The organism is Amycolatopsis sp. CA-128772 (genome assembly GCF_002904295.1).
Lineage (GTDB): Bacteria > Actinomycetota > Actinomycetes > Mycobacteriales > Pseudonocardiaceae > Amycolatopsis.
In genome coordinates this window covers 1-57,671 of sequence record NZ_PPHG01000089.1, presented here as the reverse complement: position 1 = coordinate 57,671, position 57,671 = coordinate 1, and the positions used below count along the sequence as shown (strand labels likewise).

Here is a 57,671-nt window from a genome sequence, read left to right as displayed (position 1 = left end):
ACCTCAAACGCGTGTCCGCCGACTGGTTCCGCGTACTCGGGCTCGAGAACCCGGGCCGGGTGGCCGGGAGGTTCGCGACCGCGGTGCGGCGGACCAGGGTCTTCGGTCTGGCCCGGACGCCGTTGATGGCGGCGCTGCTCTGCCAGCTGCACGGCGCGAATCCGGACGCGCCGCTGCCGGCCAGCCGCGGGGAGATCTACCGCAAGTACGTCGAACAGCTGGCACGGCGGATGCAGAGCGCGGACACGTCGGGCATCCAGGCCCAGGTGCGGGCCAGCTTGGCGCGCTACGGGGACGAGGCTCTCGCCGAGGGGTGGCGAACCCTCGAGCGCCTGCCCGAACTGATCTCGCGGTCTGCGGCCGACATGCAGGGTGGCAGCACGGTGTCCATCCTGGACATCGTCGCCGGGCTGCCCGGCGCCGTGTGTCCCAAACGGGTCCCGGCCTCCGCCTGGCGCGAGTACCTGCAAAGCCTGTTGCAACGCAGCGGCCTGGTGCTCCTGCGGGGCGGTGACCTGTCGTTCTTCCACCAGACCGTCGGTGAGTTCCTCGCCGCCGCACACGCGACGCGCTCGGCGTCGGCGTCCCTGGAGTCGCTCGCGGTACTGTTCGGGAGGAAGGGGCGCGTTCCTCTCGTCGAACGGGTCCTCGGCCGACGGGTACTGCCACCACCGGAAGTGGACACCTCGTTCACCGGGTTCGTCATCGACCAGTGCGGCGACGTGCAAGATGCCGTCGCCGGCTACCTGCTCCGGCTGGTCGACCGTGGCGGCTTGGCCGGGTGCGGGTTCATCGCCGTGCTGCTCCGGCTCGGCACCGATGTCCCCCGCAACGTCGTCCTGGCCATGGCCGGAAAGCTGGTGGACCTGGTCTGGAGCCTGGGTGGTCCGGTGAGCTCCGCGCCTTCACACCGTGCCCGAGGCGTGGTCCGGGGTGATCAGGAGCGGTTCGAGAACGCCTTCCTGGCCCTCCGGCTCCTGGCCTCGATCGGCGCGGACGACGCGCTCGACCGGCTGCGCTCGATCGCTCGCGACGAAGACCTCCATCCCGCAGTCCGGGCCAGGGCGGCCGAGGCCGTCATCGACGTCGGGGTCGACGTCGCCACCGCCGTCGAGTTGCTGGACGAGCTGGCCAGGGACAAGTCGATCGGCTCGCGGATGCGCGCCACGCTCGCCGCCCGGGTGGAATCGCTGGATCCGGCCCACGTGTCCCGCCTGCTCGTCGATCTTGCCCGCGACGCCACGCTGGCCGGGCGTGAACGGGTCGCGTCGGTCATGGTCCTCCGCGGCCACGAAGCCACGCTGGCGTCGGATCTGTTCGCCGAACTCGCACTGGACGCCCGGATGAGCGGGTACTCGCGGGTCCGATCCGCGGGTGTTCTGGCCGGCGCGGGGGAGCTTCGCGGGATCGAACTGCTCGACGGATTGGCGCGTGCCGCCGACGTTCCGGTCTACGTGCGCGAGGAAGCGGTCCGTGCGCTGGTGAAGCACGGTGGCTCCAAGGCGGAAGACGCGTTGTCGAAGCTGGCGTCGGATCTTTCGGTCGATCCCCACGTGGGGATCCGGGCGGCCGGCGCGCTCGCGGAACGCGGAGACAAAGGTGCGTTGAAGGAGCTCGAACGCATCGCGAGGCAACGCCACAATGACCACAACGTTCGGATCGGCGCGGTCGAGATGCTGGCGGCGATGGCTGAGTACGACCCGATCGAGCTGCTCGAGTCGCTGGTCCGGGACACGACGCTCGACGACAACGGGAGGCTGCGGGTCCTCGAAATCATGCTCGAAGTCGGCGGCCGTCGTGGCGCCGACGCGGTCAAGTCCCTCGTCGATGATCGCACTCTGGGCGACTGCGCCCGCGTGTTCGCCGCGGGCCTGCAGGGACCGATCGACAAGGCGGCCGCGGTTCGCGCTCTTCTCGGCTTCGTCGGTGACCGGAGTGTGGCGGGAGTGGCGCGCGTCGACGCGGCCGAGCTGCTCGCCCATCTGCTGCTCGGCGAGTACGCGCGGCTGTCGGGCACCTTGGACGTTCGCGTGTCCAGCTCGGACGACTTCCGGTCGGATCCCGTCGGCAACATCGACCTGGACCGATTGGTCGTCACCGACCTGATCGACGACCTGAGCCGCGATCGGCGGGTTTCGCGCGCCGATCGCGGCCGGGCGATCGATGTCCTCCGCCGGTTCTACCTGTGGCGGAGCTAGTTGTAGTGACCATGGACGTTGTTGACGGTTGAGCGGCGCTTCGTTTCCCGCCGTAATGCCCTGTTGACCTTGCACGGCCGCAGGTTGCTGATCGACCGTGTCACTGCTGCACGCCAGTCGCTCATGTCGCTGCCGAGCTGAGGATCCACCGTGCACCGAATCCTGACCCGCCACCACATGCCGAAACTGGCCTGGCTGGACCGCCCCGCCGGACAACCCATCCGCCGCTACGAACGCGCCCGCCCCGGCGAACTCCTGCACGTCGATGTGAAGAAACTTTGCCCGGGTTCCTGCACCGCTACAACCACCACCGCGCTCACACCTCACTCGGTGGGAAGCCACCCATCACCCGCGTCAGCAACTTCACGGGGCACTACAGCTAGTACCCTCAAAACAATCAGGCGTGCTTGATTTTTCTGCCCGCCGGTGCCACCCTGGCTGCCGGACGCAAGGAGGCGGGCGATGGCGGATCTCGGCGTGATCCTCGGGGATCTCGACGCGGAGACACGGACGATCGACGACGTGGTGGCGGCGCTGCCCGCGGCCGGCTGGGCGCGCACGACACCGGCCGAGGGGTGGACGATCGCGCACCAGATCGCGCACCTGGCCTGGACCGATCGCAAGGCGCTGATCGCGGCCGCGCACCCGGAAGAGTGGCAGGCCGAGGTCGAAGAGCTGCTCAAAGCCGGGGAGACCTACGTCGACGACGGGGCCGCCGCCGGGGCTCAGCGGCCGCCCGAGGAGATCCTCGAAGACTGGCGGGCCGGGCGTGCGGCGCTGGCCGAGGCGCTCGCCGCGGTGCCGGACGGGCAGAAACTGCCCTGGTACGGGCCGCCGATGAGCGCCGCGTCGATGGCCACCGCGCGGATGATGGAAACCTGGGCGCACGGGCAGGACGTCTTCGACGCGCTCGGGCTCACCCGCGAACCGACCGCGCGCATCTGGCACATCGCCCGCTTCGGCACCCGGACCCGCGACTTCGCCTACAAGGTGCACTCGCTCGCCCCGCCGGCCGAGGAGTTCCGCGTCGAACTCACCGCGCCCGACGGCTCCACCTGGGCGTTCGGGCCCGAGGACGCCGAGCAGAAGCTGACCGGCACCGCCCTGGACTTCTGCCTCGTCGTCACCCAGCGGCGGCACCCGGCCGACACCGGCCTGGTCGCCCACGGCGCCGACGTCGAGGAGTGGCTCGGCATCGCCCAGGCCTTCGCCGGCCCGCCCGGCGGCGGCCGCAAGCCGGGGCAGTTCGCATGACCTACCGCATCGGCAACGCTTCCGGCTTCTACGGCGACCGGTTCTCCGCGGTGCGCGAGATGCTCACCGGCGGCCCCCTCGACGTCCTGACCGGCGACTACCTGGCCGAGCTGACCATGCTCATCCTCGGCCGCGACCGGATGAAGGATGCGAGCCGCGGCTACGCCAAGACGTTCCTGCGTCAGATGGAGGAAAACCTCGGGCTGGCGCGGGAAAACGGCGTCAAGATCGTCGCCAACGCGGGTGGGCTGAACCCCGCCGGGCTCGCCGACGCCCTCCGCGAACTCGCCGCGAAACTGGGCCTCGACGTCAAGGTCGCCCACGTCGAAGGCGACGACCTCGTCGCCCGCGCCGACGAGCTGGACCTCGGGAAACCGTTGACCGCCAACGCCTACCTCGGCGCCTGGGGCATCGTCGAGTGCCTGAACGCGGGCGCCGACGTCGTCGTCACCGGCCGCGTCACCGACGCCTCGGTGATCGTCGGCCCGGCCGCCGCGCACTACGGCTGGGCCCGCGACGACTTCGACGCCCTCGCCGGCGCGGTCGCCGCCGGGCACGTCATCGAGTGCGGCGCCCAGGCCACCGGCGGCAACTACGCCTTCTTCACCGAGCACACCCTGGGCGTCCCCGGGTTCCCGATCGCCGAGATCGAGGCCGACGGCTCCAGCGTCATCACCAAGCACCCGGGCACCGGCGGGGTGGTGAACACCGGTACGGTCACCGCCCAGCTGCTGTACGAAATCACCGGCGCGCGGTACGCCGGACCGGACGTCACGACCCGGTTCGACACGCTCTCGCTGACCGAAGACGGGCCGGACCGCGTCCGGATCTCCGGCGTGCGCGGGGAAGCGCCGCCGCCGACGCTGAAGGTCGCCCTGAACACCCTCGGCGGCTTCCGCAACGAGACGACGTTCGTCCTCACCGGACTGGACATCGAGGCGAAAGCCGCGCTGGTGCGGGAACAGCTCGAAGCGTCCTTGAAGGACCGGCCGCCCGCCGACGTCCGGTGGACCCTCGCGCGCACCGACCACGCCGACGCCGGCACCGAACAGACCGCGAGCGCCCTGTTGCACGTCGCCGTCAAGGACGCCGACCCGAAGGTGGCCGGACGGGCGTTCACCGGTGCCGCCGTCGAACTCGCGCTGGCCAGCTACCCCGGCTTCCACGTGACCGCGCCGCCGTCGGACGCCTCGCCGTACGGCGTCTACACCGCGGCCTATGTGGACGTTTCCCAGGTTCCCCACGTCGCGGTGCTGCCGGACGGAATGCGAGTCGACATAGCGCCTTCGCTGTCCACCCGGGGCCTGTCCGATGTGGACGAGCCCGCGCGGCCCGAACCACTGGACCACGGACCGGTGCGGCGGGTGCCCCTCGGGACGGTCGCCGGGGCGCGCAGCGGCGACAAGGGCGGCAACGCCAACGTCGGCGTCTGGGGCCGGTCCGAAGAAGCCTGGCGGTGGCTGGTGCACCGGCTGACCGTCGCCGAGTTCAAGCTGCTGCTGCCGGAGACCGCCGACCTGCCGGTGACGCGGTACCTGCTGCCCAACCTGTGGGCGATGAACTTCGTCGTCGAAGGCATCCTCGGCGAGGGTGTCGCCTCCCAGGCGCGGTTCGACCCGCAGGCCAAGGCGCTCGGCGAGTGGCTGCGCTCCCGGGAAATCGACGTACCCGAGGTGCTCCGGTGACCGATCCCTTCCGCACGCCCGAACGGGCCGAGCTGCGCAAGACCGTCCGCAGGTTCGTCGAGCAGGAGGTCCTGCCGCACCTCGACGACTGGGAGCGCGCCGGCGAACTGCCACGCGACCTGCACCGCACGGCCGGGGACCTCGGCTTGCTGGGCGTCGCCTTCCCCGAGGAGATCGGCGGGGGAGACGGCAACTACCTCGACGCGCTGGTCGTCGCCGAAGAGATGCACTACGCGGGCGGCTCCGGCGGATTGTTCGCATCGCTGTTCACCTGCGGCATCGCCGTTCCGCACATCGCCGAGGCGAACGATCCCGTCCAGGTCGAACGCTGGGTGCGGCCCACCCTCGAAGGGGTCAAGATCGGCTCGCTCGCCGTGACCGAGCCCGACGGCGGCTCGGACGTGGCCGGGATCCGCACCACCGCCGTCCGGGAGGGCGACGAGTACGTCATCAACGGCGCCAAGACGTTCATCACCTCCGGCTGCCGCGCGGACTTCGTGACGACGGTCGTGCGCACCGGCGGCGACGGCGCCCACGGGCTCTCGCTGATCGTCGTGGAGCGCGGGACGCCCGGGTTCACCGTCTCGCGCAAGCTCGAAAAGATGGGCTGGCTCTGCTCCGACACCGCCGAGCTGTCCTACGTGGACGTCCGGGTGCCGGCGGAGAACCTGATCGGCGCCGAGAACAGCGGGTTCGCGCAGGTGGCCACCCAGTTCGTCACCGAACGGCTTTCGCTGGCCGTGCAGGCGTACGCGCACGCCCAGCGGGCGCTCGACCTGACGCTGGACTGGTGCCGGCTGCGCGAGACGTTCGGCCGGCCGCTCATCTCCCGGCAGGTCGTGCAGCACAAGCTGACCGAGATGGCGCGGCGCGTCGACGTGGCCCGCACCTACACCCGGCAGGCCGCGATCCGGCACGTTTCGGGCGAGGAGGTCATCGCCGAAGCCTGTTTCGCCAAGAACACCGCCGTCGAGGCCGCCGAATGGGTGGTCAACGAGGCCGTCCAGCTGCACGGCGGGCTCGGCTACATGCGCGAGTCCGAAGTGGAGCGGCACTACCGCGACGTCCGGATCCTCGGCATCGGCGGCGGCACCACCGAGATCCTCACCGGCCTGGCCGCGAAGCGATTGGGATACACCTCGTGACTACTCTGAGGTCCACTGTGGACAGGCGGGCCGCCGAATTCGGCGCCAACCGCGAGGCGATGCTGGAGAAGCTCGCCGAGATCGACGCCGAGCACGCCAAGGCCGTCGCCGGCGGCGGCGAGAAGTACGTCGAGCGCCACCGCAAGCGCGGCAAGCTTCTCGCCCGGGAACGCATCGAGCTGCTGCTCGACGAGGACTCGCCGTTCTTGGAGCTGTCGCCGCTGGCGGCCTGGGGCACCGACTACCGCGTCGGCGCGAGCCTGGTGACCGGCATCGGCGTCGTCGAAGGCGTCGAATGCCTGATTTCGGCCAGCGACCCGACGGTCAAGGGCGGCGCGAGCAACCCGTGGACCACCAAGAAGAGCTTCCGGGCCGCGGACATCGCCGCGCAGAACCGGCTGCCGTCGATCAACCTCGTCGAGTCCGGCGGTGCCGACCTGCCGACGCAGAAGGAGATCTTCATCCCGGGCGGCCGGATCTTCCGCGACATCACGCGGGCCTCGGCCGCGGGCTGCCCGACGATCGCGCTGGTCTTCGGCAACTCCACCGCGGGCGGCGCGTACCTGCCCGGCATGTCGGACTACGTCGTGATGGTCAAGGAACGCGCGAAGGTGTTCCTCGGCGGGCCGCCGCTGGTCAAGATGGCCACCGGCGAGGAGTCCGACGACGAGTCGCTCGGCGGCGCCGAGATGCACGCCCGGACGTCGGGCCTGGCCGACTACCTGGCCGCCGACGAGCAGGACGCCATCCGCCTCGGCCGGAACATCGTCAAGCGGCTGAACTGGACCAAGCAGGGACCGACGCCGAAGCCGGACTACGCCGAACCGCTCCACGACACCGAGGACCTGCTCGGCATCGTGCCGACCGACCTCAAGGTGCCGTTCGACCCCCGCGAGGTGATCGCCCGCGTCGTCGACGGCTCCGACTTCGACGAGTTCAAGCCGCTCTACGGCTCGTCGCTGGTGACCGGCTGGGCGAGCATCCACGGCTACCCGGTCGGCGTGCTGGCCAACGCCCAGGGCGTGCTGTTCGGCGAGGAGTCGCAGAAGGCCGCGCAGTTCATCCAGCTGGCCAACCAGATCCAGACCCCGCTGGTGTTCCTGCACAACACGACCGGCTACATGGTCGGCAAGGAGTACGAGCAGAGCGGCATCATCAAGCACGGCGCGATGATGATCAACGCCGTGTCGAACTCGAAGGTCCCGCACCTGTCCGTTCTCATGGGCGCGTCCTACGGTGCCGGGCACTACGGGATGTGCGGCCGCGCCTACGATCCCCGGTTCCTGTTCGCCTGGCCGAGCGCGAAGTCCGCGGTGATGGGCCCGGCCCAGCTGGCCGGTGTGCTGTCCATCGTGGCCCGCGCGGCCGCCGAAAGCCGCGGCCAGGAGTACAACGAGGAGCACGACAAGGCCATGCGGGCCATGGTCGAGGGCCAGATCGAGGCCGAGTCGATGCCGATGTTCCTCTCCGGCATGCTCTACGACGACGGCATCATCGACCCGCGCGACACCCGTACCGTGCTCGGTCTGAGCCTGTCCGCGATCCACAATGGACCAGTGAAGGGCGCCGAGGGCTTCGGCGTCTTCCGGATGTGAGCGAGCGATGATCCAGAACCTGCTGGTCGCCAACCGCGGCGAGATCGCCCGCCGCGTCTTCCGCACCTGCCGTGACGCCGGCATCGGCACGGTGGCGGTGTTCTCCGACGCCGATGCCGCCGCGCCGCACACCCTCGAAGCCGACGCGGCGGTCCGGCTGCCCGGCAACGCGCCTTCGGAGACGTACCTGCGGGCCGAGCTGCTGGTCAAGGCCGCGGCCGGCACCGGCGCCGACGCCGTCCACCCCGGGTACGGCTTCCTGTCCGAAAACGCCGCCTTCGCGCGGGCCGTGCTCGACGCCGGGCTCACCTGGGTCGGGCCGCCGCCGGAGGCCATCGAGACCATGGGCTCCAAAGTGGAGTCCAAGCGGCTGATGGCCGCGGCCGGCGTCCCCGTGCTGTCCGAACTGGACCCGGACTCGGTCACCGAAGACGACCTGCCGTTGCTGGTCAAGGCGTCCGCGGGCGGTGGTGGCCGCGGCATGCGCGTGGTCCGCTCGCTCGGCGAGCTGGCCGAAGCGGTGGAGGGCGCGAGCGCCGAGGCGGGGTCCGCGTTCGGCGACCCGACCGTCTTCTGCGAGCGCTACCTGGAGACCGGGCGGCACATCGAGGTCCAGGTGCTCGCGGACCGGCACGGCACGGTGTGGGCGGTGGGGGAGCGCGAGTGCTCGATCCAGCGCCGGCACCAGAAGGTCGTCGAGGAGGCGCCGTCGCCGTTCGTCGACGCGGCCATGCGCGAGGAGCTGTTCGACGCCGCGCGCAAGGCCGCCCAGGCGATCGGCTACGTCGGCGCGGGCACGGTCGAGTTCCTCGCCGGGCCCGACGGCCGGTTCTACTTCCTCGAGATGAACACCCGGCTGCAGGTCGAGCACCCGGTCACCGAGAACGTCACGGGCCTCGACCTGGTCGCCCTGCAGCTGCGGATCGCCGAGGGCGAGCGCCTCCCGGCCGGCCCGCCGCCGGCCGTGGGCCACGCCATCGAGGTCCGGCTCTACGCCGAGGACCCGGCCGCGGGCTGGCAGCCGCAGAGCGGCACCCTCCACACGTTCGAAGTGCCCGATGTGGACCGTTCCTTCACCCACGGGCCGGGACTGCGGCTCGACTCCGGATTCGAGACCGGGTCCGTCGTGGGTGTCCACTACGACCCGATGCTCGCCAAGGTGATCACCTGGGCCCCCACCCGTGCCGAAGCCGCCCGGCGGCTCGCGAAGGCCCTCGCCGCCACGAAGATCCACGGCGTCGTCACCAACCGCGACCTGCTGGTGAACATCCTGCGGCACGACGCTTTCCTGGCCGGGGAGACCGACACGGCGTTCTTCGACCGCCACGGCCTCGACACCCTCGCCGCACCGCTCGCCACGCCCGACACCGAGCGGCTCTCCGCGCTGGCCGCGGCGCTGGCGGACGCGGCCGGCAACCGGGCGCGAGCCACCACGCAGAGCCGGCTGCCCAGCGGCTGGCGCAACGTCCGCTCGGCCGGGCAGCGCAAGATCTTCACCATCGGCGACCGCGAGTACGAGGTCGTCTATTCGCTCACGCGGGACGGCCTTCGCGCACAAGGTTTCGACGCGGAACTGGTCGACGCCGAGCCCGGCCGGGTCGTGCTGGACGTCAACGGGGTGCGGCGCACCTTCGACGTCGCCCGCCACGACGGCGTGTCCTATGTGGATTCCGCGCTCGGGTCGGTGGCGCTGACGGCCGAACCGCGGTTCGCCGACCCGGACGCCGCGCTCGCGGCGGGATCGCTGGTCGCGCCGATGCCGGGCACCGTCGTGCGGCTCGCCGTCCAGGCCGGTGACCCGGTCAAGGCCGGAGATCCGCTGCTGTGGCTCGAAGCGATGAAGATGGAACACCGGATCGCCGCCCCCGCCGACGGCGTGGTCGCGGAACTGCCGGTGACGGTCGGACAACAGGTCGAAGTGGGCACGATCCTCGCGGTGGTGGGAGAAGAAGCATGAACGCCATGAACTTCATCGAGCCGGAGGAGCGGATCGCGCTCCGCAAGGCCGTCGCCGAACTCGGCGCCAAGTACGGCCACGAGTACTACGCGCGCAAGGCCCGCGCCGGCGAGAAGACCCACGAGCTGTGGGACGAGGCCGGGCGCCTGGGCTACCTCGGCGTCAACATCCCCGAGGAGTACGGCGGCGGGGGCGCGGGCATCGCCGACCTCGCCGCGGTCCTCGAAGAACTCGCTGCCGCCGGCTCGCCGTTGCTGCTCATGGTCGTCTCGCCGGCCATCTGCGGCACGGTGATCTCCCGGTTCGGCACCGAAGAGCAGAAGAAGCAGCGGCTGCCCGGCATCGCCGACGGCACCAAGCGGATGGTCTTCGCGATCACCGAACCGGACGCCGGGTCGAACTCGCACAAGATCACCACCACCGCGAAGCGCGACGGCGACGGCTGGGTCCTCAGTGGACGCAAGGTCTACATCTCCGGCGTCGACGAGGCCGACGCGGTGCTCGTCGTCGGCCGCATGGAGGACTCGAAGACCGGGCGGCTCAAGCCCGCGCTGTTCATCCTGCCGACCGGCACCGAGGGCTTCGAGTACACGAAGATCCCGATGGACATCGTCGCGCCGGAGAACCAGTTCTCGCTGTTCCTCGACGACGTCAAGCTGCCGGCCGAAGCGCTGGTCGGCGAGGAGGACGCGGCCATCGCCCAGCTGTTCGCGGGCCTCAACCCGGAACGCATCATGGGGGCGTCGTTCTCCCTCGGCATCGCGCGGTACGCCCTCGCCAAGGCCGTCGGCTACGCCAACCAGCGGCAGGTCTGGGGCACGCCGATCGGCGCGCACCAGGGCCTCGCGCACCCGCTGTCGGAGATCAAGATCGAGCTCGAACTGGCGAAGCTGATGACGCAGAAGGCCGCGTCGCTGTACGACTCCGGCGACGACTTCGGCGCGGGGGAGTCGGCCAACATGGCCAAGTACGCCGCCGCCGAGGTGGCCATCCGCGCGACCGACCAGGCCGTGCAGACCCACGGCGGCAACGGGCTGGCCACCGAATACGGCCTCGGCACGCTGGTGACGGCGGTGCGGCTCGGCCGGATCGCCCCGGTCAGCCGCGAAATGGTGCTCAACTTCGTCGGCCAGCACAGCCTCGGTCTCCCGAAGTCCTATTAGGAGAGTCTTGACCGGCATCCGCGAACCCCAGCAGGAACGCAGCCGCACGACGCGGCGGCGGCTGGTCGAAGCCGCGCTCGACAGTTTCGGCGAGCGCGGCTGGCACGGCGTGACGGTGGCCGGCATCGCCGAGCGCGCGGGCGTCTCCCGCGGCGCGGCGCAGCACCACTTCCCGGCGCGCGAAGACCTCGTGGTGGCGGCGGTCGACCTGCTCGGCGAGGCACAGATCGACGAGCTGCGCGCCCAGGCCGCCGACCTCCCGAGCGGCGCGTCCCGCATCGAGCGCGTCGTGGAGATGGTGCTCAACCTGTACACGGGCCCGCTGTTCCGCGCGGCGTTGCAGCTGTGGTCGGTGGCGGCGACCGACGACGCCCTCCGGGACGTCCTGGTCCCCCTGGAGGCCCGGGTCGGCCGCGAGGCGCACCGGGTGACGGTGGAGCTCCTCGGCGTCGACGAGTCCCGCCCGGGGGTGCGCGAGCTGGTCCAGGCCACCCTCGACCTGGCCCGCGGGCTCGGCCTGGCGAACCTGCTGACCGACGACGCCCGGCGGCGGAAGCAGATCGTGCGGGAGTGGGCGCGGACGCTGGAGCTGCGGCTGGGCTAGAGCCGGGCGAGGGCCGTCCGGCTCTGCTCGTCCGCGGCGCGGTGGAGCACCAGCAGCTGGTCCGGGTCCTGCAGGGGCCGCAGGGTCTCGAACTGCACGGTCAGCTCCCCGGCCTCGGGGTGCCGCATGGCTTTGTGGCCGCGGCCGGTGACCTTCACGTCCCCGGCCGCCCAGCAGCGGGCGAAATCCGCATTGCCGGCGGTGAATTCGGCGATGAGGCCGGTCAGGGCGCGGTCGTCCGGGTGGGCGGCCCAGGCGGCGCGCAGGTGGGCGACCCCGTCGCGGACCACGCGTTCGCGGTCGAGGTAGCGGTCGCGCACCGGCGGGTGCATCAGGCACAGCCACATCGAGTTGCGCCGCGCCGGCGGCAGCGTCGCCGGGTCCACCAGCAGCCGGGCCATCCCGGTGTTCCAGGCGAGGATGTCGTAGCGGTGGTTCAGCACCATCGCGGGCAGGGCCAGGTCGTCGACCAGCCGGGTCAGCGGCGCCGCCGCCGTGGTGACGAGCCGGCCGGTGTCGCGGGGGCGCCGGCGGGTCAGGTCGAACAGGTAGGCGCGTTCGTCGGGGGCCAGGCGCAGCGCCCCGGCCAGGGCCTCCACCACGTCCGCCGACGGCCGCAGCCCGCGCGCCTGCTCCAGCCGGACGACGTAGTCGACGCTGATGCCGGCCAGTTCGGCGACGTCTTCGCGGCGCAGGCCCGGCGTGCGGCGGCGCGGCGGGAGGCCGAAGTCGCGCGGGTCCAGGCGTTCCCGCCGGGTCCGCAGGAACGCGGCCAGCTCCGCGGTGGGGGTCGTCATGATCGCTGCAACCCGCGGGGTGGGACTCGTGTTCCCAGGAAACCGCTTCCCTTACCCCCCGGCCGCGGCGGCCGCAGACTCGCTCCCGACACACGACAACGGGAGGACACATGCCGCTCACCCTCGACACCTACCGCCTGCTGGGCCGCTCCGGGCTGCGGGTTTCCCCGCTGGCGCTGGGCACGGCGACCTTCGGCACCGAGTGGGGCTGGGGCGCGGAGGAGGCCGAAGCGCGCAAGCTGTTCGACACCTACGTCGAACGCGGCGGGAACTTCATCGACACCGCGAACACCTACACCGACGGCAGCGCCGAACGCCAGCTCGGCGAGTTCACCCGCGGCCACCGCGAAAGCCTGGTGCTGGCCACGAAGTACACGACCCTGCGCCGCCCCGGCGACCCGAACGCCACGGGCGCGCACCGCAAGAGCCTGTTCGCCTCGGTCGAAAGCAGCCTGCGGCGGCTGGACACCGACTACCTCGACCTGCTCTACCTGCACGTGTGGGACTTCACCACCCCGGTCGAGGAGATCCTGCGCGGGCTGGACGACCTGGTCCGCCGGGGCAAGGTCCTGTACGTGGCCATGTCCAACGCCCCCGCGTGGGAAATCTCGCGCATGCAGGCGATCGCCGACCTGCGCGGCTGGTCGCCGCTGGTCGGGCTGCAGGTCGAGTACAACCTGGCCAACCGCGCCGCGGAACGCGACCTGATCCCGATGGCGCGGGCCATGGGGCTGGGCGTGACGCCGTACTCGCCGCTGGCGGGCGGGCTGCTCACCGGCAAGTACGGCCGCGCCGGCCTGACCGCGGCCGACGCCGGCACCCGCAAGAGCTTCAACACCGGGCTGGGCGTGGTCACCGAACGGAACCTCGCCATCGCCGACGTGGTGAAGGCGGTCGCCGCGGAGCTGGGCCGGACACCCGCGCAGGTCGGCCTGGCCTGGACCCTGCAGAACCCGGGCGTGACCGCCCCGATCATCGGAGCCCGCACGCCGGACCAGCTCGCGGACAACCTGGGCGCGCTGGAGGTCGAGTTCACCGATGACCAGCTGGCCCGCCTCGACCGGATCGGCGCCCTCGACCTCGGCTACCCGCACGACGTGCTCGCGAGCGACCACATCCGGGCGGTGATGCGCGGGGACCTGAAGCTCGAAGACCGCCGCTGAGCGCCGGTCCCGGCCCCGGCCGGAACCTCACCCGCACTCCGGACGTCATAGTGCCGTAAGTAACACAATCGGCCCAACGGGCGAATAACCCGTTGTAGTGGCGAAAACGGAAAGGCAGTCCGGTGTCCGGTTCAGGAGTCGAGCTCACCCACCGCGCGATGGCGATGCTGAAGGCGGTGGCCGCCGGACGCGCGCAGATGTCGTGCAGCTGCGAGCCCGACCTCTTCGTCGACGGATTCGCCTGTTGCGACCAGATCACCGCGCACGCCCTCGCCCGCGGCGGCTACCTGCGGCCCGCCGTCGAAGGCGGCACCGGGCGGGTGGCCGCCGAGCTGACCGAGGCCGGGCGGGCCGCGCTGGAAGTCACCGCCGCCGCCTGAGCGTCACGCACGGTCGCGGGGTCGACCAGGTGTTCGGTCTCCCGTGCGTGCCCCTGACCTGGCAGTCTTGTCCCCATGGCGGAGCACCCACCACCGGTGGACGACGAGGCGACGGTCTACCTCCCGAGCGAGCTGCGGGGCCCGCACTGGCCGACCCGTGACCTCGACGTTTCGCGGCGGCCCTACGACGAGTTCGCCGGCCAGATCGTCGCGCGGCCGCCCGCGTCGCCGGTCAGCGCCGGGCGCGGGGAAGGGGCCGGTTCGTCGCTGGCCCGCTCCAGCGGCCGGATGGCCGTCGCCTCCGCCGTCAGCCGGGTCACCGGGTTCGTCGCGAAGCTGCTGCTCGCCGCGGTCGTCGGGACGGGGATCGTCAACGACTCCTTCACCGTCGCGAACACGCTGCCCAACATCGTCTTCGAACTGCTCTTCGGCGGCGTCCTGGCCAGTGTCGTGGTGCCGCTGCTGGTCCGCTCCCACGACGACCCCGACGGCGGCCGCGCCTACACGCAGCGGCTGATCACGATGGCGCTGGTGCTGCTCGTCGTCGGCACGGCCGTCGCGGTGGCCATCGCGCCGCTGTTCACCGCGCTCTACGTCGACAAGTCGTCGCCGACCGCGAACCCCGGGCTGACCACCGCGCTGGCCTACCTGCTGCTGCCGCAAATCCTGTTCTACGGGCTGTTCGCGCTGCTCTCGGCCATCCTCAACGCGCAGAACGTCTTCGGCCCGCCGGCCTGGGCGCCGGTGCTGAACAACGTCGTCGTCACCGGCACGCTCGTCGTGTTCGCCTTCGTGCCGGGGGAGCTGACCCTCGACCCGGTCCGGATGAGCGACCCGAAGCTGCTCGTGCTCGGCCTCGGCACCACGCTCGGCATCGTCGCGCAGGCGCTCGTGCTGATCCCCGCGTTGCTGCGCACCGGGTTCCGGTTCCGCTGGCGCTGGGGTTTCGACCCGCGGATCAAGGAGTTCGGCGCGCTCGCCGCGTGGATCCTCGGCTACGTCGTGGTCAGCCACGTCGGGTTCGTCGTCACCACCCGCGTGCTGACCGGCGGCTCCACCGGCGGTGTCACGGCCTACAGCTACGCGTCGCTGCTCTTCCAGCTGCCGTACGGCATCCTCGGCGTCTCGCTGCTGACGGCGCTGCTGCCGCGGATGAGCCGCGCCGCCGCGGACGGCGACACGGGGTCCCTCGTCGGCGACCTCTCGCTCGCGTCCCGCATGTCGACGGTCCTGTTCGTGCCCATCTCGGCGGTGCTGGCCGTGGTCGGCACCCCGATCGGCATCGCGATCTTCACGTGGGGCCGCGGCACCCTCGAGGACGCCGAACGGCTCGGCCAGACCCTGGCCGTCTCGGCCGTCGGGCTGCTGCCGTTCGCGCTGGTCATGCTGCAGCTGCGGGTGTTCTACGCGATGAAGGACGCCCGCACGCCGACCCTGATCATGCTGGTGATGACGGCGGTGAAGATCCCGCTGCTGCTGCTCTGCCGCGGACTGCTCGACGGCGAGCACATCGTCTACGGCGTGATGCTGGTCAACGGCGCCGGATTCGTGGTCGGCGCGGTCCTCGGCCAGGTCTGGCTGTGGGTCCGCCTCGGCCACCTGCGCAGCAAGCGGTCCCTGCGGGTCGGGCTGATCACCCTGTCGGTGAGCGGGCTCGGCGTGGTGGCGGCGGTGCTGGCGGGGTACGCGGTGCCGGCGTCGCTCGGGGTGATCCCGGGGGCGTGGGTGAAGCTGCCGGTGCAGGGACTGCTCGGGATGGCGGTGCCGTTCGGCCTGCTGGCGTTGGTGAGGCTGCCGGAGTTCACCCCGGTGACGCGGCGGGTGGCGGGCTTGCGGCGGCGGGTTTCGGCTCGGTGAGCGGTGGGGGAGCGGCGCTGAAGTTGGCAGGCCGCCCCGCGCCCGGCCGCACTGGGCTCGGTTGGTGGCTCGTTGAGCGGTGCGGCCGAACCTGCCCCGCCGACCCACCGCCCCCGGCCGCGAATCACCCTCGTTGACGGCTACGGCCGGGAACGCGATCCGGTTGTCTCGAAACGGTAACGAGACCGCGGCGATCAGCGCGTTTACTTTTACCGCAAGGGTTTCTACCATCACCCGGGATCAGGCGGCCGCGGGCGAGCGTGGCGGCGGGGGTATCGGGTGGAGGTCGTGCATGACGCGCAGTGCGCGTAGGCGGCGGGACCGGGTCACGGTCGACGAACTGCTGCGGCAGACCGGGGCGCGGCCGCGCAAGCCGGGCTCGCGGGCGGCCGAGCTGGCCGCGCGGCGGGACGACGGGACCGGCACCGGCCGGGCCGCGCGGATGGTGCTCGCGTCGGCCGTGATCGTCGTGCTCGGGGGGCTGGTGCTCGTGCTCGCGACGCGGCCCGACTCCGTGCCCGGGTCCACGCAGTTCCCGCAGCTGCAGCCGGCCACCGCCGCGCCGGTGTCGCCGACCGCGCCGGCCGTGCCGACCGAGACGACCACGCCGTCGCCGGTCGTCATGCACGCGCGCCGGACGCCGACACCCACGCCGACCGTCACCGTCGAACTGCCGCCTCCGCCGTCCACGACGAAGAGCAGCCCGCCGCCGACCTGGAACCCCGGGTGGAACCCGTGCTACCCGTACTACTGCGGGCCCTACTCCGGCGGCCCGCGGCGCTGACCCGCGAAGGCCCTCTCACCGACCCCGATGCCGGTGAGAGGGCCTCCGACTGCCCCACTACGGGCTCGTGTCAGCCGGTGTAGCCGGCGACGATCTTGGTGAACGCGTACTTGTCCTGCGTGATGCCGCTGCATTCGCCGCCGCCGCTGCAGTCGCGGTTGGTGGCCCAGAACGTGAGACGCGCCAGGTGGTGGCTCGCCGCGTAGCCGCGGATGGAGTTGAAGTTCGCGACCGTGACGGTCTCGCCCGCGTTGTCGGTCTTGCCGTTCATCGAGGAGAGGCCGCTGTGCCGGTAGGCGGTGTCGTCGCTCCAGCCGAACGTGGTCTTGAGCTGGTTCTTCAGCCCGTCGACCGCGGACTTCGTCAGCGCCGCCATGTCACCGCCGCTGGAGAAGTCGAACGGCATGACCGACCAGACGTCCACGGGTGCGCCGATCGCCTTGGCCTGGTTGATCAGGCGCTTGCCCCACGAGTCGGGGCCGGTCGTGGTGGTGCCGATCGTGATCACCACGCGCAGGTTCGGGTTCTTCTGCTTGGTCAGCTTGACCGCGTTGAGGATGCGGTCCTGGACCGTGTTGTTCTGGAACTCGTCGGTGTTCTCGATGTCGAGGTCGATCGCCTTGAGGCCGTAGGCGTCGATCACCTTCTGGTACGCGCCGGCCAGCGCCGAGGCCGACGTGCACTTCGAGCCCAGCTTCGTGCCGGACCACCCGCCGAAGGAGGGGATCACGTCCCCGCCCGCGTTGCGGATGTTCTGGATCATCGTCTTGTCGGAGCCGGTCAGCGACCGGCTGCCGTCCCACTTCGGGTTGCAGGTGCCGTCCGACAGGACGAAGGCGAGCGTAAACGCTTTCACGCCGGTCGCGGACATGGCCGCGGTCGGGCTGGTCTGGCCGCCCCACTGGTACAGGTACGGGGCGGCGAGCACCGGGTCGACCGCGGCCATGGCCTGCGGGGCGAGCCCGACCGTCGTCGCCAGCGCGGCCGTAGCCGCGGCGGCGAGGGTAAGGAGACGGCGCACTGGTTTCGTCGATCCGGCCGAAGTCGGTGGGCGGGTCGACGATGAACGAAGCAGCATGGGGGTCCTCCGAACGCGCAGGTGGAGCACCTCCGGTTTGAGGCGGCGGGATCATCCCGGGAGGAGTGCTGTGTGCCACCACACAGTGGACTAGACCAATGTTGTGTGTCAACCCTCCGTCGGTCGGAAAATGACCCACGTCGCCGAGGTGCACCCACGGTGTTAAATTCCCCTGAAGGCGGATCGACACCGGCCCGCATTCCGGCTACTTTGCCGAAATGGTGGGGGATTCCACGGTCGCCGCCGGCGGGGAACGCCGCCCGGGCCGGTTCCTGCCCGCCCTCGTTCCGCAGCGCTGGGCCCTGCGTCGGTGGGCAGTGTGGCGGCTGCCGCGCCGCGGCCAGGTCTGCTACCTCGTCGGGGTCGACGCGCTCGCCGTCGCCGCCGTCGTGCTCGCCGCCCTCCGCTTCCCGCCGCAGGCTTCGATGCTGGTGCCGTTCGCGCTGCTCCTGGGCGGGATGCTGGTCTCGGCCGAGCTCGCGCGGCCGGTGGAGCGCCACCGCGAGGACACCCTGCTCGGCCCCGGCATCGACACGCCGTGGATCTTCGCCGGGGTGCTCGTGCTCCGGCCCGGGCTCGCCGTCGCGCTGGTCGTGCTGGCGGCACTGCACCAGTGGTTCCGGGTCCGCAGAAGACCCGGGTACCGGCAGGTGTTCGGCGCCGCGGCGACGGCGCTGGCCGGGCTCGCCGCCGGTGCTTTCCTCACCGCGACCGGCGTCCGGCCGCTCGGCGAGGTCCTCGACGCCCGGACCGTCGGCCTGCTCACCGTCGCCGGCGTGGTGTTCCTCGCGGTGAACGCGGCGCTCGTGACCGGCGCCGACGGGCCCCGCCGCCCGCGCGACGCCGTCCAGGGGCACGCCTTCGACGCCGCGATGACGGTGTCCGGCCTGCCGCTGGCCTGGGCCGCCGGCGCCGCGCCGCTGCTCGTGCCGCTGCTGGCCGGCGCCACCGTCGTGCTGCACCGCGGCGGGCTGGGCGGCGGCCGCCGCGACCACGTCACCCTCGATCCCGGCACCGGCGTGCTGACCGCCGCGTCCTGGCGCGGCGCCGCCGAGGCCCGGCTGGACCGGCTCGGCGGGCACGGCCCCGGCCTGGCCGTGCTGCTGCTCGACCTCGACCACTTCCGCCTGCTCAACGACCGCTACGGCGCCCGCATCGGCGACGCCGTCCTACGCGCGGTCGCCGGCACCCTGCGTGACGAGGTCCGGTCGGCGGACCTCGTCGGCCGCTCCGGCGGCGAGGAGTTCGCGGTGCTGCTGCCCGGCACCGGCCGGTTCGACGCGATGGCGATCGCCGAGCGGATCCGGCTGCGGGTCGCCTCGACGCTGGTGGCCCTGAAGGCGACGGGGGACGGCCCGCAGTTCGTCGGGGTGACGGTTTCGATCGGCGTCGCGGACTGCGCGGCCGGCGGCGTCCTCGCGGACGCGCTGCTGACCGCGGAAACGGCGTTGCTGCGGGCGAAGGCGGCGGGCCGCAACCGGACCGTCTGCGCCGAGCCGGACGTCAGCTCATCGTGATGGCGTCGAGCTTCTCCCGCAGGTACTCCGACGCGATCACCTCGGGGTAGGTGCGGGTGCCCAGCGGCGGCGCCAGCGACGTGATGCGGGCGTCGTGGTCGGTCTCGTAGAAGAAGATCAGCGACACCAGGTCCTCGTCCGGGGCCGCCGCCGACGGCGGCAGGACGCGGTGGCGGGTCGAGCGCCAGCGATCGCCGGTCCAGCGGGCCATCAGGTCGCCGATGTTCACCGTGAACGCGTCCGGGTGGAACGGCGCGTCCACCCACTCGCCGCCGGCCGTGCAGACCTGCAGCCCGCCGACGCCGGCCTGGCGGTCGAGCACGGTGACCGTGCCGAAGTCGGTGTGCGGGCCGATCCGGAACTGGTCCGGCTCCGGGGCGCCGACGTGGGTCATCGGCGGATACCGGTTGATGTTGAACGTGTACGTCGGGTGCGCGGTGTGCCGGGTGAAGTGGCTTTCGGCGAGGCCGAGCGCCGCGGCGAAGACCTCCAGCAGGTGGTCCGACAGCGCCCGCATCCGCCGCATGTACTCGGTGGCCGTCTCCCCGAGGCCGGGCACCTCGTGCGGCCAGACGTTGGGCTGGAACCAGAACCCGTCGATTTCGGCCACGCCGAGCTTGTGGTCCGCGCCCGCGGAGTAGGACTCCTTGAGGTCCGGCGGGGTCTCGGTGCCCTCCGCGTAGCCGTTGGCTTCGACGCCGGGCGGCAGCCACCCGCGGCCGCCGACGGTCACGGCGTAGCGCTGCTTGACGTCCTCGGGCAGTGCGAAGAAGGTCCGGGCCAGCTCGCGGGTGCGCGTGCGCAGGCCGGCCGGCACGCCGTGCCCGGTGACCAGCAGGAAGCCGGACTCCTGCAGGGCCTGGTCGATCCGGGCGGCGACGTCGGCCCGGCCTTCGGACGTGCCCGCGAACCACGGCGAGAGGTCCACGAGCGGAACGGATGACGGCATACCGGCTCCCTCGTCCAGCGCTGTCGGTCCAGCACTGTCCTAATCGGACTTTTCGATCCCGATGTCCTCGAACCACAGGTCCGGGCGCGTGGCGATGAACTCCGTCATCAGCGCGGTGCAGCCGGGGTCGTCGAGCAGGGTGATCCCGACACCCAGCCCGGCGAGCCAGTCGTGCCCGCCGTGGAACGTCCGCGCCTCGCCGATGACCACGCGTCCGATACCGAACTGACGGACGAGCCCGGAGCAGTACCAGCACGGCGAGAGCGTGGTGACCATGATCGTGTCGCGGTAGTGCGGGCGGCGGCCGGCGTTGCGGAAGGCCGCGGTCTCGGCGTGCATCGACGGGTCCCCGTCCTGCACGCGCCGGTTGTGGCCGCGGCCGAGCAGGGTGCCCGCGGAGTCGAACAGCGCGGCCCCGATCGGCACACCGCCTTCCGCTTTGCCCAGCTCGGCTTCCTCGCGGGCGACGGCGAGCAGGGCGTGCGGATCGATCGGCATGCGTCACTCTTTCCGGCCGGGACGGCACCTGGCAAGTGTTCGACCCTCCGACTGCACTATCCGGCGGATCGCGGACCGGATCTGTCCGCGATGTCTGGCACACTGCGGGCCATGTACGGCACATCGGAACGCCTGCTCCGGCTGCTTTCCCTGCTGCAGGCCCGGCGGGACTGGCCGGGCGCGGACCTCGCGTCCCGGCTCGAGGTCGACGTCCGCACGATCCGCCGCGACGTCGAGCGGCTGCGGTCCCTCGGCTACCCGGTGCACGCGACCCCGGGCGTGGCGGGCGGCTACCGCCTGGGCGCGGGCGCGGCGCTGCCCCCGCTGCTGCTGGACGACGACGAAGCGGTGGCGGTCGCGGTCGGCCTGCGCACGGCGGCGAGCGGCACGGTCAGCGGCATCGAGGAGACGTCGGTGCGCGCGCTGGCGAAGCTGGAGCAGGTGCTGCCGGCACGGCTGCGCCCCCGGGTCGGCGCGCTGCACGCGGCGACGGTCTCGCTGCCGGGCGCCGGGCCGACGGTGGACGCGTCGGTGCTGACGGCGATCGCGGCGGCCTGCCGCGACCACGAGCGCCTGCGCTTCGGCTACGGCGACCGCACGGGGGCCTCGACGGACCGTTCGGTGGAGCCCCTGCGGCTGGTCCACACGGGCCGGCGCTGGTACCTGGTGGCGTTCGACCTCGACCGCGCGGCGTGGCGGACGTTCCGGGTGGACCGCATCGCGGAGGTGCCGGTGGCGGGCTTCCGGTTCACCCCGCGCGAGCCGCCGGCCGCGGACCTGGCGGCGTACGTGTCCCAGCAGATCTCGACGGCGCCGTATCCGCACCAGTTCGTACTGCGCGTGGCGGCGCCGGCCGAAGTGCTGGCCCGCCGGATCCCGCCGACGTCGGGGGTGGTGGAGGCGGTGGACGAGCACAGCTGCCGGGTGCGGACCGGGGCGAACACCCTGGACACGGTGCCGTACTACCTGGCGCAGTGGGGCTTCGACTTCGTGGTGGAGGAGGCGCCGGCGGGGCTGGTGGAGCGGCTGCGGGAGGTGGCGGAGCGGTTCGCGCGGGCGGTGGGGTGAGTCTGAAGCGGCCCCAATGTGGCGTTGGGTGCGTGGGATGCACCGAGCGCCGCGTTGGGTGCGTGGGATGCACCGAACGCCACATTGGGTGCGTGGGATGCACCGAACGCCACATTGGGTGCGTGGGATGCATCCAACGCCACATTGGGGCGGTGGGGTGAGGCCGGGCCTAGCTCGGTTCGACCCGCGCCCGGTTGCTCTCGCCGTCGGTCAGGAACGCCGCCAGCGCGCTTCCCTCCTCCGCCACCTCGCCGCGTTCGCGCGCGGTCAAGGGGCGCAGCGGCCGCACCAGCACGTCGGCGCCGTCGGTGGTCCAGGTCGCCGTGACCCGGCCGTCCACCAGCACCACCCGCTCGCCGGCCACCGACAGCCCGCGGTGGGCGTCGTCGATGATGCGGGTGCGGTCGTCGTAGCCGAGGATCGCGTTGTCGAACGCCGGCAGGAACCGGACCGGGGCCGGCGTGTCCGGGTCGGGGCGGGGAGCGTCCGGCAGGTCGAGCAGCTCGCGGCCGCGCGCGTCGCGGAAGGCCACCAGCTCGCCGCGCACCGCCTTCACCGCCGCCGGCAGCCCGGCCAGGCCTGACCACGCGCGCAGGTCCGCCGTCGCCGCCGGGCCGAAGGCCGCCAGGTAGCGGCGCACCAGGTCGCGCCCGGCGCCGTCGTCCGGGTCGAGCGGGTCGCCGTCACGGCCCAGCCAAGCCCGCAGCGGCAGGTTGCGCACGCCGCCTTTCGTGCGCCACAGCCCCCGCGGCGGCAGCTGGACCACCGGGATCAGCGCGGCGACGAGCATCTCCCCGAGCGGCCGCGGCCCCGCCTCCGGCCAGCGATCGGCGACGGCCCGGGCCAGCTCGCCCATCGAGCGCGGTTCGCCGTCGGCCAGCACCGCCCGCCCCGCCGCGGCGAGCTCGCCGAGGTCGACGCCGTCGAGCTCGCGCCGGTAGGTGCCGAGGACCCGCTGGCGCAGCATCGCGTCGAACCGGGTCCGCCACGCGAGCACGTCGTCGCCGGTGAGCAGGTGCACGGTCCGGCGCATGAGGTGGGTCCGCACCACGCGCCGGCCGGTGAGCAGGGCGTCCAGCGAAGCCGGGGTGAAGGCCCGCAGCCGCGACCACAGGCCGGTGAACGGTTCCTGCGGCTCCTGCGCCTGCAGGCCGCCGACGTGCGCGACGGCGTCGTGCACCGGCAGGGTCGCCCGCTCCAGCAGCAGCTGCCGGGCGAGGGTGGCGCGGTTGAGGGCCCGCGTGTCGAGGACGGTCAGCACGAGGTCCACTGTGGCAGAAAAAGCGGACAGCATCTGGCCGCTATTGTTCCGGCAGAGTTGAACGACCGCTCAGTTTGTGACGGGCGTCACGCCGAGCATGCGCAGCACGAGCTCGCCGTATTCCTTGCCCAGCGCGGTCGGCGTCTGCCGCGCCCGCTCGGTGTACCAGCGGGCGACGTCGACCCCGAGGGAGAGCACGGCGCGGGCGGCGACGTGCGGGTCGGAGACGGTGAACACGCCACCGGCGGCGCCCTCGGCGATGACCTCGCGCACGATCCGTTCGATCCGCCGCCGCAGCTCGGCGACCACCTCGAACTCCTGCTCGGGCAGGGCCTGCAGCTCGTACTGGACGACCCGCGCGACGGTGTGTCGCCGGGCGTGCCAGGCCACGAAGTCCTCGACGATGAGCCGGATCCGCTCGACGGGATCGGCCTCCTTGGCGACGACGTTCTCGACCAGCGCGAGGGTCTGTTCGTGCCCGTAGCGGCTGATGGCGAACAGCAGCGCGGCCTTGGACGGAAAGTGCACGTAGAGCGCGGCGGGCGACATCCCGGCGGCCCCGGCGATGTCCCGCGTGGTGGTGGCGTGGTAACCCCGCTTGGCGAAGGCCTCCACCCCGGCGAGCATGAGCCGCCGGGCGGTCTCGGGCTGCACATCCGGCCACAGTTCCGCCGACAGCGACATCGTCATCCGGTGATCCTCCCAGATCGCCCTGGCCGGAAGGGGGCCACAACGGCCGGCCCGGTCGCCACCATTGTAAGCGGCTGCTTTGTCGGCGTATCTGGGGATACATCCCCAAAATGGGGATGTCATACCCACACCGTATCGCCCCGCGGCTGCGGTGCGCGGCTCGGATCGGCGCGTCGCCACCCCACGATCTGATTCAAACGTCTGTTCGAGTACGGCGAGGCTATGCAGCTCGCGCTCGCGCTGATCAGCGACGTTGCCTCACCGTCACCGCCCACCCGGGATCGCGGCCGTCGACGTCGTACCCGTCATCGTGAGGCAGGTGGCAGCCGGCCAGGGTCACACGACCATTCCGAGGGAAGGCACACCCCCTGAAGATCGAGTCCGGTCGCCGCGCGGGTCACGAACCCGTCGTACTCATCATGGCCGCCGGGCGCGCGGGCCACGACACGACATGCCTGGCCACGCGCGATCAGGTCTCAAGGGGTGCTGTCAACGAACCGGTTCGGGTCTGGGTTCGGTGTGGTCGGGCCGTGGTGCCTTCGGCGGCAACGAGGCGCGGGCACGCGGGCTCAGGCAGCCAGGGGGTGCGGCTCGCCAGTGAGCGCGGCCACCACAACCGCCAACTCGTCGACGGTCGCCGCCACATAGGTCATCGTGGTGCTCGTCTGGTAGCCCAACGTCGCGTGACCGGCGAACGACGCCGCTATGGCGTAACCGTAGTTCCGCTCGACCCAGGTCAAGGTCGTGTAGCGGATCCAATGCGCGGTGATCCCCATCGACCCGATCCACGGAAGGTGATGATGCAGCCGCGACCACAGCGAGGCATACCGCGACGCGGAGATCGGGCTTCCATCGCGGTGGCGCAGCAGCCCCGCCCGGGGCCCCGCCCCAGGTCGCGCGTGAGCATGCGCCAGCAGACCGGCCGTCAGCGTCGGAGAAACCGGTTGCTCCCGCGTCGTGCCGCCCTTCTCCCGAAGCCGGATCGTGCACAACTCGTCGTTGACGTCGCACGGACGCAGCGCCAGCGCCCCGCCCCGCCTGCACGCTGTTTCCGTATGCAACCGCAGGAGCAAGGTGTCCAACGCGGGATCGGTACCGGTCGAGGCTGCGGTCATGTTGATATCGATCAGCTGCCGGCTGGTCAGAGCACGCCGGACACTCTTCGCCCGCCGCGGCTTCCGCAGCTGGGCGGCCGGGTTCCGCGACGCCGAGATGTACTGATCCGCCTGCGCGAGAAGGTACAGATGTCTCGTCGCATCGACGAAGCACGCTTTCGCCGACTGGCCGTCCCGCGACCCCCGACGCCTGAGAGCCTGCGCCTGCACCTCATTGGCCAACATCAAAAGCTCCGACGCCGACGGCGTGTCGATCGGCGTGTCCCCCCACTTCTCCGCCAAGACACGCCAATACACCGACCACGTCGCCGCGGAGGCCGCGGAGGTCGCGGCCGCGACGATCGGCACGTACTCCCTGAAGGTCGGCACAGGCGCCGTCCCCGCAGCCGATGCGTCGAGGATCAGGTCTTCCGGGGAAACTCCCAGACGTTCGAGCAGAATCCTGGCCGCAGTCACGTCTTCGTGCTCGACGCCGAGCCTGCTCACCGCCTGCACACCGCCCACCTTGTCGGCGGTCATGGCGTTGCGGACTGCCGCGAGTGGAAGTCCGCCAGCGCACGGTCCAGGGTGGCCAACGGATACGCGATGATCAAGCCGTGTCCGGAATGCGCGGCAAGGAGAACCCTGTCTCCGACCTCGATCATGAGTTGGTGCCGGGCAACAGCAGGAATCGACACCGCCTTCGATCTGGTGACCGTGATCAGCCCACGTGGATCGGGATGGAAAACCGCGTAGCTGTCGGTCAAAGCCATACTCAGCGTGTCACCGGATCGCCAACCGGCGACCCCGGTGATCACCTGATCGTGCATCCGCCCGGAGCGATCGATCCGGGCTACCGCATAGGTGAGCTGCGAGCGCAACGTCGAGGGAATCAGCGCGGCCAGTGGCAGAGGTTTCGGTGTTGGCCTGCCGGCGACTGCCATGACGTCGGGAATGACCCACGGCATCTCGCCCACAAGCCGATCTCGCTGGTGCATGACCGCTCACCCCGCCGCAGTCGCGCCGGCACGGCGAACCGGCTGGGACGAGTGCCGCCACGGGAGCAGCAACGGCGGAGCGAGCCCTTCCATCTCCGGCGGCACGGCCTCGATGCGCAGTACGACGGCCGTCCAGGTCATGCCGATGCCAATGCCGACCAGCAACACGTAGTCGCCGACGTGAACGGCCTTTCGGCAGAGAAGGTGGCTCAGGCCGATGAATTGGTCGTTGGGTCCGATGTGACCCCACTGATCGCCAACGTGTTTCAACGTCAGCGAGTCGGGGATGCCCAATGGGCGAAGACACTGCGTCTGCAACTGATGAGCCCCGTAGTGAGGGAGAAGAACCCAGGCCAGATCGGCAGTGTCGAGACCAGACTCACGGAGAAGACCGGCCACTACCGTTCTCACGCCCTCGGTGGTGCGACGAAGCACGGAACCGGCACCGGCGGCCGCAAGGTACTGCGCCTTGCGCTGGCGAACCTGCTCAGCACCGACTTCCACGGTTCCCGGTGGAAGGAAAGGTGCACCGCCTCGGTGGAGCTGCTCGAGCGTCGGGTCGGTGTAGGAGCTGGTGGCGAGCACCTGGGCGAGGCCGGGATGGCGGCCGAGGATGAGGGCGGAGCCGCCATCGCCGTAGGCGATGCCGTGGTCGGCGGTGAGGTGGTCGAAGGCGGGTGGTCCGAAAGTTTCGCCGCCGGTGAGCAGGACGGTGTCGAGGTCGGGGCTGCCGGCGAGGACGCGGGCGGAGATGTCGATGCCGCCGACGAGGCTGTTGCTCATGGCGTTGAGCTCGGTGGCGATGCCGTGGCCTGCGGGCAGGCCGAGTCGGGTGCGCACGTAGGCGGCGCGGGACCAGAAGTCGATGCCGCGGCTGCCGCGCCAGATCGCGGCGTGGAAGTGCAGGTCGGGAACGGGCAGTGGGCCAGTGGTGGTCATGGCCGTGCTGGCGAGGGCGTTGTGGCCGGCGCGGACAGCGAGTTCCATGCCGGTGGAGCCGTGGGCGATGGAGACCGCGCGTTGACTGCTACCGCGCAGGTCGCGGAAACCGTCGAGCTCATCGACGGGCACGAGGTTGCCGAGGGCGGCGCCGACGCCGCTCACATGCAGATCTGTCCAGCGCATCCTCAGCACCGCCCTGCGTGGGCCGGGTTCGCGGTGTTGGACATGTCCGCGGTGATGGTTTCGACGGAGTTGAAGTAGGCCCGAAGGTGATGGCTCTTGATTCCGCTACAGGCAGCGATTTCCTCGAGCGTGAGCGGGCCGCCCGGCAGCGGCTTGTCGAGTAGGTCGCGGGCGGTGTCGATGATCCAGGAACGCATGCGGGGTCTCCCAGCGAGGCGAGTGGAGGGCGGTGCGCCAGGGGAGGGGTGGTGGGCGGCGCGGTCGGTGTGCACGACGGACGGCGACGTCGGGTCAGTCCTACCGAGTCTGGCCCCTGCGTCGGTTGAGCAGCGCCGTTCGGTGCGTGCGGCGCAGGGCAGGGATCTGGTCGCGTGCTGCGCGGTCGAGTTCGGGCATGCGGTGCACGTCGGTGTCGAACCCGGGGTCGGTGCGAAAGATCAGCGCGAGGACAGAGGCGTTGTGGCTGAGGTTGACCACGGCGTAGGGCAGGGTCGCGGGGATGTAGATCATGTCGCCGGCCTTCGGGTGGAAGGGCTGCATGGTGTTGCCGGAGAGGACGGCGACGTGACCGCTGATGATCGCGATCGCCGTCTCGGTGGTGTCATGCCGTTGCGGAGCGAGGCTGATGGCGCCGGGTAGGTGCATCCGGCCGCCGGAGAGCGCGCGGGTGGGCACGACGCCGGTGCGCAGGATCGGGGTCAGAGTCTCGCCTTCCCCGGCCAAATGTCCGGACTCGCACGGAGCCGATGTGATCGTGGGGTCCATCTCCACTGTCCTTTCCAGCTGGCGTCAGCAGACGGCGGTGCGGTGGGCAAGTTCGCAGGCGAGCGCGGCGTTGGCGACGGCGTCGGGAACCAGCCGGCGGCCGTGTCCGCACGCGGCGGCGACCGCGAGCACCGGCCGGTCGAGCTCGGTCTCGGCTAGCGCGAGGGCGGTTCGGGACTCTGTGGGGTGGGTTTCGTCGACGAGTCCGGCGATGACGTCGATGTCGCGGCGCAGGTGTCGCAGCGCCCGGTAGAACCGCGGGTCGGTCGGTGGTGCGTCGGTTCCGGTGCACATTGGGATGTGCACGGCGGGCATCGGGATCCGCAGCCGATTCAACTGCTCGTGCAGGGCATTGAGGAACTGCACGGCAGGCACGAGGTCGGTGAGAGGAAACAGGGGTTGGTGGCCGAGGTCGCCGTAGCAGAGGTGGATCCGCCAGGTAGCATCGCGGGGGCCGTCGGCGAAGACGCGGGCGACTTGCTTGGCCAGCGCGCGCACCGCCGCCGGCCACAGTGGCCGCGGGGTGCGGTCCAGCGTAGCGAGGACCGCGGGGGTCTCGAGCTGGAAGACGACGTGGTTGCCGTGCTGGCGGTGGATGGTGTGGACGTCGTCGAGCACGGCTTGGCGGAACACCGGCAGGTGCGTGACCGCGGCGCCCGGGCTGCCGAAGGTGAACAGCGCCAGGTCGTACGGATTCGGGATCGATACCTGGTGCGGCGGGAAGTCGCGGTCGTCGTGCAACTGGGCGCGGGCGGCCATGACGGCGTCGGTGTGTGTGGCGCGCCCGAGGGACAGGTCGTCGGATTCGAGCCAGCGGCCGTGTTTGAGGCGGTAGGTCGGCATGTCGTTGTAGTCGGCGGAGTGGCCGGTGCGGACGGGTTCGAGCGCGTCGATGGCGGCGAGGCCGTCGAGCCAGTCGATGATCCATCGCGGGTCCTGGTCGCACGGCAGTCCGGTCAACGTCGTGTCGGGGGTGTGGTCGAGGAACCACCGCATCATCTGGTGGTGGTCGCCGGTCAGAGTGGCGGGTAGGGAGCCGACGAAGTGTACGGCCCGGACGTCCTCGGAGGACGCGGCGTCGAGCTGATCGTTGCTGGGGTGGCTGAACACGAGCGTGGACATGGCATTTCCCCTGGTGGCGAGTCGGATCGGTTGAGTTGTGCGGGCGTGGGGAGGCCGCCCGGTGAGGACGTGGGAACGGGAGGGGGTGCGCGGGCCCGCGATGGAGGGTTGAGGGGTGCGGGCCCGCGCGGCCTGGTTGCAGTCAGCCGGTGACGGCGACGTGGGCGGGCTTCGGCTGCGGCCGGGGCGCGGTCCGGTCACCCGGGTTGTCGTCCTGCTGGTGCCGCTGGGCCGGCATACCCGGCCGAGACGTCGCGGGGGCGCCGGGCTTGTGCGTCGGTGCGGGGCGGGTGCCGGTGGGCGGGTTGTTCGGCGGCGGGGGAGGGGTTCCTGCGCCGCAGCTAGCTGTCGCCACCGTCACCGTGATCGCCGTGCCCGCGGTCGGCTTGTTCGGTGCGTCGGACTCGTTCGTGCGGATGGGTGCGGTGCTGGTAGTGACGGTGATGATCCCGGCGGTGCCGTGGCCGCCGGGTGAGACCTTCATGTTGCCGCTGCCGTCCTTGGGAGCGCTGGTGGTGATCGAGCCGTTGCGGCAGGTCGCACTGAACGGACCGACCGTGGTGCCGCCGACTCGCACCGACGCGACGCGGGCTTCGGCGAATCCGGCGCCGGCCTGCAGGCTGATGCCGCTGGCCACGACCGCGCCACTCGGCGTGGACACCGAGCCGCCGGCGGTTTTGATCGCGCCGCTGCTGGACACACTCGGACTGGCCGAGAGGTGCTCGCCGCCGGAGACGGAGATCCCCGTCGCTGTCGACGTCGCAGCAGTGGCCGCGAGGGCGGGCGGTGCCGCGGTCGCGGGGGTGCAGCTGGAGGCGAGGGTGGTGAGGGAGCCGATGAGGAGCGCGCCGGCTCCGGCTGCCGCGAGGGCGCTACGAGTGGTGTTCATGGCTGGTCTCTCCAGAAGAGTCGGTGCGGTTGGGTTAGCGGATGAGGACGGGGGTGCCGATGGGCACGGGGTCGAGGGGATTGGTGAGCGTGGCGAGTGCGTCGGCGGGGACGCGGATGCATCCGTCGCTGGAGGGGCGACCGAACACATCGGTGGTGGGCCAGCCGTGGATGCCGGTGGTGCCGGGCCCGCCGCCGTAGGTGGAGAAGGTCGTGGAGTGGATCCCGAGCGGGAAGATGACCGGGCTGAAATTCTGGTGCGCGTCGGTCATCGAGGCGAGGACGAAGGTCCGCCCCGCCGGGGTCGGTGCGGCCGCGGTGCCGACTCCGACGCTCCAGGTGCCGATCTGCTGGTGGTCGCGGTAGAGCGTGAGCCGGAACGCTGTCCGGTCGATGACGATGCGGTCGGTCGTCGACCGGATCCTGAGCGAGTTGTCCTGGGTGGACAGCCAGCCGGTGGAGCCGTTGGGCCGGGACGGCAGGAGCGCCTGCACCCAGCCCGGTTCCTCGGCGATCACCGGAATCCACGTGTCGGATCCCAGCTGCGTGGTCGGCAGGACGGCGATGGCCGCGCCGCCGGGTTGGTCGTACACCGGTACCGGGGTGGTCGGGTGCACCAGCTGCCCGTCCGGCACCTCGTCAGCCGTCGCATCCTGCGGAGCGTTCGCGACGATGCCGAAGGTGCTGGCCTCCGGCAGCCCCGCGAGATTCGGAATCGCCCGGGCGGCCACGGCCGGGGCGTGCAGTTCGACTCCCAGCTCGACCGGCTCGGCGGTGCGAGCGCCGTCGGGCTCGGGCCGGGACGGTGCGAGCAGGACGCCGGTGGTGGCGACCATCGCGATCCCGGCCAGCCAGAACGCGAGCACCCGCCACCGTTTCGGCGTCGGCTGTGGCGTCTCGGACATGAACAGTCCTTCCCATAGGTCGTTGAAGGCCGCGGTGGCCCGCCCGCACTCGAGCGGGCCACCGCGAGAAGAGGGTGTGGTCACTGGGAAAGCGCGGAGATGAAGCCGTCGGCGGGCGTGCCGAGGCCGGTGACGTTGTCCCAGCCGGGGCCGCTTTGCAGGTTCTGCGGGCGGGCGTCGAAGTCGATCAGGTAGCTGCCCTGCCCGCCGGGGGCGGCGACGCCGCCGAAGGCGTGCATCATCGGCGTCCACACCCCCGCCTTCTGCGGGACGACATCGGCGATCGCACTCGACCCCTTGAGGCTGTAGAGGGCCGGGGTGAGCAGCCCGGCGCGGGCGTTACCGGAGCGGGCCTGCTGGGCGTCGACGACGAGCCCGGCGATCAGCGGCGACGCCAGCGAGGTCCCGCCGTAGGAACCGATGCCGAACTGGCCCTTGATGGTCTGCCCGACCAGCATCCCGGTGTAGGAGTCGGCCAGCGCCGCGATGTCCGGCACCGCCCGCTTCCCGCCGCTGTCGGAGACGACGCCGACCTGCCAGTCCGGTGCGTCGTAGAGGGCGGAGGTGCCGCCGCCGGCACCGGAGGCGAACGGCCCGTCCGCATCCTTCTGCGGAGCCCAGCTGCTGCCGGACTGGGTGTTGCCGCTGTTCTCCCACCCGGTCAGCACCTTCGGCTGGTTGTTCTGGTCCAGCCCGACGCTGGTCCCGCCGACGGCCACGACCCAGGGGCTGGAGGAGGGGAAGCTGGCGGTCGGGTGGCCGACGGGGCCGGAGTTGTTGCCGGCGTCGCCGGTGGAGACGGTGATGGTCTGGCCCTGGATCGCGGCTTGCAGCGCCATGCTGTTGAATTGGTCCCGTGCGGCCTGCGGAAGGCTGGATTCGCCGTCAGCGTTGCCGTAGCTGTTGCTGATCACGTCGACGGCGTTGTCGGTGACGGCCTGGTTGAACGCGTCGTAGAGCCCGGTGCCCCTGCACGTTTTCCCAGCGTAGTAGCGGATCTTCGCGGCCGGAGCGATCGCGTGCGAGGCCTGGACGTCCAGGGTCTGTTCGGCGTTCCAGCCGTCGGCGCCGCACGCGGTGGCGTCGGTGAACCCGCCCTGCGGCAGGACCGCGCTGTACTGGCCGGACGCGAGTGGCGGGACGCCGAGCTGGGCGGCGGCCTGGTTGGTGTCGGCCACGATGGTGTCTGAGTTGTAGGCGCCGACGACACCGATCGTCGTACCGGCGCCGGTGTTTCCGTTGCCGAGCTTGTACATGGCGCGAACCTGGGTGCCCGTGTAGCCGCACAGCGAGTTGGATTGGAACCCGGCCGGGTACTTCTGCGGGACGTCGGTGTTGTTCTGTTCGTTCCACCACCGCGCGCAGTGCTGCTCCGCCGCCGCGGCTGCGGTCGTGGTGCGGGTGTGCTGCGGCTTGAGCAGAGCGGCGCTGTCGTCGAGCCCGAGCACCGCAGTGATCGACGCACGCAGCGAGGTCGGCACAGTGACGGGCGCTGCCGGTGCCGTGAGCGTCCGGTTGACTCCGTCGACCCGGGTATGGAATGCGGCGATCCTCGTACCGAACGCCGACTCCAGCGCTGAGGTCGGAGCTTCGGCGTCGACGAAGTGCCGGTTGGCGCTGATTCCTGTCACGCGCAGGCCCTGGGTGCCCAGCCACTGCGACACCTGATCGACGGTGTCCTGCGTGGGGGCGAATCGGTCGAGGAACGCCTTCGACGACAGGAACTGTCCGTGCTCGGCGCTGCCCGGTGTCGCCAACTGCGTGGCGAGGCGTTCTGCGTCACGCTGGTCGCGCAGCGCCAGTGCGACTTGGATGTGCCGAACGGTGTGTCCGTTGCTGCGGGCGACTTCCGTGTGCGGGGTGGCCCAGGTCGGGGTGCTTCCGGCGATCGGCGCGCGGTCGCCGGTGTCGCCGACGGCGGTGTTCGGCGTCGCCACGGCGGTGGCCGCGGTGGCCACGAGTAGGGCCGCGGTCGCGACCAGGGCATGCCAAAGACGGCTGTGCATCGAGGTTTCTCCTTGTATGAAAAGGGAAAGCCGTCCAGCGCGGATGCCCGTCGAGTGACGGGCGGGCTGAAGGGCGTGCCTCGTGCCGCAGCCAGGAAAACGCGAAGAGGCTGAGCGGAGACTTCAGATGAGGTGGACCGGCCCTGCGGGTCTGGTCATGGTGACGGCCGCGGTGCGACCGCAGAGAATTTACATCGGGGGTCGTCGTCGGATCGACACGACAACGGCGGTCCGCGGGCCGTAACGTGGAATAATGACGAAGCGAGCACGTGTCAGTCCTAACGTGGCAGCCGACCGTGCCTGCACCACGCCTCCCCCGGCGTGAACACGGTCAGCCTTGCTGAAACGAACAATAACCAGATCCCGGCAAAAGTCAACATGTGTGTCTGCTCCTGGCGGACTGCCTGTGTCTATCTGAGCGCCCCTCCTGCCTGATGTTGCAGAAAGTATGCAATTAGACGCTTCTCGTGATCTTCGCGGTGTGGCTCTTCTCGATCGACCGACCGAAGGGCCGTTCGCTACTCACTGTAGCTGAGGTGCTGTAGCTCGGTTGTTGGCGATTAACTCGATTGAGTGTTCCCGTGGTTAATGCTTGAGGGTCGCGGTGCTACCCGTGGTACGAAACAAGACGCGGAGCGCGGCACGCCTCAGATGCTGCGTTTCTAGTCGGCGAGCGGCTGGTACGAGCATCGATCGATGCCCGTGACGAGCAGGGACGGTACGAGGAGGGGCAATGTCGACGACGCACGCCGCGGCAGGATGCACCACGGGCGTGAATAGTGCTACGCGCCGGCGCCATGGCGCGTAGACCGCTGCCGAGGGCCGGTATACCGGGTGTGGCCTACCCGACGACACTCATCGGTCAATCGCAGAAAGTGACTGAGATCGAGGGCTATGTCGACCAAGGCAACCCTCTGGTGGTGGTGACTGGCAGCGGCGGGGTGGGAAAGACGCGGGCGGCCGGAGAAGCCTTTGGACACCGTTGCGACGCCTACGACGCGGCTGCCTTCGTCCGACTCGCGGAAATAAGCGATGAACCCGGGAACGAAACGACAGTAGAGCGAATCTGCAACTTGCTGCTCGCAGATCTACGCGTCGCAAACCATCAGCCCGACGCCCGGCCGCTGGACGTGCTGATCGAGTTCCTGCGCGACCACAGTGTCCTGCTCGTACTGGACAACTGCGAACACCTGCTCGAGCCCATCCAGGAACTCGTCGACCTGTTGATCAACCGGGCGCCGCAATTACAGATCATCGCGACCAGCCGCGCCTGGCTGGAGATTCACGGTGCACGCATTGTGCACCTCAACCCTCTCCATGTCCCCGACAAGAACGCCGGCCGCGTCGAAGCAGAAGAGTGCGACGCGGTGAAGCTGCTGCAGGACCGCGCTGCCCTGGCCGGACGTCCGCTGACCGCCGACGACGACTGGTCGGCCATCGTTGGCCTGGTCCGCTGGTCCGACGGGATCCCGCTCATCCTGGAACTCGTCGCGGCCCAGCTGAGCACCGGACGATCGCCCCGCGTGGTGTTCGAACGCCTGGAAGGCGGATCCGCCTTGAAATACGCCCCGGGCACCCGCGGAGTCCAAGCTCATCACCTGGCCCTCGACGCGGCGATCGGCGAATCCTGGAAGCTGTGCACTGAGGTCCAGCAGCGAGTGTGGGCGAGGTTGACGGTGTTCACCGGCGGCTTCACACTCGAGGCGGCCGAGCGGGTCTGCGCGGACACCGTCGTCGACCGTGCCGTGATTCTGACGACCCTGGATTACTTGGTCCGGCACTCGATCATCGAAGGCGCATCGGCGGACGGCCGCTACCGGCAGCACAACTACCTGCGCGAGTACGGCCGCCGGCGCCTGCGACGCTTCGGTGACCAGGACGCGATCGAAGAACGCCTTTGCGCGTGGGTCGCACAACTGGTGCGGGACGCGGCTGAAGGCTGGTTCGGTCCGGACGAGATGTGCTGGCTGACCGGGGTCAACGCCGAGGCCGGCAACATCACGGCGGTGGTGAACTGGTGCGCCGAGCGCGGGCAGGTGGAACGCGGGCTGACGATCATGTTCGACCTGCTGCGCACCCGCGCACCGTTCTTCTTCGCCACGGAAATCCCTGTCTGCCGACAGGTCGAGAAGCTCCTGCAAGCGGGTCTCGCCGAGCCCGCGCCGATGCGAGTCTCAGCGCTGGCGATGGTCGGCTGGATCTGGATCGCACTCGGCACGCGCGAACGCGGCAAGGCCCACCGCGACGAGTGCCTGGACCTCGCCCGCCAGATGGGCATCGAGAACGCCCCGGCGGTGCAGTTCATCGACGGCAGCTACGACGCGCTGGCCCTCGGGTCGCGCAGCGGCTACGCAAAGCTGGAAGCGGCCCGCGAGGGATTCCGTGCGGCCGGCGCCCACGGCTCGGAATACATGGCGGGGCTGTTTCACGCGTTCACCGCCGGCTTGCTCGGTCCGGTCGAGGAGGCCGACCGCATGTCGGGGTGGTGCCTTGATGCCGCCCACGCCAGCGGCGCGGAATGGGCGATCACCTGGGCGGAATGGACCCGCGGTCTGCCCGAAGGCTCACAGCCGCAGGCCAGCGCCCGCAACGCGCTGCGCGCGCAGGTGAGACTCGGCGACCTGTGGGGCCCCGCCTGGGGTGTGGAAGAGGAAGCCCGCAAACGCGTGCTGGCAGGCGATCTCCTCGGCGCTGCCCACTTGTATGGCGGCTCGGACAGCCTGCAGGCCCGCCACGGCGTCCGGTTCAACGGCCTGCCCGGATGGCGCCACCATCGCGACATCGCGAACGACGCGATCATCCACGGCACCGCAGAGAAGGCAGGCATCGGCGAGGAGGCATTCGAGGCGGCACGAGCTGCCGGCGCTCGATGGCGCGACGACCGCATCGTGGCCTTCGCCCTCGGCGACACCGACCCCACCTCGCCGCCTCTGACCCCGCGACAGTGGCAAATCACGCGCATGGTCGGCGACGAGAAGTCGAATATCGAGATCGGCGCTGCCCTGCACGTGTCGGCGCGGACGGTCGAAGGCGACCTGACGAAGATCTACCGACACCTCAACCTGCGGGGCGGCCGCACCGAGCTCGCCGAGTGGTATCAGGCGTACATGGCGGCTAGCGATGGCTCCACTGCACCGGAAGCGCCGCCACACCGCGGATGACCCCGAACGTGCGCCGCACGTTCGCGTGCGGCTGCAGCCGGACATCCGGGACCGCACGCAGCAGCTCCTCCAGCATGACCCGCACCTCGACCCGGGCCATGTGCCGGCCGAGGCAGCGGTGCTCGCCGGCCCCCCAGCCCAGGTGCGGTGTCGGGGTGCGCTCGCGATGGAGCCGGAAAACGTCGCCGTCGGCGAAGTGGCGCTCATCGCGGTTGGCGCTGCCCCAGGCCAGCAACAGCCGGTCCCCAGGTGAGAGCGGCATCCTGCCGAGGTAGGTGTCGGTGGTGGCCGTGCGGCCGGTGGCCGCGACGGCTGGTTCGTGCCGGACCAGCTCCTCGACGAACGCCTCCAGCAACCCGGAGTCGGCCGCCACGAGCTCGCGCAGCGCAGGATGTTCCAGGAGCTGCAAAGTCGCGGTGGCGCAGGCGTCGGCGGTGGTCAGGTGCCCGGCCGCGACCATCAGCATGGTCATCTTGACCAGCTCGTCCTCGCCGGTGGTACGCCCGTCGACGTCGGTGGTGACCATGCACGAGAGCAGGTCGGAGCCGGGATGGGCGCGGCGGTCGCGGATCTGCTCGAGCAGGAAGTCCGCGTACACCCGGCCGATCTGCTGGGTGTCGGTCAACGTCTGGGCGCCGTAGAGCGCACGGACATGCTCCGAAAGCCACGCACGCTCCAGCTCGCCTAGCCCGAGGACCCGCCCGATCACCAGCGGCGGCACCTGCTGGGTATAGCCGGCGACCAGGTCTCCCGCGCCCCGAGGGATCAGTTCCTGCAGCGTCTCCCGGCAGATCGCCCGCACGTACTGCTGCTGAGCCGCCGCGGCCGCCGGGGTGAAGAAGGTCGCCAGCGCGCGCCGCCACTGGTGATGGTGCTCCGCGTCGGTCTCGAACATCGGTGCCACCGCCTCCCGCAACTCGGTGACCACCGCCGACGCACCCAGCCCGTCGACGTAGGCACTAAACCGTTCCGGCGCCTGCGCGGCCTCGCGGATTTCGTCATAGCCGGTGACCAGCACGAACCCGTCCAGCTCACCGCTGCGCGCGACCGGACACCCCCGCCGGATCGCCCCCAGCGTCTCGTACGCCGTCTGGGCGACCGCCGGATCAAGATGATTGAACCCCCATGCCAACGTCATCAGATCAGTGTCAGTCTCGCGCGTCGGCGCGTCCCCCGAATTCAGCACCATGACGTCCTGACTAGTCGGCCGCAGCCTCGGGAATCAACCCTGCACCAGGCAAGAATGCGGCCTCCCGGGGGGAATATGCGGACCCGCAGGGACCCCGCAACGACCGCAAACGCCCCCGCATGACCCCCGCAATCGAAGACTGCGGGATCCGGCGAGCGTATTCGTGCGTCTGAGGTCTGTCGCGTCCGTCAGGATGGCGGCAACGCTGTGAACTGCTCCGAAGAAGATCCATCGTGGCACGGGCAGACCAGGGCCGGTGGGGGCCGGCAGGATCGACAACATCCAGGGGAGAAAGTTGAATCACGCAACAAACGATGACGTGGAATTCTGCCGGCGCTGCGAAAGCATCATCGCCACGCTGCCGATTCGGTACCCGTTCGAGCTACGCGCCTTCCTCAAGGCACTCGGGAAGCAACGGGGAATGACCGTCGTCCTGGGGCGAATGGCGACCGGGCGCAGCGGGACCAGCGGCCTGATGATGCGCATGCGGACAGAGTGTCTGCTCGGGGTCGCGGCCGCCGCCGTCCCGACGCACGTGTTTCACATCGTCTCCCACGAGATCGGGCATTGGCTGCTGGACCACCCGGGCGACTACGTCTGCCGCCGCCGCACGAGCACCGGCAACCAGCACGAGCTCGAAGCCGAACAGTTCGCCGACCTGCTGCAGGCGCACGTACGGGCCGGGACCGCGCGCCACCGCGACCGCCAGCTCCCTCCGGGCCGCACGGCCCTGCGTGCCGCTTTCGGAGCCCGTCGCCACCTGTGCGCCGATGGCTGACGCGGTCACCGTCCTCTGGTACGGCGCCGCCGCTGCGGGTGTGGCGGAGTCAGCCCGGAAGGTGTTGGTCAACCGCGGTGTCGGCTACACCCTCAGCCGCCACCTGTTGACGGCTGGCATCGCGTGCATGGCCCTGTCCATGGCGGCCGGCGACCCAATGACCTTGGACTGGGCCGATGCCCTGACCGGGCTACGCAACGTGGCGATCGTCGTCCACCACGTGCTCGGGATGCTGGCGATGGTCTTCGTCGCCGCGTTCCTGCACACCCTTGGACAGCTGCGCCTTCCCCTGCCCGGCGTGGTCACGATCTTCGTGGCCTGCGCCGCGGCGATGGTCACTCTCTACGTGCTGGCCGGCGCGCACACCTCCTTCTTCGCCTCACCCCGCAACGCGACACTGCCTTCCCAGCTCTACAGCGCGACCTACCTGGGCTATATGGTCGCCTGGCTCGCCCTGCTGCTGCTCGGCCTGACCGTGGTGGCCGCGGGCGAGGTAGCCGGGGTCCGAGGCGGCGTCGCCCTGGCCCAGCTGGGTATCGCGGTGTCGCTGGTCGGGCTGTGCTGGCGCTTCGGCGGCGCACTCCGGCTGCTGGCCGACCCGCACCATGTGCCCCGGGGCAGTCACTTCGGAGTGTTCACCGATGCCGCCGGCCTGCTGCTGTTCATCCTGGGCTCGGCGTTCGCCGCAGCGACCCGCACGATGTTCGAGCGACGCGACCGGCGCCGCACGCAACGCCAGGACGCCGCGGTCGAACGCCTGTGGCGACGCACGCGGATTCTCCTCACCAGCCGCCGCCGGCCCCCGTTGACCCAGCTCCAGCAACTGGTCGAAATCGAGGACGCGTTGCTCATCGTGGACCAGTTGATCGACGCTGCGACGTGCTGCGCGATCCGGCACGAGCTGCAGGACCTCAAACTTGTCTACGGTTTGGATATCGAACCGATGGCCACCGCCGTCGAGATCGAGATTGCGATCGCCGCCCTCGTCGCGCACTTGTCGCACCCGTCGCACGAGCCCATCTGCGATGGCGGCACCGACAATGCTGAGGACGCGGAGGTGTGGTGGCCGGAAACCGAGCGTCTGCGCGTCGACGACGGCACGCGACGGGTCTGGTTGGCCGCTGTCGGTGACGCGCTGAGCGAGCGCCGGGTCCAACGGCTGGCAACGAAGATGGGACCGCGACAGCGTGCCGCCGGCAACCGGACGTGATGGCGGAGACGCGGGGCGTCGGACTGTCAGCCGGGTCGCTCCTGGCCGGGGTCACGGCGGCTCCGGGCGATCCGTTCCAGCACCTTCAGCAACAGCTGCTTGTCCGCTTCGTGAGCTCCGTCCAGACGGCTGGCGATCGTCCGGGCGTTGACGCCGACCCCGCCGATCTCGATCATCAGCTCGTGCGCTCGGCGGTCAGTCTCGTCGTAGGGCACTTCGAACTCCGCGGCCGCGACGTGGGGGTCGAGCAGGTCTCGATGGATTCGCCAGAACGCGGCCAAGCCTCGGGTAATCGACGGACGGGTATTTTCACGGATCCCGCCCTTGAAGTTCTGCAAGGCCTGTCTGGTAACAGGCACTCCACTACGTGCCTGAACCCATCGTGCCACCAGGGGGACCCGCGCGACAAAACTTCGAAACCCGGGCTTCTCACCGGCGGCTAGATGGGCAATTTCGTCGGGATCGACAACGGGCTCACCGTCAAGCACGTAGTAGGTGGATTCGTGCTCAAACAGATACGTCAACCGCTCGGCGAAGGTGTCCAGGTCGAGCAGGTCGAGGGTGAGCTGCTGCTGGGCAGCGTAGGGGCGGTGCGGGATCGGCGAGTCCAGGAGTTCGGGCGAGGTCGATCCCCAGCTGTCGAAGACCGGTTCGTCCTCATACCGTCGCCCCACACCGCACCCCGCCCAGTTTCGTGACCGTCCGGTTCAGACTTCGCCGTGATGGATCGTGTTTGACACATCGAAGGTTCCGTCTACCATCGAATGCAAAGAGCCACACATGTTGACAGTATCTTCGGTTCACTGAGAGAAAGCAACCCACGCCACCCCGTACAGGGGGTTGGAGCACGGTCCCGCTGTGACCGCCGCACCCTTCACCGGCGCACCGACATCGCTGAAGGGAGGCTCGTCATGACCCCAGCCGAGAACCTACCCGAGGACACTGACTCCCGTGTGGACTCACCGGCGACCGAGAAGCAGAAAGCCACACCCGCGGAGGCGGCGGTCGAGCTGCTCGACTGGTCGCCATTCGGCCGGATTGTGCCAATCATGGCTGCATCGCCCGGGGCCGGGGCCACGAGCACTGCTGTCGCGATAGCCGATGCGCTCCAGCTGGCGGGGCGTTCCGTTCTGCTTGTCGACGCGGGCGATCCGGTCCGCTCCGGACTGGGGCGCGCTGCGCGGGCCGACGGGCCACGACGGAACGGGCCCGGTCCTGCGGCCGGCGTCCGGTTCTCCCGGCGGGCGCGGGCGATCCTGGCGCGCCTCGACGTCGCGGAGGCCACCGGGGAGCCGGTGTTGTTTCCGCCGCCGCCGTACTGGCATCCCGGCGGCAGTTGGAGTGTGGACGCGACCGTGGTCGACATCGGCCACGACCCGTGGCGCCTGGCAACCGACCCTGCTCTCGGACCGGGGCAGTGGCTGCGCACTGGCAGCCCATCACCGATTCCCGCGCTGGTGGTGCGGCCCACAGTGCCCGGACTCGCGCACGCCGAACAAGTCCTGGCCCGCCTCGAGCCATGGGTCCGTGCAGGCGCGGTCACCCCGCCCACGCGATTGCTGGTCGTGGGCGCCCGCCGGTGGCCCGAAGGCGTAGCCGGTACCGCGGGCCGTCGCACCAACGTCCTGCTACCCGAGGCCGTGTTCTTCCCGCACAACCGCGACCTCGCGGTGCAGGGCGTCACCGAATACGTGACGCCGCCATCACTGCGCTCACCCGCCGAACACCTGCTCCGGTCCTGGCGCGTGCTACCCCAGCGGACCCGTCGGCTGCCCTTGCTCTCGCGGGCCGGCAGCGCCCGCCGACGCACGAGACGCGCGGCCAACCACGACGACTCCAGCTGAGCCGATCCCCCCGATCAGGCGAGAAGAACTTCAACGCCCTCCCCCTTGACCCGCTCGACGCGACGTCGGGCGGTGCGACTTGGAGGGCGCGATGTCCGCGCACATTGTCATCGACTGGCTCGGCCAGATCCCGAACCCGACACCCGTGCAGCCCGAGATCGGCGGCGACAAGATCCTGGGGCTGCTCAACAACGTCAAGTGGGGCGCGGGAGTTGCACTGATCCTCGGGTTCTTCGTCGGGCTGATCGTCTGGGTCGGCGGCCGCTGGGTCGATCACCACCGGGCCGGGAAAGTCGGCGTCGTCATGATGCTCTGCGCCGTCGCCGGCGCGATCCTCTACGGCATCGGCTGGTCGCTGATCAACAGCTTCGCGGGCGGCTGAGCCATGTTCACCTCCACCGCATCGCCGCGCCATCGTAGGCGAACGCCCCGGCTGATCATCATCGTCGTTCTGCTCGTCGCCACGGTCGCCGTGGTGCTGGTAGCCCGGCAGGCCACGGCACCACCATCGTCCCCGCCGGCCGCGGCTCCGCCCGGCGGCGCGTCCTCGCCGGCACCCACGGCGCCAGTCGACGAGGTGACCGCGCTGGCCATCCGTCCCATGATGACCCTGCCGCCCGAAGCGGCCCTTCCTCACGAACTGACCACCGCCACGGCCGGGCCACCGATCACCGTCCCACGACCGGCCCCGATCGCGAACCGCGTGATCTCCGACGGGTTCCCGGCCACTGCGGAAGGCGCGCTCGGCTGGCTGACCGACTTCAACGAAACCGCTCTGCGCGGCGGCGACCCCTCCACCTACCTGCGGGCCTACGACGAGTTCGCGCTTGCGCGCGCTCCATCTCCACAAGGCAGCGGTCCGCTCGCGCTGCTGTCGTCCTTCCGCGATGAAGCCGGCATCCGCCCAGGCGAGCTCAAGCCCGGCCTGACGGTGACCTACGAGGTGTCCCAGGGCCTGATTAAAGGCACCACCGACGCGGGCCGGTTCGCCGTCGTCTGCACGCTCGGGCAGCTGAGCTTCGACTACCAGGGCCAGAGCACACGCATGGGTATCGGCGACTGCCAGGCCCTGCGCTGGACCGGTACCGCGTGGCGGATTGCTCCCGGCGCCCGCGCCGCCTACGCAGCGTCGGCGTGGCCGGGCAGCGCCGAATCGGTCGCGGCGGGCTACCGGCCCCTGACCCGGGACGGCGTCCGATGACGCCCGCGGAGCTCGAGTTGCTGAAGGCGCTGGGCAGGCTGGCCGGCGCGGGGGTCAAAGCGACCGCGGCCGGGGTTCTCGAGCCGCTCATGGCTGCGACCTGGGCCGCTGCTTTGTTCATTTTGCGCACCGCGTTCCAGCTGGTCGACCAGTTCTCCCTCTTCACGGTGTCCACCACGGATGGACCGGTGTCGATCCTGTGGCCGATGACGCTGTGGATGTCCGGGGTCATCGCGCTGGGGATGTTCTTCTGGCAGATCATCATCACCGTCCTGCACGGCGGCCGCGGCTTCATGCGCCTGATCACCGGCCCGATCCAGTACGGCATCACCCTCGCGGTGACCGTCGGGGTGGTCGCGGCGTTCCTCGCCGCGGCCGACGGGCTGACCGAAGCGATCCTGTCCATCGGGCTTCGGGTGGGGAACTTCCGCGACGCACTAAACATGACCGGCTTCACCGACGCCCTCTCCGACGAGGTGAAGAACGTCGTGCTCGGTCTCGCCGGCGCCTTCGGCGTCATCCCGGCCGGGCTGGGCTTCGCGTTCGAGGCGGTATTCCGCGAGGCGGCGATCTACCTGGTGGTCGCCACGGTTCCGATTGCCGCGGCTGGGCTGGTGGCGGACGCGACCACGCGGTGGTACTGGAAAGTTGCCCGCTGGGGCCTGGTCGCCATCGTGATGAAACCGGCTCTGGCGTTCGTGCTGGTGCTGGCGGTAGCAATGGTCGGTGGCGCGCAGGGCCTGTCCGGGCTGCTGGCCGGGATCGGGGTGTTGTTCGTCGCGCTGTGTGTGCCGCTGGTGCTGTTCAAGCTGTTCGCGTTCGTCGACTCCGACGTCGACCCGCAGGGGGTGTTCCGGGACAAGCTATCGGACGCGGGTTCGGAGTCCTACGGCGCCAACAGCATCGCTGGGCGCATGGCCCGGGCGTTCTGGAACAAAGTGGGCAAGGAGTTCGGCGACAACAACGGCGACGACGGGGAGAACGGCGGTGACGGCCAGGAGCAGGCCAACGTCGATCGCTTCGACCAGGCCGCCGCCGAGGATGATTCGACCGTCGAGTCATCCGATGACGCAGACGTGTCCCGCGGAACAGACGCTCCCGGTAGACCAGGCACAGCCGGCGGATCCGGTGGCGATGCACGCGACACGGGCTTATCCAGTACTGGCGCGGAAGGACCGAAAACCGGTTCGGCGACCGAAGTGGCGGACTCAGGAGGCGACGGGGTCGGGGGCGCAAGCGTTCCCGGGCCCATGGACGACGGCGATGACGACGGGCAGCCACTCGATCCGCCGGGCGAGAGCGGGCCGCCGACACCGCCGACCCCACCGACACCGCCGGCGCCAAAGCCTCCGGGTGGTCCGCCACCGGATGACGGTGGCGGTGGTGCGGCGGCCGGTGACGCCGAGGAAGCCGCGGTGCTGCTGTGACCGCCTCGACTCGAATCTACAGGGGACTGTCCCGCAAGGAACGCGCGGGCTGGATCATCGGACTGACACCCGTGCAGGCGTTCGTCTGCGTCGGACTCGCCGTGCCGGTGATCCTCGCGCTGGCGGCCGGGCACTTCGGGCAGGCGCTGGCGCTGGGCGGGCTCTGCGGTACGGCCGCGGCGCTTGTAGTCGTGCCGGTCCGCGGTCGCCCGGCGCTGCGGTGGCTGGGCCATCTGCTGCTTTACCGCGCCGGCATCGCGCTGGGCTGGTCGCGGTGGCAGTCGCGCGCGGTCGCCGGGCAAGCCACGGATCTGGACGAGCCGGATCTGCCCGGGGTGCTGGCCCGGCTGCGGTTTCCCGACGGGCCGCCGTTGAGGGATCTGGGGCGGGTGTGCCTGATCCACGACACCGGCGATGGCCGGTGGGGCGCCACCGCGCGGCTGACCCATGCCGGGGTCGGAATGCTCTCGGATGCCCAGTGCGAACGCCTGGCCAACCGGCTCGGGAACCTGCTGCTGTCGATCGGGCACCGCGAGGTCATCGACCGGATGAGCCTGCTGGTGCGCACTGTGCCCGACGACGGCGCCGACCACCAAGCCTGGCGGGCCGAGCATGACGTCCCGGATGCCCCGGCACTCGCGCGGCAGGCGAGTGAGGAGCTGGATCGGCTGGTCGGGGCGGTGTCGGTCCGGCACGAAGTGTTCGTCACCCTCTCCGGCACCGAAGACGCGTTGCGGCGCCCGGCTGCCGCGGCCGGGGGCGGAGTCGCCGGCCGGGCCGCGGTGCTGTACCGCGTGCTGGACGGGCTCGAGGACAAGCTCAAGTCTCTCGGCGCGACCGGCGTCAAATGGCTGTCTGGCCCGGAACTGGCGGTGGCGATCCGCACTGGATTTAACCCGGCCAGCGCCGCCGGTCTCGCCGCGCGCCGCCACCAGGCCGGGGACGCCGGTGTCCGCTGGGCAACCGCAGGTCCGGTGCACGCCCCGGCACCGTCGCCGCGGGCGTATTACCACGACGGCTTCGCGACGGTGTCCTACTCGGTGTTGATGCCTGAGGCCGGGACGGTGTTCGGGTCACTGGGCGGGCTGCTGGCGGTCAAGACCGCCGGCGAGCGCCGCAGCCTGGCCATTCACTACGAAACCCTCTCTCAGCACCGGTCTCGCAAGGCCGTGCGTCGGCTGCGGTTCCGCACTGGAGTCGTGCGGGACTGGAAGTCGTCGAAGGGGTTCAACTCCGGCGCGGCCGAAGCCCGCGAGGCGGGCGGGGCGCGGGCGCAGGAGCACGCGGTCGCGGCCGGGCACGGGATCGTCCGCTTCGCCGTCGCCGCGGCCGTCACGATCCCGGACACGTGGAATGTCGAGGACCACGCCGCGAAGCTGGAGAACGACATCGCGGGCCGCTTCCAGCTGCTGCGGATGGAACTGGCTCAGGACGCCGGGTTCGTCGCCGCCGTCCTGCCCGTCGGTGTCGGGCTGCCACAGCTGCGGGGCGGCGCGTCATGAGCCGCCGCACCGACGAGCGGACCGCGGCGGAACTGCTCGCAAGTTTCGGGCCTGCGCTCAGCACACGACCGACGGGACGCCGACATCGGGACGGCCGTAGCACCCGCGTGAACCAGCGGGCCGCGCCGCGGCGCGGGTTCGCCCGGCCCGGGCACGGCTGGTCGCCGGTGGCGGCGCCGCTGCAGGTCTACCAGGCCGGCACGCACGAGATCGGCGGGTTGTACCCGCTGCTGGCGGCGAGCCCGCTGCCGGCGGTCGGGGCGCGGATGGGCTACGACGTCCACTCCGGCGGCGCGTTCTACCTGCACCCGGTCGAGTTCGTCCTGCGCTCGATCTGCACCAACCCGAACATGGTCCTGTTCGGCGAGCCCGGCCGCGGCAAGTCCTCGACGGTGGTGGCGTTCCTGCTGCGGATGATGCTCACCGGTGTCCGCACCCTGATCTCCGGCGACGTCAAAGGCGAATACACCCCGCTGCTGCACGCGCTCGGGATCACGCCGATCATGCTCGGCCGGGGGAGCAGCGCCCGCCTCAACGCCCTCGACCTCGGCCCCTTGGCCGCCCGCTGGGACGCGTGGCCGATCGAGCGGCAGCGCGACGAGCTCGATGGAGTCTTGGGCCGGTGGGTGCAGCTGTTGGTCGCGCTCGCCGAGGCCCAGGGTTACCGGCCCACGGTCACTGATGAGGCTGCGCTGTCGGCGGTGCTGCGGCAGCTGCTCGGCGTCAGCGACGGCTACACCCAGCTCACGCCGATCACCATCCCCGGCGTCCACCAGGCGCTGTCGGACCCGGAGGAGCCGCTGTGGGAGGGCCTGCGCTTCGCCGGCCGCCGCCAGTTCCTCGACCATCTCCGCTCAATCACCGACGCGTTGGCCAACCTGATCTCCGGCCCGCTGGCCGGCCTGTTCGACGCGGCCACGAACTTCACCGTCGACTGGAACGCCCCCATCCAGAGCCTGGACCTCTCGCGGCTGCGGACCCGCGGCGACCAGGCCGTCGCTGTCGCGCTGACGTGCTTGGGCTCGTGGTCGTCGCTGGCGACGGATCTGCAGAACGACGGGGAGCTGCGGATCGTCGTCCGGGACGAGATCTGGCGCCAACTCCGCTTGGGCTTGCGCGCGGTCCAGGCTGTCGACAGCGAACTACGGCTCTCGCGCGCGGAACGCAAGATCCAGATTCTGGTCAGTCACAAGCCGGGTGACTTCCTCTCCGTCGGCGCCACCGGTTCCCAGGAAGTCGCCATCGCCCGCGATCTGCTCGCGCTGTGCTCGATTCGTGTCCTGCTGGGACAGTCGACGCGCGTGGCGAGCGAGCTGGCTGACGTTCTCGCCCTGTCGGACAGGGAGCACGAAGCCACCACGGGGTGGGCCAACGACCGGCAAGGCCGCGCGCTGTGGAAGATCGAAAACCGGACGGGCCTCAAGGTGCAGACGGTGCTGAGCCGGGTTGAGCGGCAGATTTTCGACACCAATTCCCAGTTGGTCCGGAAACCGAATCCGCCGGCGCCCAGCGCTTCCGTGGCGAGGTCGTCGTGAGGCCCGACGGGATCGTTGCCGTCGCGGTCGGTACGATGGTCGGGCTGGTGATGGTGCCGATAATTGCTGTGGTCCTGATCGTCGTGCCCGCAACGGTGGCGACGGTCGTGCAACTGTCTGGGTGCGAACAGGGCGGCCCGGGCGGCGGCTCGGTCGTCGTTGACCGGCAGCAGCTGGGCGCCGACGAGATGGACATCGCCCGCACCATCGTCGACATCGTGCAGCAACGCCGGCTGCCTCGGCGGGCGGCGGTCCTCGCGATCGCCACCGGGATGGTCGAGTCCGGGCTGCGCAACCTCGACCACGGCGACGGCGACTCGGTCGGAGTGTTCCAGCAACGCCCGAGCCAAGGCTGGGGCACCCGCGAGCAGATCCTCAACCCCGTCTACGCCACCGAAAAGTTCCTAGACGCCATGATCGCGTTGCCCGGCTGGGACACCATGGCACCGGGCCGGGCCGAGCAGGCGGTGCAGCGCAGCGGCTTCCCAGACCGCTACGCCTCGCGCGAACCGGCTGCGGCGGCGATCGTGGATCGGTTCTGGACCGGCCCGGACAATGCGACCCCGCCTCTGGCGCCTGGCGGCGGGACGGAGGCTGTGCAGACGAAGACGCTCTGCCCGGACCAGGGCGGATCGGACGTCCCTCGCGACCCCGGCAAGGTCGACCCGACGAAGCTGCCACCTGGGTTCACGCTGCCGGCCGATGTCCGCCAGCGCGCCGCGGTCGGCTTCGCCCTGGGCCAACTCGGCAAGCCCTACGTGTGGGGCGCGAAGGGCCCGAGCGCCTACGACTGCTCCGGGCTGATGCTCGCTTCCTGGGCCGCCGCCGGCATCGGGATCCCGGCCGGGACGGTCAGCCAGGTCCACGCCGGCCACGCGGTCTCCTCTATCCAGCAGGTGCAGCCTGGGGATCTGCTGTTCATTCCCGGCTCCCTCGGCACCGCGCAGATACCGCGGCACGTCGGGATGTACGCCGGGCACGGACTGATCGTCGACGCCTACGACACCGACACCGGCGTCATCCTCGAACCGCTGTCGGCTTGGACTTCAAAGATTGTCGCGATCCGCCGGATCGCCGACCCGAGTTCGCCCTCCCCGCCACCGGGAGGGAGCCCACTTCGATGAATCTTGTGGTGCTGCTCTCCCGCTGTCCGGGAGGAGCGGCCAATGCCGCGCACACGCACCGACACCCTCAACCTCGACCGCGACGTCGCCCTGATGGGCCTCGCGGTCGCCGCCCTGGCGGTCCTCTGCGCACTCGGCGCGATCGTCGTCACCGCCGCCGTCGTGGTCACCGGGTTCTTCACCGGCACCTGGGCGTGGCCGTCGATCACCGCATGGGCGGGCTTCGCCCTGACGGTCGCCTTCCACGCCGCTGATCCCGGGCCGGCGCTGCCGGTCCCGTGGTCGGGCGCGGTCAGCGATCACCAGCTGGCGTTCTACATATGGTTCACCACGATCACCATGCTCGCCGCCGGCCTGACCGTCGGCACGGCGATCCCGGTCTGGCGGCGGGTCGCGCCGACCGACGCCGGACACGCCACCCGCCGCGAGATGGCCAAGATCCTGTCGGTCGCCGCTGCGCGCGCGACCGCGGCGTGGACTCGCGGTGACCTCACCGACGAGCAACGCCGGACCGCGCCGCTCGAGCAGATCGCGGTCCCGCTGCACCAAGGTCCGCGGCGCCAGCAGCTGGTGACCTCGCTGGAGACCCCGACCGGGACGATCGCGCCGACCCGCTCGGGCAAGTCTCGCACGGACTTGGTGCACAAGGTGCTCGCCGCTCCGGGGGCGCTGGTGGCGTCGACGACGAAGAACGACCTCGCCGAGTGGTGCCTGCTGGCCCGCACCCGCCGCCCAGATGGCGGGCCCGTGCTGGTGATCGACGCCACCGGCACCTTGTCCTGGCCGGCACACGCCCGCTGGTCCCCGGTCACCGGCTGCGCCGACCCCGCCGTCGCACTGCGACGGGCGGAGACGCTGATCGAAGCGTCGTCGCTCGGGCTGGAGAACGTCGGCGGCAACGACGCGGTGTTCCGCGGCCGGGCCAGGATCGTCATGCAGGCGTACCTGCTCGCCGCCGCCATGCACCACCGCACGGTCGATCACCTGGTGCGGTGGTCGATCGCCAAACCCGCCGACCGAGAGCCGGTGGAGTTGCTGGAGCAGCAGTATCCGCAGCTGGCGCAGAATTTGGAGTCGGAGATCGGGATGGTCGCCGAGACCTCCGACGCAGTCTGGATGTCGGTCCGCCGCGCGATCGAGCCGTTCATGAACCCCGCCATCCGCTACTTCGCCACCCCCAGCCCGGCCGACGAACTGAACATCGACGAGTTCCTGCGCCGCCACGGCAGCCTGTTCATCATCGCCGGAGAACACCAAGCACCGCAGGCTCGGCCGGTGCTCACGGCGCTGGTGGAGCAGATCCTCACCACCGCCCAGGACACCGCGCTGCGCCGCGAACGCCGACGGCTGGAACCACCGACCACGGCGATCTTGGATGAGCTGTTCGCGGGGACGCCGGTGCCGCGGCTGCCGGCGATCATCGCCGACTCCGCCGGCCGTGGCGTGCTGATCCACTGGTCTGCGCAGTCGCGCTCCCAGCTGGACGAGCTCTACGGCGAACCGGGCCGGCTGCAGCTGATCGACAACACCCTCACCCTGACCGCGTTCCCGGGGTTGAAGGACGACAAGACGCTGGAGTGGCTGTCCACGCTGTCCGGGCAGCACCGCCGCCGGACCCACCAGCACCACAGCGACGGACTGTTCAGCGTCGGACGCGGCGCCAGCGGCGAGGAGACCGTCCCGACGCTGCGCGCCGGCGACATCCGCACCCTCGACCGCGGCCGGGTTCTGATCCTGCATGGCAACCTCCGCCCCATCCTCGGCCGCACCGTCGGCGTCGAGCAACGACCGGACTGGCCGCAGCTGCAGGCCGACGTCGCCGCGATTCGCTCCGGGACCGCCGCGATCACGTCAGAGGGTTACCCGCTCGCGCTGCCTGGTGCGGGCGATCTGCGATGAGCGACGACGACATCGCCGAACGCCCCGACGATCCGGACCGGCCGGAGCCACGGTCGCTGGATGAGCTCGACGAGGCGGTCACCGGGCTAGAAGCAGTGGCCAAAGCGCTGGGCGGGCAGATCGAGCAGGTAGCGGAGACGCTCGCGGAGCTGACCGATGAGCCGAAGAGTGATCCGCGGTTGGCGCGGTGGCTGATGTTCCTGCCGCCGGCTGCGGCCGAGGATAAGGAGCATCGCGGGGAAACGCCACTGTTCACGATTGCGCACTTCGTGCAGTACTACAACGAGACCTACGTCGGCAATCCCGGCACCCGCGCGGTCGCCATCCCCGACTGCTGGCTGGACCATCCCGGCCTGGTCGCCGAACTGGCCACACTCACCTACACCTGGCGCGAAGCCCACCTGGGCAAGAAAGCCACCGCCCGCGATGCGCAGTACTGGCACGACAACTGGCGCCCCGGATTCGCCGAACGCATGGCCACCGAATGGGTCCATCAACGCTGCCGCTCCGACGGCCACAAGACCGCCGGCGCGCCCGCTCGCGCCGATCGCTTTACCCTGGAACATCGCGAACGGAAGGCACGGGCAGCGGCCGGCGTCGACGACTCGTCGACCGTGCCTAGCCGGCCATGATTGCCGTCGCCGGCCGGTGGCGCACGTGCGGATCGAGCGCTCGGCTCGCACGTGTGTCGGTGGTTGCGCTGTACATCGCGTGCGTCGTCGGCGCGAACTGGCTCGCTGAGCACGTCGGCGCTGTCGGCGTGAGATTCGGATTGGACGCCGCGGCTGCGGTGTACGTCGCCGGCCCGGTACTCGTGGTCCGGGACTGGGTGCAACGCCTCGCCGGGCTACGGACGTCCGTGCTGGCGGTCGTCGCGGGCACAGCACTCTCGTACCTGGCCGCCGGACCGGCCATCGCGACCGCGTCCGCGGTGTCCTTCGCCGTCAGCGAACTCCTCGACGCGGCCGCGTATTCGCTCGTCGTGCGGCGGCGCGGGCTCGTCGTTGCGGTGTTCTGCAGCGGAATTGTCGGCGTCGTCGTCGACTCGCTGCTGTTCCCGGCGATTGCGTTCGCCTCCCTCACGCTGACGCCAGGCCATCTGCTGGGTAAGGCGTACGGCGTGCTCGCCGGGACGATCGCGACCGCCGTCATCCGCCGCCTGCCATGAATTTCCGGTTCCTGCTGGGAACACATCGGCCGCACTGGCTGACGTTGCTCGACGTGCCGCTGTTCGGTCATCAACGAACTTTCCCTGGAGAACAAGGCGTTGAGGGAGCAGGCGACCTCTCCGCGCACAACTATCACGCCGTTGAGGAGATCGGACTCATGACCCACCATCAGCTGCTTCCGGCTGGCCAACTGCGTGCTCCATCCAGACGTTCGGTTCCACATACACACCGACATTCAACTCCGTCGACGCCAGCACCGGCACCAGAGCACCGTCGACCAGGTTCGCCCCTTCATGCACCGAGCTGCCTGTCCACGACTGCCACTGGGCGAGAGAGCCGACGATGGTCATGGAAAACGGCGCCACCTTGACGAATTGCCCGCCCAGACGTTCATGAGCACGAATCCACGGGTCAGCCGATGACCCGTCGGGGCGCCGCCTCTCAAGAAACTGCTCCATGGGCAACGACAGAAGGTGATCCTTCGTCGTCGGACGAACCGGGATGACAAGCCGGCTCAGACCACGTTCGCGAACCGACTGTCGCAAGAACGTCAACGCCTCCGCAGCGATCCCTTCGCCTCGCCGGTCACTGGTGACCTGCACGTCGAGCGCCGCCACACACGTTGGGGGTCGTTGATCCAGTGCGTCCTCGATCGCCCAGATGATGATCCCGTCCCAACCGTGATCCGGGAGCTCTGGCCGCTCGGTGTCGGGAAAGACGAGCGGCACGCTCACCGCTCGGGCGACAGGAACGTCGCCGTCGAGAACGACCAGGAAGTACTCGGGCCAGCGGACGGCGAGACGGCGAGCCCTTGTCAGCACAGCGATCTGGTCATGCTGCATGAACTCCGCCCCGATATCACCCAGCGCAAGCGCTGGCTCTAACAGATCCGGCCGTTCGGCCAAGTTCACGACAAACACGATCCCGCCCATCCTCGACCTGCATCGGAGCACTGACATCATGCCCCCACCACTGGTCGTCCCAGCAACTCATTTGGCCGAGGTCAACACAACAGCTCTCTCCCGAGAGAGAACTCTGGCCTGGTCCTTCGCTGCACGATGGCAGCCGCCGCTACCGGAATGCCACGGCCACCGTCGTTGCAACAACTGTGTTAAGTTCGCGCTCCGCTGGCGGCGGAAGATCCTCACGACGATCGAAGCTTCCGGAAACAATGCCGCGATTGCAGCGTAGCTGGATGGTAGTAAGTTATAGTGACACCGTCCGGCATACCGTATTCGCAGCCGGAGTAACTGGAGGTTTGCCGTTATGGCGCAGAAAGTTCTCGTAGAGATGGTCGACGACATCGACGGCGGCGTCGCCACCCAGACCGTTCCGTTTGGCGTGGATGGGGTGAGCTACGAGATCGACCTGTCCGACGCCAACGCGGCCGCCCTACGCGATGAACTCGCCCGCTACATCACGGCCGGGCGACGGATCGGCGGCCGCAAGGTGCGGTTGGCGGCAGGTGAGTCGGCTCAGGGGAAGAAGCCCGGCGCGGCTGCGGATCGCGAACGGTCACGCCAGATCCGGGAGTGGGCCAACGCCAACGGCTACACCGTATCCGAGCGGGGCCGTCTCTCCGCCGAGATCATCGAGGCATTCGAGGCGAACGACGGCCAGCCCATCGTAGTCGACGAACCGGCCCCCACGGCTCGGAAGCGGGCGCCGCGCAAGAAGGTCGCGGCCGCGAGGAAGTAACTGCCAGCCAGTCGACCACGCTGAACGAGATCAAAGGAGAATTCCAGGGGGAACGACGTCCGGCGAAGACGGCCACGTGCTCGATCCGCGGCTGCCCTCGCCGGACGTCGGCTGTCGGTGGCTCAGTAACTCAGTCCGCGGTGAGAGCTTTCGCCGTAGCCGTGGTCGTGTCCGTCGACCAGTTCGTCTTCCAGTTCGGTGCGGCGCGCGGCCGTGGCGGCGTCCGCCTCGCTTTCCTCTTCCGCTTCCTTTTCGGCGGCGAGTTCGGCGTAGAACTTCGTGACGTAGGCGTCGGCGGCGTCGCGCCGTGACTCGCGGGTGAGCATCACGTCCGATGCGGCGTCTTCGCGATCGGGTGTGGTCATCAGGTGCCTCCATTGCCGGGTGATGTCCCGCCAGGCATCGGCCCGAAGGTCGTTGCCGGCGGTTTGGTTGCCGAGCGGAGAGGCAGCATCCGCGGTCGTGATGCCGTACGTTTCACGATACGCCGCAGCGAGCCCGACGACCTGATCCCACTGCCGCGCCAACGCAGCATCGTCAGGGCGGGCACCTAAGCGTGCGAGCCACGCGGGTTGTTCCCGCACGGCCTGGTCCCGCAGCTGGTCGGTTCGCGCGGTGATCTCCGCGTTCATGGTCGCCAGCCGCTCTAGCGAACCGTGATAGTTCGCCGTGTGCGCCAGATCGGGTTGAGCTTGCCACGGCAGAGCGGAGTGGTGCCCGGCGCCGGCGTCGTGCTGACGCACAAGCGCGCTGACGAGCGCCACGCCGGTCCGTCGAGGGTCAGTGTGCTCGGCACCGGTCGTTGTCGCGGCGACCTGGCGGGCGGCGTCGGCGAGCGCGGCGTCGGAATCGAGTCCCCGGATCGCGCCGCCGGCGGCATGGCGCCACACGATGCCCCACCGCTCTTCGGTCACCGCGGCATCCGGCAGATGCGCGGCGACGATCTGCTGCCAGCGCTCGATTTGCTCGTCGGTCGCCGAGGCGATCCGGGCGGGCGCATCGTGAGTCCGGAGGTGCTCGTTGACCCGCTTGGCGAGCACCGCAGCCGGGTCCTCGGCCCAGCTGAAACCCCGGTCATCGACCAGGTCACGGACGAGTCGGTCGGCCTGCCAGCCGCGGTCCTGGGCGCGAGCCAACGCCGCCAGAGCCGCGGGCTCGGCGCCGGCGTTGACCGCGTCGGGGACGTAGCGGGCGAGGACGTCGAGGTAGCGGTCTTCATCTCCGTCACGGGCCAGCAGCTCGTAGCGGCGAACCAGCACGTTCAACGGCTCGAGAACGACCCGTTCGTCGTGGCGCTCGAACTCGGCGAACACGTCGTCCAGCTCAGCGGCGCGGGTCGTCGTGATTGGTGATGGAGATTCGGATGAGGCTGATGCCGGCGCCTGCCCGAACGCCTCCCAGCGCTTGGTCAGGCTGCGCCAGGCGTCTGCCTTCGCCCCGTGGCTGTCAGGCTTGCCGCCGAGCGGGGCGTCGCCGTCGATGCGGAAGGTTTCGCGGTAGGCGGCGACGAGGCCGACGAGGTCGTCCCAGTCTTCGGCGGTGATGGCGTTGTCCGGTCGCGGCCCGAGCCCCGATACCCATGTGGGCTGGTCGCGGATGACGGTGGCGCGCAGGTGCTCGACGCGGTTGGCGATGGCTTGTTTCATCTCGTGCAGGTACTGGGCGTGCCCGGGGTGATGGCGGACGTGCGCGAAGTCGGGTCGGGCCAGCCACGGAACGGCGCGCTCGTGGGCTTCGCCGCGCTCGCCCCGGCACTGTAGGTCGGCGGCGAGCGCGGCGTCGGCGTAGCGGTCATCCGGCATCGTGTCCGGCACCACCGGACGTGCAGCGAGCTGGTGGGCGACGACGGTCAGCGCGGCGTCGACGTCGAACCCGACCGCCAGCGCACCGGCGGCGCGATGCCAGATCGGGTCCCATTCCGGGTCTTCGACGGCCACGTGCGCGGCGATCGCGTCGACGATGCCGCGCCAGCGAGTGACATCCGCGGGTAGCGGAGGTGCTGTTGGTGAGGGTGGCTGACGGCGTTCGAGGTGCCTTCGGATCCGGGCTTGCAGTGCGGCGCCGGGATTGTCGGCGTCGTCGAGGGACTGGCGCCAGCGCATGACGGCGGCGACGAGCGGGTCGGGTTGCCAGCCGAGGTCGTGGGCGTTGCGCAGCGTCTGGATCAGCGCTGGCTCACTGTCGAGATCCAGTGTGGAGGGAGCGTAGTGGGCGAGAATGGCGCGGTAGCGGTCCTTGTCACGGTAGGTGGCGGTGTAGTTGTAGCGGAGTACAAGCGTGCCCATCGACACCGCCTCGTCCTGCTTTTCCCGCAACGTCTGCGTGGCGGAGACCTCGGCGCCGGAGTGGTTCAGCACGCCGGTGAGCACCGACTCCGGAGACACCGGCTCGGGGGTATCCCGGTGCTGGTCAATGACGTGATGATGGGTGACGACGTAGGCAAAATTGCGAAGCATGGCGCGTGTGATGCCCGGATAGAACTGCTCGCGGGTCATCGTCGGCGGCACCAGCAGGTGGGCGTTGCCGGTGCTGGTCATACCCTGCACCCGGTTGACCGTGGCCGCGTAACCGAGCTCCACGTGCGCCTGAACGTACCCGGCTGGCAGGGTGATCGCGGCTTTGTGCACCCGGTGCTGCACGGTGATCTTACCGTTGGCGTGGACTGCGGTGACGGTCCAAACGTCGCCGTTCTTGACGAAGTCGCGTCCCCCGAACAGCGACAGCAGCCGTTGGTTGTGACGGGTGACGACCCAGTCCCCGACCCCGGCAGTGGTCGCGTCGTGCAACTCCACCTCTCGGCCACGATCGACCGCACCGCGGGCGAGGCGTCGTTCGCGTGCGTCGATGTTAAGCGCGACGGTGTCTTCGTTGGTCGGCACGATCAGCAGCGACTGCACGCCAGCGTCGAGGTCAGCTTGCCAGTGCGAGCGGGCGGCGTCACGCATCGTCTCCAGCGACCCGTCAGATACCCGTCCGTTCTCGAAGTAGTACTCGAGCCCCTTCGCATTGCCGGCCCGGATCTTCAGCGACGCCGCGGCCTGTTCCTTGCGGTCGTCGCCGCGAAACCGCACGATCTCCCGAAACCGCACGGCGCCGACGTCGTGGGCGATCAGCCTGATCGCCCCGCCGGCTTCGACCGCAGCCAGCTGCGCGTCGTCTCCGATCAGCCGCACATCGGCGCCGTTGATCAGCGCGTACTTCACGACTTTATACAGCGTGTGGGTGCCGGCCATCGCCGCCTCATCGACGATCACCAGGTCACCAGCTTCCATCGGGAACGCGCGGTGGGCGAACCCGAACCGCAGCGCGGTGGTCAGCTGATGCAACGTGTGCGGCTTCGCCCCGATCGACACGCCGAGCTCCTGGGCCGCGCGGGCGGAGGGGCCGAAGGCGTAGACGCGGTGCCCGGTGCGCCGCCACGCGGTCGCCAAGACCTTCATCGCCGAGGTCTTCCCCGCCCCGGCCGGGGCCAACGCGAGCTGCAGGCGACGGCCGGAACGCGCGAACTGGCGCACCATCTCCGCCTGTCCTGTGTTCAGGCATTGATCGGCTAGGGCCTTTTCCACGGTGTCGATCCGTAGCCGGTGCCCGCCGCCACGACGGGCCCACGCGACCAAGTCACCTTCGGCGGCGAGGGTCGCGGTGGTGGTGTAGCGGGTGGAGCGGTGCTCCACGAACACCGACTCGCCGTCCCGGCGGCGCAGCGATGCGGGCTCGTCGACCGCGGCCGGGCCGACGAGGGCGAGGGTGTCGGGCTGGGCGAGGATGGTGTCGACGACGTCGTCGACGAGCTGTTCGCGCTTGTCGACCGGCACCGTCAGGTGCGCGGTCTGGCGGTGGGCTTCGGCGGCGAGGTTCCACCACGAGAAGTGGCTGTAGTTGTCCGACACCACATCCCGCGTCGCCTGGGCGAGCTTGGCGATGTCGAAGGCATCCGGCTCCGCGCGTCCGCTGAGGAACACACGGTCGGCGAGCGTGTCCAAAAGGTTCGCGGGCACGATGCTCAGCGCGAGTTCGCGCCACACCTGCAGATGTTCCGGAAGCGTCTTGGGTGGCTGTTTGCCGGGCCGGTTGTCGTACTGGGCGGCCCGGTCGATGGCGAAGATGTCCTTCGGCGTCGGCTCCTTTCCGTACTTGGCCGTGAACTCCACGATCCGCTTGGCCCGGGCGGCTTCGAACTGGCGGTGACGTTGGGAGAACAGCTTGACCAGCTCGACCGGGATGCCTTCCAGCTGCCACACCGGGCGCTTCATGTCCACACCCTCGGCGCCGCGCTGCACCCATGCGGCGCCTTGCTCGCGGAACAGGTCGCGTAGGCGGTTATCGAAGTACTCCGACGCGGTGACCGCCGCGGCGAACATGGTGCGCCCGTCGAGCGCGGTCCACTCACCGTCCTCGCTGCCCTGCACCTTCGACGAAATCAACACGTGAAAATGCAGGTGTGGATCGGCCGCGCGGGAATCCCAGTGCTCAAACAACGCCGCAGTGATCCCGTTGACATCGATCTGTGCCTCGCCCATGTTTCCGCGGCGGGTGAAGGCGATGTTGCGTTCCATGTAGGTCACGGTGTCGAGGGCTGCCTGGCGGGCCATCCCGACAATGCGCTCTCGTCCTTCTGGTGACGCCATCGCCCACGCGATGGAGAGGCCCTTGTCGTAAGTGAACACGGCCTCGAACCCGGAGACTGCGGACTTGAGGTTCCGTTTCTGCTCGGCCAGCCATCCGTTCAGCTCTTCGTCGCTGGCCGGGCCCTTGCCGTCGTGGGCTGTGCGGTGGGCCTGAATGTGCACGCCGTGGCGGATCGCCGCGCGCGTGTCGGCCGCAATCGGTGCGCCCACAGGTCGGCCGAGGGAGACGTTGTGGTCCTTGTACGCCTGGGCCACTTGGGAGCGCAGGTGATCCAGTGCGGAGTACTGCGGGAACCGCCGGCCCAGCCGAGTCGCTTTCAGCGCTTCTGCGGAGGTGGCGCCGTCGGCGATCATCTCGGCTTCGATGGCGTCGGCGTTCGGATGGCGGCCTTCGCCGAAGAGGGCGTCCATTTGGGCAGGGGTGACTGCGCCGGAGAGTCCTAAGTGCTCTGCTCCGGCGCCGAACCATTGGCCTGCCGGGTAACCACGGGAGAGGTAGTAGTCACTTAACAGCTCGCCGGGTGCGAGCTCACGGCTGCGATCGGCGCACGCCACCGTGTTCGTGAGGTACTCATGACCACCAGGGCTCAGCTTCCGCAAGCCCATCATGTCCACACCAGACTACGCCGGAAATCCGGCGGCATCCACCTGGTTCAGAACATCTGCAAGACGTGCTGTGTGCGGGGTAGGGGGCAGGCAGGGGTGAGGTGGTGGCGGTGGCGTGGTCGGCGGGATGAGTGGGCGGTGGGGAAGGTGCGGG

General features: G+C 70.3%; 47 protein-coding genes and 1 pseudogene (1 of these 48 running past the window's edge). 29 read left to right on the top strand and 19 right to left on the bottom strand.

Going from position 1 to position 57,671, the window contains the following annotated elements; genetic code table 11:
- The 9 genes and pseudogenes from C2L59_RS39390 to C2L59_RS39350 form a co-directional block, all read left to right on the top strand.
- A protein-coding gene (locus tag C2L59_RS39390; protein WP_233223939.1) for an NACHT domain-containing NTPase crosses the window boundary here: on the top strand, positions 1-2,198 show its 3' portion. The gene continues 1,093 nt to the left of window position 1, outside the view; 2,198 of the gene's 3,291 nt are visible here — the last part of the coding sequence; the start codon falls outside the window, past its left edge; the stop codon is at positions 2,196-2,198.
- Positions 2,199-2,282: 84 nt separating this feature from the next.
- Positions 2,283-2,477, top strand: a pseudogene (locus tag C2L59_RS39385) (IS481 family transposase); the annotation flags it as partial.
- Between the two features lie 183 nt (positions 2,478-2,660).
- Positions 2,661-3,452, top strand: a complete 792-nt coding sequence (locus C2L59_RS39380; RefSeq protein WP_103354677.1) for a TIGR03084 family metal-binding protein — start codon at positions 2,661-2,663, stop codon at positions 3,450-3,452.
- On the top strand, positions 3,449-5,137 hold the full coding sequence (locus C2L59_RS39375; RefSeq protein WP_103354676.1) for an acyclic terpene utilization AtuA family protein: 1,689 nt from the start codon (positions 3,449-3,451) through the stop codon (positions 5,135-5,137). The genes C2L59_RS39380 and C2L59_RS39375 overlap by 4 nt, the downstream gene beginning before the upstream one ends.
- Positions 5,134-6,282 carry an acyl-CoA dehydrogenase family protein gene (locus C2L59_RS39370; RefSeq protein ID WP_103354675.1) on the top strand — a complete coding sequence of 383 codons (1,149 nt, stop codon included), beginning with the start codon at positions 5,134-5,136 and terminating at the stop codon, positions 6,280-6,282. The genes C2L59_RS39375 and C2L59_RS39370 overlap by 4 nt, the downstream gene beginning before the upstream one ends.
- Entirely contained in the window at positions 6,279-7,877 is a 1,599-nt protein-coding gene (locus tag C2L59_RS39365; protein ID WP_199199543.1) for an acyl-CoA carboxylase subunit beta, read from the top strand. The genes C2L59_RS39370 and C2L59_RS39365 overlap by 4 nt, the downstream gene beginning before the upstream one ends.
- 7 nt (positions 7,878-7,884) lie before the next feature.
- On the top strand, positions 7,885-9,834 hold the full coding sequence (locus tag C2L59_RS39360; RefSeq protein ID WP_103354673.1) for a biotin carboxylase N-terminal domain-containing protein: 1,950 nt from the start codon (positions 7,885-7,887) through the stop codon (positions 9,832-9,834).
- Positions 9,831-10,997: an acyl-CoA dehydrogenase family protein gene (locus tag C2L59_RS39355; protein WP_103354672.1), complete on the top strand. Its 1,167-nt coding sequence runs from the start codon at positions 9,831-9,833 to the stop codon at positions 10,995-10,997. Before C2L59_RS39360 ends, C2L59_RS39355 begins: the two co-directional genes overlap by 4 nt.
- A 7-nt stretch (positions 10,998-11,004) precedes the next feature.
- Positions 11,005-11,601: a TetR/AcrR family transcriptional regulator gene (locus C2L59_RS39350; RefSeq protein ID WP_103354671.1), complete on the top strand. Its 597-nt coding sequence runs from the start codon at positions 11,005-11,007 to the stop codon at positions 11,599-11,601.
- On the opposite strand, the gene C2L59_RS39345 is transcribed toward C2L59_RS39350, so the two are convergent.
- Positions 11,598-12,398 carry a helix-turn-helix transcriptional regulator gene (locus tag C2L59_RS39345; RefSeq protein WP_103354670.1) on the bottom strand — a complete coding sequence of 267 codons (801 nt, stop codon included), beginning with the start codon at positions 12,396-12,398 and terminating at the stop codon, positions 11,598-11,600. The two genes, C2L59_RS39350 and C2L59_RS39345, sit on opposite strands and share 4 nt — an antisense overlap.
- A gap of 110 nt (positions 12,399-12,508) precedes the next feature.
- On the opposite strand from C2L59_RS39345, the gene C2L59_RS39340 reads away from it, so the two are divergent.
- The 4 genes from C2L59_RS39340 (at position 12,509) to C2L59_RS39325 (ending at position 16,582) form a co-directional block, all read left to right on the top strand.
- Complete coding sequence (locus C2L59_RS39340) at positions 12,509-13,561, top strand: aldo/keto reductase (protein WP_103354669.1); 1,053 nt, start codon at positions 12,509-12,511, stop codon at positions 13,559-13,561.
- A gap of 122 nt (positions 13,562-13,683) precedes the next feature.
- Entirely contained in the window at positions 13,684-13,941 is a 258-nt protein-coding gene (locus C2L59_RS39335) for a hypothetical protein (protein ID WP_103354668.1), read from the top strand.
- Between the two features lie 75 nt (positions 13,942-14,016).
- On the top strand, positions 14,017-15,798 hold the full coding sequence (gene murJ, locus C2L59_RS39330; protein ID WP_233223938.1) for a murein biosynthesis integral membrane protein MurJ: 1,782 nt from the start codon (positions 14,017-14,019) through the stop codon (positions 15,796-15,798).
- Between the two features lie 292 nt (positions 15,799-16,090).
- Positions 16,091-16,582, top strand: a complete 492-nt coding sequence (locus tag C2L59_RS39325) for a hypothetical protein (RefSeq protein ID WP_103354666.1) — start codon at positions 16,091-16,093, stop codon at positions 16,580-16,582.
- A 70-nt stretch (positions 16,583-16,652) separates the two neighbouring features.
- Here the strand turns inward: C2L59_RS39325 and C2L59_RS39320 are convergent, their stop codons facing one another.
- Positions 16,653-17,603: a chitinase gene (locus C2L59_RS39320; RefSeq protein ID WP_103354665.1), complete on the bottom strand. Its 951-nt coding sequence runs from the start codon at positions 17,601-17,603 to the stop codon at positions 16,653-16,655.
- A gap of 275 nt (positions 17,604-17,878) precedes the next feature.
- Here C2L59_RS39320 and C2L59_RS39315 point away from each other — a divergent pair, with 275 nt between their 5' ends.
- Entirely contained in the window at positions 17,879-19,177 is a 1,299-nt protein-coding gene (locus C2L59_RS39315) for a diguanylate cyclase (RefSeq protein ID WP_103354664.1), read from the top strand.
- On the opposite strand, the gene C2L59_RS39310 is transcribed toward C2L59_RS39315, so the two are convergent.
- Positions 19,164-20,126, bottom strand: coding sequence for an isopenicillin N synthase family oxygenase (locus tag C2L59_RS39310; protein WP_103354663.1), 963 nt, complete (start codon positions 20,124-20,126; stop codon positions 19,164-19,166). The genes C2L59_RS39315 and C2L59_RS39310 overlap by 14 nt on opposite strands.
- A 39-nt stretch (positions 20,127-20,165) precedes the next feature.
- Positions 20,166-20,624 (bottom strand): nucleoside deaminase, encoded by a 459-nt coding sequence (locus tag C2L59_RS39305; protein WP_103354662.1) that lies wholly within the window; start codon positions 20,622-20,624, stop codon positions 20,166-20,168.
- Between the two features lie 111 nt (positions 20,625-20,735).
- Between C2L59_RS39305 and C2L59_RS39295 the strand changes: the two genes are divergently transcribed.
- Positions 20,736-21,692, top strand: coding sequence for a YafY family protein (locus C2L59_RS39295; protein WP_199199541.1), 957 nt, complete (start codon positions 20,736-20,738; stop codon positions 21,690-21,692).
- Between the two features lie 169 nt (positions 21,693-21,861).
- Here C2L59_RS39295 and C2L59_RS39290 read toward each other — a convergent pair whose 3' ends face one another.
- The 11 genes from C2L59_RS39290 to C2L59_RS39240 form a co-directional block, all read right to left on the bottom strand.
- Positions 21,862-22,986 (bottom strand): winged helix DNA-binding domain-containing protein, encoded by a 1,125-nt coding sequence (locus C2L59_RS39290; RefSeq protein WP_199199539.1) that lies wholly within the window; start codon positions 22,984-22,986, stop codon positions 21,862-21,864.
- A 36-nt stretch (positions 22,987-23,022) separates the two neighbouring features.
- On the bottom strand, positions 23,023-23,643 hold the full coding sequence (locus tag C2L59_RS39285; RefSeq protein ID WP_103354660.1) for a TetR/AcrR family transcriptional regulator: 621 nt from the start codon (positions 23,641-23,643) through the stop codon (positions 23,023-23,025).
- A gap of 569 nt (positions 23,644-24,212) precedes the next feature.
- Positions 24,213-25,277 carry a site-specific integrase gene (locus tag C2L59_RS39280; RefSeq protein WP_146060500.1) on the bottom strand — a complete coding sequence of 355 codons (1,065 nt, stop codon included), beginning with the start codon at positions 25,275-25,277 and terminating at the stop codon, positions 24,213-24,215.
- A complete protein-coding gene (locus C2L59_RS39275) occupies positions 25,274-25,735 on the bottom strand; it encodes an AbrB/MazE/SpoVT family DNA-binding domain-containing protein (protein ID WP_146060499.1) in 462 nt (153 codons plus the stop codon). The genes C2L59_RS39280 and C2L59_RS39275 overlap by 4 nt, the downstream gene beginning before the upstream one ends.
- 6 nt (positions 25,736-25,741) lie before the next feature.
- Entirely contained in the window at positions 25,742-26,860 is a 1,119-nt protein-coding gene (locus C2L59_RS39270; RefSeq protein WP_103354658.1) for a 3-oxoacyl-[acyl-carrier-protein] synthase III C-terminal domain-containing protein, read from the bottom strand.
- A 2-nt stretch (positions 26,861-26,862) separates the two neighbouring features.
- Positions 26,863-27,057 carry a hypothetical protein gene (locus C2L59_RS39265; protein WP_103354657.1) on the bottom strand — a complete coding sequence of 65 codons (195 nt, stop codon included), beginning with the start codon at positions 27,055-27,057 and terminating at the stop codon, positions 26,863-26,865.
- A gap of 100 nt (positions 27,058-27,157) precedes the next feature.
- Positions 27,158-27,625 (bottom strand): cupin domain-containing protein, encoded by a 468-nt coding sequence (locus tag C2L59_RS39260; protein ID WP_146060498.1) that lies wholly within the window; start codon positions 27,623-27,625, stop codon positions 27,158-27,160.
- A gap of 24 nt (positions 27,626-27,649) precedes the next feature.
- On the bottom strand, positions 27,650-28,747 hold the full coding sequence (locus C2L59_RS39255) for a hypothetical protein (RefSeq protein ID WP_103354655.1): 1,098 nt from the start codon (positions 28,745-28,747) through the stop codon (positions 27,650-27,652).
- 142 nt (positions 28,748-28,889) lie between these two features.
- Positions 28,890-29,636 (bottom strand): hypothetical protein, encoded by a 747-nt coding sequence (locus C2L59_RS39250; RefSeq protein WP_146060497.1) that lies wholly within the window; start codon positions 29,634-29,636, stop codon positions 28,890-28,892.
- A 34-nt stretch (positions 29,637-29,670) separates the two neighbouring features.
- The gene (locus tag C2L59_RS39245; RefSeq protein ID WP_233223937.1) at positions 29,671-30,540 is read right to left on the bottom strand and encodes a L,D-transpeptidase; all 870 of its coding nucleotides are present in this window, start codon (positions 30,538-30,540) and stop codon (positions 29,671-29,673) included.
- A gap of 80 nt (positions 30,541-30,620) precedes the next feature.
- Positions 30,621-32,546: a protease pro-enzyme activation domain-containing protein gene (locus tag C2L59_RS39240; RefSeq protein WP_103354653.1), complete on the bottom strand. Its 1,926-nt coding sequence runs from the start codon at positions 32,544-32,546 to the stop codon at positions 30,621-30,623.
- An 875-nt stretch (positions 32,547-33,421) separates the two neighbouring features.
- Between C2L59_RS39240 and C2L59_RS39235 the strand changes: the two genes are divergently transcribed.
- Positions 33,422-35,707 (top strand): LuxR C-terminal-related transcriptional regulator, encoded by a 2,286-nt coding sequence (locus tag C2L59_RS39235; protein ID WP_158263140.1) that lies wholly within the window; start codon positions 33,422-33,424, stop codon positions 35,705-35,707.
- Here C2L59_RS39235 and C2L59_RS39230 read toward each other — a convergent pair.
- Entirely contained in the window at positions 35,661-36,845 is a 1,185-nt protein-coding gene (locus C2L59_RS39230) for a cytochrome P450 (protein ID WP_103354828.1), read from the bottom strand. The genes C2L59_RS39235 and C2L59_RS39230 overlap by 47 nt on opposite strands.
- Before the next feature lie 472 nt (positions 36,846-37,317).
- Between C2L59_RS39230 and C2L59_RS39225 the strand changes: the two genes are divergently transcribed.
- Both C2L59_RS39225 and C2L59_RS39220 read left to right on the top strand, forming a co-directional pair.
- Positions 37,318-37,674 carry a hypothetical protein gene (locus C2L59_RS39225; protein WP_146060495.1) on the top strand — a complete coding sequence of 119 codons (357 nt, stop codon included), beginning with the start codon at positions 37,318-37,320 and terminating at the stop codon, positions 37,672-37,674.
- A complete protein-coding gene (locus C2L59_RS39220) occupies positions 37,667-38,884 on the top strand; it encodes a hypothetical protein (protein ID WP_103354650.1) in 1,218 nt (405 codons plus the stop codon). The genes C2L59_RS39225 and C2L59_RS39220 overlap by 8 nt, the downstream gene beginning before the upstream one ends.
- 26 nt (positions 38,885-38,910) lie before the next feature.
- Here C2L59_RS39220 and C2L59_RS39215 read toward each other — a convergent pair whose 3' ends face one another.
- Positions 38,911-39,558: a hypothetical protein gene (locus C2L59_RS39215; RefSeq protein ID WP_103354649.1), complete on the bottom strand. Its 648-nt coding sequence runs from the start codon at positions 39,556-39,558 to the stop codon at positions 38,911-38,913.
- A 237-nt stretch (positions 39,559-39,795) separates the two neighbouring features.
- Here C2L59_RS39215 and C2L59_RS39210 point away from each other — a divergent pair, with 237 nt between their 5' ends.
- From C2L59_RS39210 to C2L59_RS39160, 10 genes are all read left to right on the top strand, one after another.
- Positions 39,796-40,728 (top strand): hypothetical protein, encoded by a 933-nt coding sequence (locus tag C2L59_RS39210; protein WP_103354648.1) that lies wholly within the window; start codon positions 39,796-39,798, stop codon positions 40,726-40,728.
- A 91-nt stretch (positions 40,729-40,819) separates the two neighbouring features.
- Complete coding sequence (locus C2L59_RS39205; RefSeq protein WP_233223936.1) at positions 40,820-41,110, top strand: hypothetical protein; 291 nt, start codon at positions 40,820-40,822, stop codon at positions 41,108-41,110.
- A 195-nt stretch (positions 41,111-41,305) separates the two neighbouring features.
- A complete protein-coding gene (locus C2L59_RS39195; protein ID WP_233223935.1) occupies positions 41,306-41,929 on the top strand; it encodes a hypothetical protein in 624 nt (207 codons plus the stop codon).
- A complete protein-coding gene (locus C2L59_RS39190) occupies positions 41,926-43,356 on the top strand; it encodes a hypothetical protein (RefSeq protein ID WP_103354646.1) in 1,431 nt (476 codons plus the stop codon). Before C2L59_RS39195 ends, C2L59_RS39190 begins: the two co-directional genes overlap by 4 nt.
- Entirely contained in the window at positions 43,353-44,858 is a 1,506-nt protein-coding gene (locus C2L59_RS39185; RefSeq protein WP_103354645.1) for an SCO6880 family protein, read from the top strand. Before C2L59_RS39190 ends, C2L59_RS39185 begins: the two co-directional genes overlap by 4 nt.
- Before the next feature lie 107 nt (positions 44,859-44,965).
- Positions 44,966-46,393 carry an ATP-binding protein gene (locus tag C2L59_RS39180; protein WP_233223934.1) on the top strand — a complete coding sequence of 476 codons (1,428 nt, stop codon included), beginning with the start codon at positions 44,966-44,968 and terminating at the stop codon, positions 46,391-46,393.
- A 35-nt stretch (positions 46,394-46,428) separates the two neighbouring features.
- On the top strand, positions 46,429-47,517 hold the full coding sequence (locus C2L59_RS39175) for a C40 family peptidase (protein WP_233223933.1): 1,089 nt from the start codon (positions 46,429-46,431) through the stop codon (positions 47,515-47,517).
- Between the two features lie 42 nt (positions 47,518-47,559).
- Entirely contained in the window at positions 47,560-49,416 is a 1,857-nt protein-coding gene (locus tag C2L59_RS39170) for a type IV secretory system conjugative DNA transfer family protein (protein ID WP_103354644.1), read from the top strand.
- On the top strand, positions 49,413-50,048 hold the full coding sequence (locus tag C2L59_RS39165) for a hypothetical protein (protein WP_103354643.1): 636 nt from the start codon (positions 49,413-49,415) through the stop codon (positions 50,046-50,048). The genes C2L59_RS39170 and C2L59_RS39165 overlap by 4 nt, the downstream gene beginning before the upstream one ends.
- A 128-nt stretch (positions 50,049-50,176) precedes the next feature.
- The gene (locus C2L59_RS39160) at positions 50,177-50,584 is read left to right on the top strand and encodes a VUT family protein (protein WP_158263139.1); all 408 of its coding nucleotides are present in this window, start codon (positions 50,177-50,179) and stop codon (positions 50,582-50,584) included.
- A 156-nt stretch (positions 50,585-50,740) separates the two neighbouring features.
- Here the strand turns inward: C2L59_RS39160 and C2L59_RS39155 are convergent, their stop codons facing one another.
- Positions 50,741-51,517, bottom strand: coding sequence for a Long-chain-fatty-acid--CoA ligase (locus C2L59_RS39155; RefSeq protein ID WP_233223932.1), 777 nt, complete (start codon positions 51,515-51,517; stop codon positions 50,741-50,743).
- 334 nt (positions 51,518-51,851) lie between these two features.
- Here C2L59_RS39155 and C2L59_RS39150 point away from each other — a divergent pair, with 334 nt between their 5' ends.
- Complete coding sequence (locus C2L59_RS39150) at positions 51,852-52,283, top strand: Lsr2 family protein (RefSeq protein WP_103354641.1); 432 nt, start codon at positions 51,852-51,854, stop codon at positions 52,281-52,283.
- 122 nt (positions 52,284-52,405) lie between these two features.
- Here C2L59_RS39150 and mobF read toward each other — a convergent pair whose 3' ends face one another.
- Positions 52,406-57,517: a MobF family relaxase gene (gene mobF / locus C2L59_RS39145; protein WP_233223955.1), complete on the bottom strand. Its 5,112-nt coding sequence runs from the start codon at positions 57,515-57,517 to the stop codon at positions 52,406-52,408.
- Between the last annotated feature and the right edge of the window lie 154 nt (positions 57,518-57,671).

Excerpts from the sequence above, each read along its gene's own strand:
- C2L59_RS39380 (WP_103354677.1), top strand. The coding sequence starts at position 2,661 with ATGGCGGATCTCGGCGTGATCCTCGGGGATCTCGACGCGGAGACACGG.
- C2L59_RS39375 (WP_103354676.1), top strand. The coding sequence starts at position 3,449 with ATGACCTACCGCATCGGCAACGCTTCCGGCTTCTACGGCGACCGGTTC.
- C2L59_RS39360 (WP_103354673.1), top strand. The coding sequence starts at position 7,885 with ATGATCCAGAACCTGCTGGTCGCCAACCGCGGCGAGATCGCCCGCCGC.
- C2L59_RS39355 (WP_103354672.1), top strand. The coding sequence starts at position 9,831 with ATGAACGCCATGAACTTCATCGAGCCGGAGGAGCGGATCGCGCTCCGC.
- C2L59_RS39345 (WP_103354670.1), bottom strand. The coding sequence starts at position 12,398 with ATGACGACCCCCACCGCGGAGCTGGCCGCGTTCCTGCGGACCCGGCGG.
- C2L59_RS39340 (WP_103354669.1), top strand. The coding sequence starts at position 12,509 with ATGCCGCTCACCCTCGACACCTACCGCCTGCTGGGCCGCTCCGGGCTG.
- murJ (WP_233223938.1), top strand. The coding sequence starts at position 14,017 with ATGGCGGAGCACCCACCACCGGTGGACGACGAGGCGACGGTCTACCTC.
- C2L59_RS39325 (WP_103354666.1), top strand. The coding sequence starts at position 16,091 with ATGACGCGCAGTGCGCGTAGGCGGCGGGACCGGGTCACGGTCGACGAA.
- C2L59_RS39315 (WP_103354664.1), top strand. The coding sequence starts at position 17,879 with ATGGTGGGGGATTCCACGGTCGCCGCCGGCGGGGAACGCCGCCCGGGC.
- C2L59_RS39310 (WP_103354663.1), bottom strand. The coding sequence starts at position 20,126 with ATGCCGTCATCCGTTCCGCTCGTGGACCTCTCGCCGTGGTTCGCGGGC.
- C2L59_RS39305 (WP_103354662.1), bottom strand. The coding sequence starts at position 20,624 with ATGCCGATCGATCCGCACGCCCTGCTCGCCGTCGCCCGCGAGGAAGCC.
- C2L59_RS39295 (WP_199199541.1), top strand. The coding sequence starts at position 20,736 with ATGTACGGCACATCGGAACGCCTGCTCCGGCTGCTTTCCCTGCTGCAG.
- C2L59_RS39290 (WP_199199539.1), bottom strand. The coding sequence starts at position 22,986 with ATGCTGTCCGCTTTTTCTGCCACAGTGGACCTCGTGCTGACCGTCCTC.
- C2L59_RS39285 (WP_103354660.1), bottom strand. The coding sequence starts at position 23,643 with ATGACGATGTCGCTGTCGGCGGAACTGTGGCCGGATGTGCAGCCCGAG.
- C2L59_RS39280 (WP_146060500.1), bottom strand. The coding sequence starts at position 25,277 with ATGACCGCCGACAAGGTGGGCGGTGTGCAGGCGGTGAGCAGGCTCGGC.
- C2L59_RS39275 (WP_146060499.1), bottom strand. The coding sequence starts at position 25,735 with ATGCACCAGCGAGATCGGCTTGTGGGCGAGATGCCGTGGGTCATTCCC.
- C2L59_RS39270 (WP_103354658.1), bottom strand. The coding sequence starts at position 26,860 with ATGCGCTGGACAGATCTGCATGTGAGCGGCGTCGGCGCCGCCCTCGGC.
- C2L59_RS39265 (WP_103354657.1), bottom strand. The coding sequence starts at position 27,057 with ATGCGTTCCTGGATCATCGACACCGCCCGCGACCTACTCGACAAGCCG.
- C2L59_RS39260 (WP_146060498.1), bottom strand. The coding sequence starts at position 27,625 with ATGGACCCCACGATCACATCGGCTCCGTGCGAGTCCGGACATTTGGCC.
- C2L59_RS39255 (WP_103354655.1), bottom strand. The coding sequence starts at position 28,747 with ATGTCCACGCTCGTGTTCAGCCACCCCAGCAACGATCAGCTCGACGCC.
- C2L59_RS39250 (WP_146060497.1), bottom strand. The coding sequence starts at position 29,636 with ATGAACACCACTCGTAGCGCCCTCGCGGCAGCCGGAGCCGGCGCGCTC.
- C2L59_RS39245 (WP_233223937.1), bottom strand. The coding sequence starts at position 30,540 with ATGTCCGAGACGCCACAGCCGACGCCGAAACGGTGGCGGGTGCTCGCG.
- C2L59_RS39240 (WP_103354653.1), bottom strand. The coding sequence starts at position 32,546 with ATGCACAGCCGTCTTTGGCATGCCCTGGTCGCGACCGCGGCCCTACTC.
- C2L59_RS39230 (WP_103354828.1), bottom strand. The coding sequence starts at position 36,845 with ATGACGTTGGCATGGGGGTTCAATCATCTTGATCCGGCGGTCGCCCAG.
- C2L59_RS39225 (WP_146060495.1), top strand. The coding sequence starts at position 37,318 with ATGACCGTCGTCCTGGGGCGAATGGCGACCGGGCGCAGCGGGACCAGC.
- C2L59_RS39220 (WP_103354650.1), top strand. The coding sequence starts at position 37,667 with ATGGCTGACGCGGTCACCGTCCTCTGGTACGGCGCCGCCGCTGCGGGT.
- C2L59_RS39210 (WP_103354648.1), top strand. The coding sequence starts at position 39,796 with ATGACCCCAGCCGAGAACCTACCCGAGGACACTGACTCCCGTGTGGAC.
- C2L59_RS39205 (WP_233223936.1), top strand. The coding sequence starts at position 40,820 with ATGTCCGCGCACATTGTCATCGACTGGCTCGGCCAGATCCCGAACCCG.
- C2L59_RS39190 (WP_103354646.1), top strand. The coding sequence starts at position 41,926 with ATGACGCCCGCGGAGCTCGAGTTGCTGAAGGCGCTGGGCAGGCTGGCC.
- C2L59_RS39175 (WP_233223933.1), top strand. The coding sequence starts at position 46,429 with ATGGTCGGGCTGGTGATGGTGCCGATAATTGCTGTGGTCCTGATCGTC.
- C2L59_RS39170 (WP_103354644.1), top strand. The coding sequence starts at position 47,560 with ATGCCGCGCACACGCACCGACACCCTCAACCTCGACCGCGACGTCGCC.
- C2L59_RS39165 (WP_103354643.1), top strand. The coding sequence starts at position 49,413 with ATGAGCGACGACGACATCGCCGAACGCCCCGACGATCCGGACCGGCCG.
- C2L59_RS39155 (WP_233223932.1), bottom strand. The coding sequence starts at position 51,517 with ATGGGCGGGATCGTGTTTGTCGTGAACTTGGCCGAACGGCCGGATCTG.
- C2L59_RS39150 (WP_103354641.1), top strand. The coding sequence starts at position 51,852 with ATGGCGCAGAAAGTTCTCGTAGAGATGGTCGACGACATCGACGGCGGC.
- mobF (WP_233223955.1), bottom strand. The coding sequence starts at position 57,517 with ATGGGCTTGCGGAAGCTGAGCCCTGGTGGTCATGAGTACCTCACGAAC.